Source organism: Paenibacillus sp. 2RAB27, assembly GCF_052115445.1.
Lineage (GTDB): Bacteria > Bacillota > Bacilli > Paenibacillales > NBRC-103111 > Paenibacillus_E.
Genome location: NZ_JBFRGR010000014.1, coordinates 115,343 through 173,013, shown reverse-complemented (window position 1 = coordinate 173,013; position 57,671 = coordinate 115,343). Strand labels below are relative to the sequence as shown.

At 45.6% G+C, this 57,671-nt stretch carries 54 protein-coding genes, 1 tRNA gene and 1 other annotated feature (2 of these 56 running past the window's edge); of the genes, 48 read left to right on the top strand and 7 right to left on the bottom strand.

Annotation, left to right across the window (positions count from 1 at the left end; translation table 11 throughout):
- The 3 genes in view from AB4114_RS19890 to AB4114_RS19880 are tightly spaced (at most 47 nt apart) and all read left to right on the top strand, a layout consistent with a single transcriptional unit that may run on beyond the window.
- Positions 1-400 carry the 3' portion of a DUF6483 family protein gene (locus AB4114_RS19890; RefSeq protein ID WP_441990022.1) on the top strand. It extends 275 nt beyond the left edge of the window, so 400 of the gene's 675 nt are visible here — the last part of the coding sequence; its start codon lies beyond the left edge, outside the window; its stop codon occupies positions 398-400.
- A 47-nt stretch (positions 401-447) separates the two neighbouring features.
- Positions 448-1,179, top strand: coding sequence for a class I SAM-dependent methyltransferase (locus AB4114_RS19885; protein ID WP_441990021.1), 732 nt, complete (start codon positions 448-450; stop codon positions 1,177-1,179).
- Positions 1,180-1,189: 10 nt separating this feature from the next.
- Positions 1,190-2,167: an MBL fold metallo-hydrolase gene (locus AB4114_RS19880; protein WP_441990020.1), complete on the top strand. Its 978-nt coding sequence runs from the start codon at positions 1,190-1,192 to the stop codon at positions 2,165-2,167.
- A gap of 291 nt (positions 2,168-2,458) precedes the next feature.
- Here the strand turns inward: AB4114_RS19880 and AB4114_RS19875 are convergent, their stop codons facing one another.
- On the bottom strand, positions 2,459-3,421 hold the full coding sequence (locus tag AB4114_RS19875) for a phosphatidylglycerophosphatase A family protein (RefSeq protein WP_441990019.1): 963 nt from the start codon (positions 3,419-3,421) through the stop codon (positions 2,459-2,461).
- Between the two features lie 270 nt (positions 3,422-3,691).
- On the opposite strand from AB4114_RS19875, the gene AB4114_RS19870 reads away from it, so the two are divergent.
- The 3 genes from AB4114_RS19870 to AB4114_RS19860 all read left to right on the top strand — a co-directional run bounded on the left by AB4114_RS19870 (position 3,692) and on the right by AB4114_RS19860 (position 6,311).
- Positions 3,692-4,741 carry a GerMN domain-containing protein gene (locus AB4114_RS19870; RefSeq protein WP_441990018.1) on the top strand — a complete coding sequence of 350 codons (1,050 nt, stop codon included), beginning with the start codon at positions 3,692-3,694 and terminating at the stop codon, positions 4,739-4,741.
- Positions 4,742-4,921: 180 nt separating this feature from the next.
- Complete coding sequence (gene rph / locus AB4114_RS19865; protein WP_171630425.1) at positions 4,922-5,680, top strand: ribonuclease PH; 759 nt, start codon at positions 4,922-4,924, stop codon at positions 5,678-5,680.
- Positions 5,664-6,311, top strand: coding sequence for an XTP/dITP diphosphatase (locus AB4114_RS19860; RefSeq protein WP_441990017.1), 648 nt, complete (start codon positions 5,664-5,666; stop codon positions 6,309-6,311). The genes rph and AB4114_RS19860 overlap by 17 nt, the downstream gene beginning before the upstream one ends.
- Positions 6,312-6,372: 61 nt before the next feature.
- Here AB4114_RS19860 and asnB read toward each other — a convergent pair whose 3' ends face one another.
- Entirely contained in the window at positions 6,373-8,217 is a 1,845-nt protein-coding gene (gene asnB / locus AB4114_RS19855; protein WP_441990016.1) for an asparagine synthase (glutamine-hydrolyzing), read from the bottom strand.
- Positions 8,218-8,395: 178 nt separating this feature from the next.
- Between asnB and AB4114_RS19850 the strand changes: the two genes are divergently transcribed.
- The 3 genes from AB4114_RS19850 (at position 8,396) to AB4114_RS19840 (ending at position 9,206) form a co-directional block, all read left to right on the top strand.
- A complete protein-coding gene (locus tag AB4114_RS19850; RefSeq protein WP_441990015.1) occupies positions 8,396-8,752 on the top strand; it encodes a hypothetical protein in 357 nt (118 codons plus the stop codon).
- A gap of 47 nt (positions 8,753-8,799) precedes the next feature.
- The gene (locus AB4114_RS19845; protein ID WP_081787603.1) at positions 8,800-8,913 is read left to right on the top strand and encodes a DUF4023 family protein; all 114 of its coding nucleotides are present in this window, start codon (positions 8,800-8,802) and stop codon (positions 8,911-8,913) included.
- 161 nt (positions 8,914-9,074) lie between these two features.
- Positions 9,075-9,206 (top strand): hypothetical protein, encoded by a 132-nt coding sequence (locus AB4114_RS19840; protein WP_268796183.1) that lies wholly within the window; start codon positions 9,075-9,077, stop codon positions 9,204-9,206.
- 166 nt (positions 9,207-9,372) lie between these two features.
- Here the strand turns inward: AB4114_RS19840 and AB4114_RS19835 are convergent.
- Positions 9,373-9,446 (bottom strand) — tRNA-Arg (locus tag AB4114_RS19835).
- 153 nt (positions 9,447-9,599) lie between these two features.
- Between AB4114_RS19835 and AB4114_RS19830 the strand changes: the two genes are divergently transcribed.
- From AB4114_RS19830 to AB4114_RS19805, 6 genes are all read left to right on the top strand, one after another.
- The gene (locus AB4114_RS19830; protein ID WP_441990014.1) at positions 9,600-10,520 is read left to right on the top strand and encodes a hypothetical protein; all 921 of its coding nucleotides are present in this window, start codon (positions 9,600-9,602) and stop codon (positions 10,518-10,520) included.
- Between the two features lie 110 nt (positions 10,521-10,630).
- Complete coding sequence (gene tig, locus AB4114_RS19825) at positions 10,631-11,932, top strand: trigger factor (protein WP_441990013.1); 1,302 nt, start codon at positions 10,631-10,633, stop codon at positions 11,930-11,932.
- 195 nt (positions 11,933-12,127) lie between these two features.
- The gene (clpP, locus tag AB4114_RS19820) at positions 12,128-12,718 is read left to right on the top strand and encodes an ATP-dependent Clp endopeptidase proteolytic subunit ClpP (RefSeq protein ID WP_056610292.1); all 591 of its coding nucleotides are present in this window, start codon (positions 12,128-12,130) and stop codon (positions 12,716-12,718) included.
- Positions 12,719-12,730: 12 nt separating this feature from the next.
- Entirely contained in the window at positions 12,731-13,999 is a 1,269-nt protein-coding gene (gene clpX, locus AB4114_RS19815; RefSeq protein WP_171630418.1) for an ATP-dependent protease ATP-binding subunit ClpX, read from the top strand.
- Between the two features lie 97 nt (positions 14,000-14,096).
- On the top strand, positions 14,097-15,197 hold the full coding sequence (gene ispG, locus AB4114_RS19810) for a flavodoxin-dependent (E)-4-hydroxy-3-methylbut-2-enyl-diphosphate synthase (protein ID WP_056610296.1): 1,101 nt from the start codon (positions 14,097-14,099) through the stop codon (positions 15,195-15,197).
- A 216-nt stretch (positions 15,198-15,413) separates the two neighbouring features.
- Positions 15,414-16,217: a divergent polysaccharide deacetylase family protein gene (locus tag AB4114_RS19805; RefSeq protein WP_441990012.1), complete on the top strand. Its 804-nt coding sequence runs from the start codon at positions 15,414-15,416 to the stop codon at positions 16,215-16,217.
- A gap of 1 nt (position 16,218) precedes the next feature.
- Here the strand turns inward: AB4114_RS19805 and AB4114_RS19800 are convergent, their stop codons facing one another.
- Complete coding sequence (locus tag AB4114_RS19800; RefSeq protein WP_441990011.1) at positions 16,219-16,899, bottom strand: N-acetylmuramoyl-L-alanine amidase family protein; 681 nt, start codon at positions 16,897-16,899, stop codon at positions 16,219-16,221.
- Positions 16,900-17,093: 194 nt separating this feature from the next.
- Here AB4114_RS19800 and lonB point away from each other — a divergent pair, with 194 nt between their 5' ends.
- From lonB to hemG, 15 genes are all read left to right on the top strand, one after another.
- Positions 17,094-18,812 carry an ATP-dependent protease LonB gene (lonB, locus tag AB4114_RS19795; protein ID WP_171630414.1) on the top strand — a complete coding sequence of 573 codons (1,719 nt, stop codon included), beginning with the start codon at positions 17,094-17,096 and terminating at the stop codon, positions 18,810-18,812.
- Between the two features lie 251 nt (positions 18,813-19,063).
- Positions 19,064-21,415, top strand: a complete 2,352-nt coding sequence (lon, locus tag AB4114_RS19790; protein ID WP_441990010.1) for an endopeptidase La — start codon at positions 19,064-19,066, stop codon at positions 21,413-21,415.
- Between the two features lie 17 nt (positions 21,416-21,432).
- Complete coding sequence (gene yihA / locus AB4114_RS19785) at positions 21,433-22,083, top strand: ribosome biogenesis GTP-binding protein YihA/YsxC (RefSeq protein WP_171630412.1); 651 nt, start codon at positions 21,433-21,435, stop codon at positions 22,081-22,083.
- 243 nt (positions 22,084-22,326) lie between these two features.
- Positions 22,327-22,914: a hypothetical protein gene (locus AB4114_RS19780; RefSeq protein WP_056610308.1), complete on the top strand. Its 588-nt coding sequence runs from the start codon at positions 22,327-22,329 to the stop codon at positions 22,912-22,914.
- A 307-nt stretch (positions 22,915-23,221) separates the two neighbouring features.
- Positions 23,222-23,629, top strand: a complete 408-nt coding sequence (gene speD / locus AB4114_RS19775; protein WP_056610310.1) for an adenosylmethionine decarboxylase — start codon at positions 23,222-23,224, stop codon at positions 23,627-23,629.
- Between the two features lie 116 nt (positions 23,630-23,745).
- Positions 23,746-24,282 carry an S-adenosylmethionine decarboxylase gene (locus AB4114_RS19770; protein WP_441990009.1) on the top strand — a complete coding sequence of 179 codons (537 nt, stop codon included), beginning with the start codon at positions 23,746-23,748 and terminating at the stop codon, positions 24,280-24,282.
- A gap of 153 nt (positions 24,283-24,435) precedes the next feature.
- Positions 24,436-25,839 carry a glutamyl-tRNA reductase gene (hemA, locus tag AB4114_RS19765; RefSeq protein WP_441990008.1) on the top strand — a complete coding sequence of 468 codons (1,404 nt, stop codon included), beginning with the start codon at positions 24,436-24,438 and terminating at the stop codon, positions 25,837-25,839.
- 32 nt (positions 25,840-25,871) lie between these two features.
- Complete coding sequence (locus AB4114_RS19760; protein ID WP_171630409.1) at positions 25,872-26,702, top strand: cytochrome C assembly family protein; 831 nt, start codon at positions 25,872-25,874, stop codon at positions 26,700-26,702.
- Positions 26,693-27,436: a precorrin-2 dehydrogenase/sirohydrochlorin ferrochelatase family protein gene (locus tag AB4114_RS19755; RefSeq protein WP_441990007.1), complete on the top strand. Its 744-nt coding sequence runs from the start codon at positions 26,693-26,695 to the stop codon at positions 27,434-27,436. The genes AB4114_RS19760 and AB4114_RS19755 overlap by 10 nt, the downstream gene beginning before the upstream one ends.
- 14 nt (positions 27,437-27,450) lie before the next feature.
- Positions 27,451-28,392 (top strand): hydroxymethylbilane synthase, encoded by a 942-nt coding sequence (hemC, locus tag AB4114_RS19750; protein ID WP_441990006.1) that lies wholly within the window; start codon positions 27,451-27,453, stop codon positions 28,390-28,392.
- Positions 28,392-29,942, top strand: a complete 1,551-nt coding sequence (cobA, locus tag AB4114_RS19745; RefSeq protein ID WP_441990005.1) for a uroporphyrinogen-III C-methyltransferase — start codon at positions 28,392-28,394, stop codon at positions 29,940-29,942. The genes hemC and cobA overlap by 1 nt, the downstream gene beginning before the upstream one ends.
- Complete coding sequence (gene hemB, locus AB4114_RS19740) at positions 29,939-30,931, top strand: porphobilinogen synthase (protein ID WP_441990004.1); 993 nt, start codon at positions 29,939-29,941, stop codon at positions 30,929-30,931. The genes cobA and hemB overlap by 4 nt, the downstream gene beginning before the upstream one ends.
- Before the next feature lie 158 nt (positions 30,932-31,089).
- Positions 31,090-32,154, top strand: a complete 1,065-nt coding sequence (gene hemE / locus AB4114_RS19735; protein WP_441990003.1) for a uroporphyrinogen decarboxylase — start codon at positions 31,090-31,092, stop codon at positions 32,152-32,154.
- Position 32,155: 1 nt separating this feature from the next.
- Positions 32,156-33,103 carry a ferrochelatase gene (gene hemH, locus AB4114_RS19730; protein ID WP_171630403.1) on the top strand — a complete coding sequence of 316 codons (948 nt, stop codon included), beginning with the start codon at positions 32,156-32,158 and terminating at the stop codon, positions 33,101-33,103.
- Positions 33,100-34,539 (top strand): protoporphyrinogen oxidase, encoded by a 1,440-nt coding sequence (hemG, locus tag AB4114_RS19725; protein ID WP_441990002.1) that lies wholly within the window; start codon positions 33,100-33,102, stop codon positions 34,537-34,539. Before hemH ends, hemG begins: the two co-directional genes overlap by 4 nt.
- Before the next feature lie 2 nt (positions 34,540-34,541).
- Here the strand turns inward: hemG and AB4114_RS19720 are convergent, their stop codons facing one another.
- Entirely contained in the window at positions 34,542-35,201 is a 660-nt protein-coding gene (locus AB4114_RS19720) for a Crp/Fnr family transcriptional regulator (protein WP_171630401.1), read from the bottom strand.
- 81 nt (positions 35,202-35,282) lie between these two features.
- Between AB4114_RS19720 and hemL the strand changes: the two genes are divergently transcribed.
- A complete protein-coding gene (hemL, locus tag AB4114_RS19715; protein ID WP_171630400.1) occupies positions 35,283-36,581 on the top strand; it encodes a glutamate-1-semialdehyde 2,1-aminomutase in 1,299 nt (432 codons plus the stop codon).
- 491 nt (positions 36,582-37,072) lie between these two features.
- Here the strand turns inward: hemL and AB4114_RS19710 are convergent, their stop codons facing one another.
- On the bottom strand, positions 37,073-38,569 hold the full coding sequence (locus AB4114_RS19710) for a phosphodiester glycosidase family protein (RefSeq protein WP_441990001.1): 1,497 nt from the start codon (positions 38,567-38,569) through the stop codon (positions 37,073-37,075).
- Between the two features lie 264 nt (positions 38,570-38,833).
- Here AB4114_RS19710 and AB4114_RS19705 point away from each other — a divergent pair, with 264 nt between their 5' ends.
- The 6 genes from AB4114_RS19705 to AB4114_RS19680 all read left to right on the top strand — a co-directional run bounded on the left by AB4114_RS19705 (position 38,834) and on the right by AB4114_RS19680 (position 48,460).
- Positions 38,834-39,721, top strand: a complete 888-nt coding sequence (locus AB4114_RS19705) for an RluA family pseudouridine synthase (RefSeq protein ID WP_441990000.1) — start codon at positions 38,834-38,836, stop codon at positions 39,719-39,721.
- A gap of 116 nt (positions 39,722-39,837) precedes the next feature.
- Entirely contained in the window at positions 39,838-40,935 is a 1,098-nt protein-coding gene (locus AB4114_RS19700; RefSeq protein WP_441989999.1) for a LysM peptidoglycan-binding domain-containing protein, read from the top strand.
- 187 nt (positions 40,936-41,122) lie between these two features.
- Positions 41,123-41,382, top strand: a binding site (T-box leader).
- Positions 41,383-41,437: 55 nt separating this feature from the next.
- On the top strand, positions 41,438-44,098 hold the full coding sequence (locus AB4114_RS19695) for a valine--tRNA ligase (RefSeq protein ID WP_441989998.1): 2,661 nt from the start codon (positions 41,438-41,440) through the stop codon (positions 44,096-44,098).
- Between the two features lie 70 nt (positions 44,099-44,168).
- Complete coding sequence (locus tag AB4114_RS19690) at positions 44,169-45,542, top strand: bifunctional folylpolyglutamate synthase/dihydrofolate synthase (RefSeq protein WP_441989997.1); 1,374 nt, start codon at positions 44,169-44,171, stop codon at positions 45,540-45,542.
- Positions 45,543-45,549: 7 nt separating this feature from the next.
- Positions 45,550-46,938: a UDP-N-acetylmuramate--L-alanine ligase gene (gene murC, locus AB4114_RS19685; protein WP_441989996.1), complete on the top strand. Its 1,389-nt coding sequence runs from the start codon at positions 45,550-45,552 to the stop codon at positions 46,936-46,938.
- 163 nt (positions 46,939-47,101) lie between these two features.
- A complete protein-coding gene (locus AB4114_RS19680) occupies positions 47,102-48,460 on the top strand; it encodes a hypothetical protein (protein ID WP_441989995.1) in 1,359 nt (452 codons plus the stop codon).
- Between the two features lie 54 nt (positions 48,461-48,514).
- Here the strand turns inward: AB4114_RS19680 and AB4114_RS19675 are convergent, their stop codons facing one another.
- Positions 48,515-49,750 (bottom strand): N-acetylmuramoyl-L-alanine amidase, encoded by a 1,236-nt coding sequence (locus tag AB4114_RS19675; RefSeq protein WP_441989994.1) that lies wholly within the window; start codon positions 49,748-49,750, stop codon positions 48,515-48,517.
- 164 nt (positions 49,751-49,914) lie between these two features.
- Between AB4114_RS19675 and AB4114_RS19670 the strand changes: the two genes are divergently transcribed.
- From AB4114_RS19670 to AB4114_RS19620, 11 genes are all read left to right on the top strand, one after another.
- Complete coding sequence (locus tag AB4114_RS19670) at positions 49,915-50,157, top strand: DUF4321 domain-containing protein (RefSeq protein WP_441989993.1); 243 nt, start codon at positions 49,915-49,917, stop codon at positions 50,155-50,157.
- Positions 50,158-50,210: 53 nt separating this feature from the next.
- On the top strand, positions 50,211-50,813 hold the full coding sequence (locus AB4114_RS19665; RefSeq protein WP_441989992.1) for a Maf family protein: 603 nt from the start codon (positions 50,211-50,213) through the stop codon (positions 50,811-50,813).
- A 121-nt stretch (positions 50,814-50,934) separates the two neighbouring features.
- Positions 50,935-51,384: an RrF2 family transcriptional regulator gene (locus AB4114_RS19660; RefSeq protein WP_171630391.1), complete on the top strand. Its 450-nt coding sequence runs from the start codon at positions 50,935-50,937 to the stop codon at positions 51,382-51,384.
- 110 nt (positions 51,385-51,494) lie between these two features.
- Entirely contained in the window at positions 51,495-52,184 is a 690-nt protein-coding gene (radC, locus tag AB4114_RS19655; protein WP_441989991.1) for a RadC family protein, read from the top strand.
- Positions 52,185-52,220: 36 nt separating this feature from the next.
- On the top strand, positions 52,221-53,255 hold the full coding sequence (locus AB4114_RS19650) for a rod shape-determining protein (RefSeq protein ID WP_171630389.1): 1,035 nt from the start codon (positions 52,221-52,223) through the stop codon (positions 53,253-53,255).
- 21 nt (positions 53,256-53,276) lie between these two features.
- On the top strand, positions 53,277-54,140 hold the full coding sequence (gene mreC, locus AB4114_RS19645; RefSeq protein ID WP_441989990.1) for a rod shape-determining protein MreC: 864 nt from the start codon (positions 53,277-53,279) through the stop codon (positions 54,138-54,140).
- A 13-nt stretch (positions 54,141-54,153) separates the two neighbouring features.
- On the top strand, positions 54,154-54,681 hold the full coding sequence (mreD, locus tag AB4114_RS19640; RefSeq protein ID WP_441989989.1) for a rod shape-determining protein MreD: 528 nt from the start codon (positions 54,154-54,156) through the stop codon (positions 54,679-54,681).
- A 72-nt stretch (positions 54,682-54,753) separates the two neighbouring features.
- The gene (gene minC / locus AB4114_RS19635) at positions 54,754-55,413 is read left to right on the top strand and encodes a septum site-determining protein MinC (protein WP_441989988.1); all 660 of its coding nucleotides are present in this window, start codon (positions 54,754-54,756) and stop codon (positions 55,411-55,413) included.
- A 38-nt stretch (positions 55,414-55,451) separates the two neighbouring features.
- Positions 55,452-56,246, top strand: a complete 795-nt coding sequence (minD, locus tag AB4114_RS19630; protein WP_056610363.1) for a septum site-determining protein MinD — start codon at positions 55,452-55,454, stop codon at positions 56,244-56,246.
- A gap of 7 nt (positions 56,247-56,253) precedes the next feature.
- Positions 56,254-57,402, top strand: coding sequence for an FtsW/RodA/SpoVE family cell cycle protein (locus AB4114_RS19625; RefSeq protein WP_441989987.1), 1,149 nt, complete (start codon positions 56,254-56,256; stop codon positions 57,400-57,402).
- A 144-nt stretch (positions 57,403-57,546) separates the two neighbouring features.
- Positions 57,547-57,671, top strand: partial view of a peptidoglycan DD-metalloendopeptidase family protein gene (locus AB4114_RS19620; protein ID WP_441989986.1) — the start only. Its footprint extends 745 nt past the window's final position; only the first 125 of its 870 coding nucleotides appear in the window; its start codon is at positions 57,547-57,549; its stop codon lies beyond the right edge, outside the window.

The window sequence follows — 57,671 nt, the reverse complement described above, 5'->3', positions numbered from 1 at the left end:
TGAGGAAGATGGGGAGGCCTATTGGGCGCACCTGAAGTCCTTAGATTTACTTTTGCATTTGTCTTTGTCGGATGAAGTTGAGCCTGAGGATGAGGTTAATGATGAAATTGCCACTCGGATGGTTGCAAGCCTGAATCATCTTCAAGGTTGGGAGATCCCAGAAGGGGTGCAGAGGCAGCTTTTTTTACATTATGAGAAACAAAGCAATTATGCGAAGGTTGAAGATGTTTTGTTTCATTATATGGAGGATCATCCGGAGAAATCGGAGCTGCCGAAGCAAGGTCTTCTTTTTTACGAAAAACTGCTTCAGGTTGAGGACGAGCAATTGAAGGCTGGGAATTTTAGCAAGGAAGAAGCGCTAGAGGGTTTGCGGATCATGAAACAACGGCTGCTCTTATAACATTTTTATCGTAGAAATTTAATCATAAAGCTGAAGGTGTTGAAAAGATGGCGTGGTACCAAGAAAGTTTTGGCAATGACTATTTACTTGTGTATAAACATAGAGACATGCAGGGCGCTTACACGGAAGTGAAAAAAATGATGAACTGGTTGGAGCTTAAGCAAGGGGCTCGTCTTTTGGATCTCTGCTGCGGGATGGGGCGGCATTCGTTGGCGCTTTCGGAGCTTGGTTATACCGTAACTGGCGTTGATTTGTCGGAAGTGCTGCTTCAGGAAGCTGTGAAGCTGGGCGGAGAAGCTAAAGTGAAATGGATTCACGGAGATATGCGGGATGTGCCGCTAAGTGAGCCGTTTGATGCAGTTGTGAATTTGTTTACGTCATTTGGCTATTTTGACGAAGATGAGCAGAATGAGAAAGTGCTTCATGAGATGCATCGACTGTTAAAAAAGGAAGGTCGATTCATTGTCGATTTTCTGAATCCCGTGTATGTGAACGCGAATTTGGTCGCGCAATCGGAACGGGAGGAAGAGGATTTGACTATTCGTGAGACGAGAACGATCGAAGACGGTTGTGTGCGCAAGCGCATTGTGATTTCGCAAGCTGGCGAACCAGACCGGCACTATTTGGAGCAGGTGAAGTTGTACGAGCGACCGGAGTTTGAGGCGATGCTGGCCAAAGCTGGATTACATATTGATCATGTCTATGGTGACTATGAAGGTCAGGCTTATTCACCAGATACTTCGAGTCGGATGATTTTTGTTGGACATAAGGAAGGATGACTATCGGGATATGAATGTCGTGACCGTACATACAGATGAAATTACGCAAGTGAAGGTGCCGCTGCCGTTCCCCTTACGTTGGGTGAATGCTTACCTGATTCGTGGCAGCAAAGGTTACACGGTGATCGATCCGGGACTGCATACGCCGGAAGCGGAGGCGCTCTGGGAGCAAGTGCTCAAGGAGCAAGGGATCGGATATGAGCACGTGGAACAAATCGTGCTCACCCACCACCATCCCGACCACTATGGGATGGCCGGTTGGTTCCAGGAGCGCACGGGCGCGCCGGTTCTCCTATCGGAGACCGGATACGCGCAGGTGCAGCTCCTGTGGGGCCCAGAGCAGCCGATGTCTCCGCTGCTCCTGGAGCTATTCGCCCGGCATGGCTTCCCCGAAGCCGGGCTGATCGAGATGACGAAGCACATGGTGAGCTTCGTCGATCTGGTCTCCCCGCAGCCGCAGGTTACCCTGCTGCGTGAAGGGCCCGTGCGCCTCGGCGATCGCGTCTATGAAGCCATCGAGACCCCCGGCCATGCCGCGGGGCATCTCGTCTTCTACGACGCTGAGGCGCAGGTGATGTTTTGCGGCGACCACGTCCTGCCGCAAATATCGCCGAATGTTTCCTTCATCCCGCAGGTGGAAGAAAACCCGCTCGGCGCGTACCTGAGCAGCCTGCAGGAGATGGGCAGGCTGCCGGTTGTGATGGCTTACCCGGGGCACCGGGAGCCTTGGCAAGGCTTTGGCGCGCGCGCGGAGGAGCTCGTGCGCCATCACCATGAGCGGCTCGCGCTCATGGAAGGGCAGCTAAGCGCGCCGCGGAGCGCTTATGAGGTGTGCCGGGCGACGTTCGGCGACCGGCTGAGCGTGCACCAAATGCGATTCGCGCTGTCGGAGACGATCGCGCACTTGATCCTGCTGGAAGCCGAAGGCCGCATCCAGCAGGTGGATCCGCAGGCAGATCGCGTGTTCTACGTCGCGATCTCCAAATAACGAAAAAAGCGCAAACCCTTGATGTAGGGCTAGCGCTTTTTCTTTATGATCTAACAAGGGGAACGTAGATTCTCTATTTGCTCCTAAACAGCCGATTTCACCCAGAAGGGGAACGTAGATCCCTTATTCCTTCCGAAATGGTGCCGAAAAACCATGTTTCTTCAAAATAGCGTCCCTACGTTCCCCATCCCTAGCACTTACCCCGATTTTCATCCAAATAGCGCCCCTACGTTCCCTTACGCACTTTCAATCAGGTAATTGTTTCTAATCGCACACTATCATTTCACACTCTTACTTCAACGGCTTACTATACGTCGGCGTATGGTTATGCGCTAACCGACCACAAGCGGCCGCTACAATTCCACAGACCATATCATCGATAAACGTATTGCATTTACCATCTGCGTGATCACTGTCGAGCTCCTCGATAATGCCGATTTTGGCTTTGTCGAGATAGCCGAAATTCGTGAGCGCAATAGTTCCGTACATGAGAGGGACGGCAGTTGCGATGCTTTCATCAACGCCGAAAAGTCCTTCGTCCATCCCCACAATATGATTGTATTGCGGGTTGAATTCTTTGGCTTCGACAGCGGTATCAATCTTGATCGCGAGTTGGAGCGCATGAAAGGTTTGCTGTTTGCGAAGTACCGCCAGAATATGTTCTTCACAGAGACTGCGTGGCATATCTGGATTGTAAGGACGTTGCAACTGGTCAAGGATCTCGACCATATCATCCAGAAGCACACCGCGGGCCTCGAGCATTTGCAGATTGCGTTTGGAGTAATCCATCTTCACGCTATCCGAAATAATGACACTTGCGGTTGAAGCGACAATCGCACAAATCCCCTTGKAGATGAAGGATTTAGGTCTTTTCGTCGGAAAAAAGAAGCGGAATTTGCAGTCGATAAAACCGAATAGTGAGATCGCGCCGCTCCCGTATAATCCACAAATGGACATCGCAATTGTGCGATGAACGTTGTAGGCAGGGTCTTTCATGCTAGCTAGCAGCTCAGCATCATGCTTCACCTTTTTTTGAAGCTCCATGAGGGTAGACATGACGTTGAAGGTTTCCGTCTTACTTAATACCCCGAGCAGCGTGGTTGTAATTAAATCGGTGGGGATTTTCTTGATGCCTTTTATTTCAACAAGCAATCTAGCAACAGCTTCCTCAATGACAGCTTGTGGATAATGACTGAAAACCTCTTCTCGGAATTCATTGAAAATGAGGGTCTTTTCCTTCAAAAATGTTCTCATTATAAGACCTCCTTGATCGAATATCAGAAAGTAGTTATTGCACTTGATAGTAGTTTTTTATTTCAGTTTCACGCTGGTATTCAGTATAGCATATGAGTTCGAATTGACGAAGATTGGTGATGATTCCATTCGTCATTATGTTTTTTTGTGATTCATAAAGAGGTGGACAAAAAGTAGTTATAAATCGGACAAAGTCCCGTATACATAGTAATACGAAAAAGCATCGTACAGGCCATGCGAATAGCAAAAATCGAAGGAGGAAATAAGCAAATGAAACATCAACATTGGATTCGTTCAGCCGCTTTAGCGGGGGTGATTGTTCTACTGACCACGGGATGTTCGATTTTGGGCAGTGGAAAGAAGAGTGACATCGATGCACCTCCTGGGGCGGGTACAGACGTAGATGTGAAGACGACTTCAGCTGCGGTTACCGTCGACATGTCTGAAGATATTACGTCACAAATGACGGTGTATGTGAAAGATGCCAAAGGCTTCGTGACACCATTAAGTCTAGCGTTGCCGAAGACAGTCTCAGTTGCAAAGACAACATTAGAGTACATGGTGGACGGCGGACCAGAAACGAGTCAGCTGCCTTCAGGTTTCCAAGCGCTTCTACCGAAGGGGACTAAGGTTATTAGCTTAAATGTAAAATCAGACAAAAGTGCTACAGTTGATTTCTCGAAAGAGTTTCTCAACTACGATGTGAAGGATGAGCGCAAGCTCCTTGAAGCGATCACGTGGAACTTGACGAACTTCCCTACGATCGATAAGGTTCAACTGCGTGTAGATGGCAAGGACCTGAAAGAGATGCCAAAGGGCCGAACACCACTTGATGCACCATTGGCGCGCACGATGGGGATCAATCTGGAGAAAGCAGAGGATACCGAATTTGGTCAAGCGACACCGGTTACTCTCTATTTCCTAAATCAAAATGATCAAAATTACAAATATTATGTCCCTGTGACTCGCCTTATAAAGAGAACGGACGATGTTGCGAAGGCTGTTGTCGAGCAATTGATTAAAGGTCCAGATCAGAAGAAGGGACTTGGGGCTGTCCTCAATGCAACAACAGAGTTGAAGAGCATTAAGCCAGGCGAGGGTTTAATCACCGTGGACTTCTCCAACAAGCTGCTGGGTACGGATCAGAAAGCTTCAGCGGATGCGTTGCAATCGGTCATCTTGTCTTTAACGGAGAACACCACGTTTAAACAAGTACAAATTAAGGTGGATGGCGCTGTGAAAATTACGTCTACAGATAATCAAAACTACAGTAAGCCTGTTCTGAGACCTGCGCATATTAATCCTGCGATCAAGCTTTAATCGTATTGATAACCAACGTTCCATCAGGTGATTCCAACGTTCTTAAACGGAGGAATCCCTGGTGGTTTTTCGGTTCTTTCCATATTCATTAGTGTTAGGATGCTTTTCCTTGATGAGTTTGTTACAATGGGGCGTAAGGATTAGAGCTTTAGATGTAGCTACAGGAGGAGAAAGACATTTATGAGAATTGGTGGAAGAACGGATCAAGAACTGCGACCTATGCAAATAACCCCTCATTATATAAAACACGCAGAAGGCTCGGTCCTCATTGAGGTCGGGGATACGAAAGTCATTTGTACAGCAACGGTCGAAGATCGTGTTCCTCCTTTTATGAAAGGGCAAGGAAAGGGCTGGGTTACAGCGGAATATTCGATGCTGCCGCGGGCAACACAAGTTCGTAATCAACGTGAAGCGGCAAAAGGTAAGCTCGGTGGACGCACGATGGAAATTCAACGTCTTATCGGTCGAGCATTACGTTCGGTAGTCAGCTTGGAAGCACTTGGTGAAAGATCCATTACGCTGGACTGCGATGTGATTCAAGCAGATGGCGGTACGCGTACAGCATCCATTACGGGTGCTTTCGTAGCGATGGCATTTGCAATCAATAAGCTTGCTAATGATAAAAACTTAGCCAAGTTCCCAATTAACGACTTCCTCGCTGCTGTCAGTGTTGGCGTTATTGGGGATATTCCGAAGCTGGATCTTAATTATGAAGAGGATTCCAAAGCAAAAGTGGATATGAACGTCGTGATGACGGGACAAGGTCAGTTCGTTGAAGTTCAAGGAACGGGCGAGGATGCTCCTTTTTCCCGTAAAGAGCTTGATGAATTACTGGCGCTAGCAGAAGCGGGGATTAACACCATGATCGACGTACAAGCCGGTGTGCTAGGGCCGATCGCAGATCGTATTCGAGGTGCTGGGCATGCGGCTACAAAGTAATTTTGTTGTCATCGCAACGCGTAACGAAGGTAAAGTGAAAGAGTTCGCCAAGCTTTTCGGAGCTAAAGGGTATAAGGTTCGAAGTCTAGCGGATTACTCGGATTTGCCGGAAATCGTTGAGAGTGGGAAGACTTTTGCAGAGAACGCGCGGATCAAGGCGCAAATCATCTCTGCCCATCTTCATGTACCTGTACTTGCTGATGATTCTGGTTTATGCGTTACGGCACTAGGTGGTGATCCAGGTGTATATTCGGCTCGTTACGCGGGAGAAAACGCAACGGATGCTGACAATAATGCCAGACTACTTCAAGCTTTGCATGAGTTGGAAGATCGGATCGAGCTGAGTGCGGGGGAGGGCCACCCTCCATTACTTAGTGAGGCTTCCTTCGTTTGTGCACTTAGTTTAATTGATCCCGTGGCGAATGAAGTGATCGAAGCGGAGGATGTCTGCCAAGGCTTTATTATTCATGAGCAGCGTGGCGAAAGCGGATTTGGTTACGATCCTCTATTCTACATTCCATCACTGGGTCGAACGATGGCTGAGTTGACGATGGAAGAGAAGAATGAAATGAGTCATCGTGCCAAAGCTTTGCGTATGTTTTTGGATCAGCTTCCTGATCAAACGAGCTAAAACACAGAAAGACCTGCAACCACGTGAATGCGTGGACGCAGGTCTTTTTTCTGCAATCACATTATCGGATCGAGATCTTATAGGTTCGCAGCCACATATCCACTTGAGCTAAATAAGCGAATAACTGAGGACCTGTCATCAGCTGACCGAACCAAGGCAGGTCGAAATCATTGGACTCCGAGCTGGCGAGTGCGCGAATCTTTTTGACATCAATAAAAGGCAAGATAGGGGATGAAGGATCATCCAGAATTTCCAATACCCATTTTCTTACGGCAGTTAAATAATTCGGGTTGTGTGTTTTCGGATATGGACTTTTCTTCCTCGTCAGTACATCTTCAGGCAATACACCTCGTAATGCTTGACGTAATATGCCTTTTTCTCTGTCTCCGGATGTTTTGATTTCCCACGGAATGTTCCAAACGTACTCAACCAGACGGTGATCACAGAAGGGGACGCGTACCTCGAGGCCAACGGCCATACTCATGCGGTCTTTACGATCAAGCAACGTAGGCATGAAACGCGTAATATTCAAATAGGACATTTCTCGCATCCGATTCTGCTGCTTCGTTTCCCCAGCTAAGCGAGGTACCTCGCTTAAGGCTTGCTGGTATCGATTACTGACATATTCAACAGGTTTAATCCAATCGACGAAGTCTGGGGCGAGCAGATCCACCCGATTGGCTAACTTAAGTGACCACGGAAACGTGTTCGCTTCTAGTGCATCTGTATTGTGGAACCAAGGGTATCCACCGAATATTTCGTCAGCCGCTTCTCCTGAGATCGCGACCGTTGCTTCCTTTTTGATTTCTCGGCAAAATAAATAGAGAGATCCGTCGACATCGGCCATGCCCGGTGTATCGCGGGCGATCACGGCTGTCTTCAGAGATTCCACAAGCTCTGGCGTATCAAATTCAATGTAATGATGCTCGGTTCCTAAATGCTCAGTCATCCTTTTAATCCAAGGTGCGTCTGAGTTCGGTTGGAACAGGTTCGCTTTGAAATGCTTATCGTTATCCTTGTAGTCCACGGAGAAAGTATGAAGCGGTCCTTGCCCGCTATTCTTGTAATGCGTCGAAGCGAGCGCAGTGAGGGCGCTAGAATCAAGTCCGCCTGAGAGGAGCGTACAGATAGGGACGTCTGAAACTAATTGGCGCTCTGCCGTATCATTAAGCAATTGCTGTACCTGCGCGGCTGTGCCGACGATATCATCAGGATGTTGATGGCTTTCGAGCTTCCAATACGTTCGAATGGATAAGCCATTCCGGTCAAAAATAGCAAATTGACCTGGCTTCAGCTCAGACATGTTGCGATAAATCCCATGTCCAGGCGTTCTAGCCGGTCCGACAGCGAATATTTCTGCAAAGCCTTCGGCACCAACCTCTGCTTTGAAATCAGGGTGAGCTAGAATGGCTTTTGGTTCAGAGCCGAATAATAATACACTATCCTGATGGGAATAAAAAAGAGGCTTAACGCCGAGTCTGTCACGAACTAGGGTCAGTGACTGCTCTTGGTCATTCCAAGCCGCGAAAGCAAAGATGCCGTTCAGGCGGTCTATACATGCTTTTCCCCACTCTATAAAAGCGACTAGCAGCACTTCGGTATCACACGTTGTTCGAAATTGATGGCCGCGGAGCTCGAGCTCTTTTTTTAACTCTGGGGCATTATAGAGTTCGCCATTATATACGATGGTATACGTATAGTCGCCTTGTTTACGGACCATGGGCTGGGCGCCATTCTCAGGATCCATAACACTTAGACGTCGATGTCCGAGGGCACAATGCTGTGAAATCCAGGTACCTGAGGCATCAGGTCCGCGCAGTTGGAGCGTTTCCGTCATATTTTCTAGAATGGACGGGTACCCGGTCAAGTCTTTCCGCCAATCTATCCAACCCGTTATTCCGCACATAGACGTTCCTTCCTTTCTTTTGAGGAGAGCATAATGATAAAGGGTATGCGAATGGAAGGTATTAAATGTCTGTCCAGAACATGACAAAAGTAAGAGCAGTCCGTGCTTTTTGTGTTTTGTTAAAGAGACTGTTACAATCAATCCAAGTACTGCCATTATATAAACGAAGGTGATGACAATGGGAATTAAATATTCAAGAGCTCAAGTTGATTATTTAGCATCGAAAGAGCACTTTTTACAAATTAGCGCGCAAGCGGACATTCGAATTGAAAATGCAAAACAAGATGGCGTAGAATTGGGTCAAGCTGAAATGGAAGAAATTATTGAAAAGGTTGGCTTGCATCGCGCCTACAACGAACTCATACAAGCTGAGAACGTATTGATTAACTGGACGCAAACAGCCATTAAATCGGAGCCTGAATTTATCCAAAATCGAGCAACTTTTGAATCTTTATACGAAAAGGCACTAACCGATGTTGAATTCAGAGGCGCAATAATAAATTTGGCAATGCGATTAAATACGGACCTTTCGTGACATTCTATTTAGGGTAATGCCATTCTTTATTCAGGAGGCGAGTGCTCATGGATAGTCATTTCATTAGCAAGCTGCATGAGAAGCAGAGGAAAGCCGAGAAGAATAAAAGGACACAAGGTGACGGTCATACAGGCAAAAATTTGCCTCACAACATGCACTAACGTCTTATGGCATGAGCAAGAGCCTGTAGGGGCATCCCTACAGGCTCTTTGTTATTCCCCAGCTTCATGCTAGAGGGAAGGAAACGATAACCAGCATAGTCTGTACGGAAACCCTCCATACTAATGTGGCGTTCATTCTATAAATAGAAGGAGTTGCTACTATGGGTAAAAAGAAAAGTATGATGCAGAAAACACAAAGTGCGATCGATCACTCGAAGCAATCATCCCGTATTCAGTCGAATCTCGATTCAACGGAGCCGGGACATCATCAGCCAAATAGGCCATCCGTGTAGGCGAAAGAATCTATCGGTCATAGCAGCACCCTTGCTTGCAAATGCAGCKGGGGTGCTTTTTAATATTATGAAGGAATTAATTAACTTCGGCGTGTCCGGAACAGCACTGCCTCAACCAGCACGCAAAAAAGACCGCGATTTCTCGCGGTCTTTCTACTTGCTATTACGTCCCAGGAGGGATTCGAACCCCCGACCGCACGCTTAGAAGGCGTGTGCTCTATCCAGCTGAGCTACTGAGACCTATGACACTTCTTACCGCCTGGACGAGATCCGTTTGGCGAAGCAAGAGTTAATATATCATAACGTATAATGCGAGTCAACTTCATTTTTAAATATTTTTGCATTCATTTGAATGATGGAGTAAACTGGCACAAGCGAGACACACGAACAGAGGTGATCCCTATATCAGATCCTACGCCTAATAATGTCATCCTTTTTCCGAAGACAGAGCAGTTCTATGAAGACGAGCTAATGAAGCTATTGCGCTCCGAGCAGTATAAAGAAGCACTGGAGATACTTACTTTCTTACTCCAATTTCCTAATGTCGATGCGAATAAGTCTGATCAATGGGAAGCCCTACGGCACTGGCTGCTCACCATGTTTCCGGAAACGATGTTCTCATCATCCGTGACAGAAGAAGAGGATTCGGAGGAAGAATCCGCCTTATTGCGCCAGTATATCCATGATAAATCAGCTTCAGATGATGGTGCTTTTGTGTTGAAGCTTCAAAACATGCTGCAAGAAGGTTCGCTTGAGGGACAAGTAAGTGCATTGGAGCAGCTTGCTTTTATTGAGCAGCCTGAGGTGAGCGAATTTGTGAAGACATGGCTTTGCGAAAGGCCTAGACATCCTCATCTTCAATTCAAAGCGTTACAGACGCTTAAGCAAATGGGAGAGCACGGCTTAATTGAGTTTCCTAAGAATGGCCGAACAGTTCTCGTGGAAATCGATGAGACGCCGCTTACTGCGGAGGATTTTCCATTGCGGATTCGTGATATGATTCGCAGAGTCGGGGACATTAGTGAAATAAGCCAACCTGACTTTGTTTACTTTGCGACTCAGACTTGGCAGGAGTTTCTTGCCTATGCGTATGGCACCTCTATTTACACGGAGCTGCTTAGGGCAGAAGAAAGCGCGGTAGATGTGTGGGCCTCAGCGCTGCATGCGATATTGCAAGACAAACTGTTTGGTACGGTTGATCGAGATGAGCTATTAGAGACTTATGGAATCGTGGACGCGATGACGCTGCAGTGGAAGCGCGCGCACAATGTCCTGACCGCTTTTGTAAAGCAATTTAGCCCGGATCCTGGCTAAGAACAAAGCTCGCTTGAAATGAAAATGTTATATGGTATAATAGAATGGTTATAATGAGCTTAACGTGAAAAATATATGTCATGGTACATTTTTGGAGGGGAAGGCATAAAATGAAAGCAAGTTGGGAAAAAATAGAGAAGAACGTTGGCGTTCTTGAAGTTGAAGTTGGGGCAGAACGTGTAGCAGATGCTTTGGATAAAGCATTTAAAAAGGTATCAGCGAAAGTGAATGTTCCAGGATTCCGTAAAGGGAAAGTGCCACGTTCAATCTTTGAAGCTAAATTCGGTGTTGAAAGCTTGTATCAAGATGCACTAGATATCATTTTACCAGAAGTTTACGTTGAAGCGATTGAAGAGGTTAAAATCGAGCCTGTCGATCGTCCAGAAGTAGATGTTGAGCAATTTGGTAAAGGTCAAGTCTTGAAATTCAAGGCTAAAGTAACAGTTAAGCCTGAAGTAGCGCTTGGCGACTACAAAGGTATCGAAGTAGAAGCGGTTAACGCTTCTGTGTCTGAAGAAGAATTGAATGAAGAGCTTGCACGTTTGCAACAACGTCATGCTGAATTGGTTGTTCTTGAAGAAGGACAAGCTGCTAACGGCGATGTCGTGATCATTGATTTCGAAGGATTCGTTGATGAAGTAGCTTTCGAAGGCGGTAAAGCGGAGAAGTATTCCCTTGAGCTTGGATCCAACTCATTCATCCCAGGATTCGAAGAGCAACTTGTTGGTCTTGGTAAGGACGAAGAGAAGGAAGTTAACGTTAGCTTCCCTGAAAACTACCATTCCGAAGATCTGAAAGGCAAAGCAGCTGTGTTTAAAGTGAAACTTCACGATATCAAACGCAAAAACCTGCCTGAGCTTGATGATGAGTTCGCTAAAGACGTAAGTGAGTTCGATACTCTTGTTGAGTACAAAGAAGAGCTTCAAAAACGTATGCAAGAGCGCAAAGAGAAAGATTCCGAAGCTGCACTTGAAACTGCAGTTGTTGAGAARGCTGCTGCTAACGCAGAAGTTGAAATTCCAGGTTCGATGGTTGAAGCTGAGCTTGATATCATGGTAAAAGAATTCGAAAGACGTCTTCGCTCCCAAGGCATGACGCTTGAGATCTACTACCAGTTCTCCGGTCAAAACGAGAGCGCATTGAAAGAACAAATGAAAGAAGATGCTGAGAAGCGTGTTCGTAACAACCTTGTTCTTGAAGCTATCGCAGCTGCAGAAAACATCACAGTTTCCGACGAAGAAGTTGACGCGGAACTTGAGAAATATGCACCGTCTTACCAAAAATCAACAGCTGAACTTCGTGAGCTGTTTGCTTCCAACGGATCTCTTGAAGGTCTTAGCAATGATCTAGTTATCAGAAAAACGGTTGATTTCTTGCTTCAAAATAGCAAGCATGTTTCCGCAGCCGTGTAAATAAGGTAAGTAAAGGCACGTACGCAAGCAACGTGCCTTTCTTTTACCCTAATTTACGTCTAAACGCCTTAGTACATACGTATTACCGCTTACATAGGTGAATTCAGAAAAATGACATTGTTGTTCAATCGTGTTAAACTGTAATTGAATCTCAAGTGAGAGAACATGGCGCTTGCCGCAAAAGGAGTTGGTACAATGAGTCTTATTCCTATGGTTGTAGAACAAGAGGCTCGTGGGGAACGTTCCTACGATATCTACTCGCGTTTACTTAAGGACCGCATAATCTTCATCGGGACCGCTATTGATGACGATGTGGCTAATTTGGTCATTGCCCAGCTGCTCTTTTTATCCGCCCAGGACCCTGAAAAAGATATTCACTTATATATCAACTCACCTGGTGGGTCTGTTACGGCAGGAATGGGTATCTTCGATACCATGCAGTTTATTAAACCGGATGTATCTACGATTTGTGTAGGTATGGCCGCAAGTATGGGTTCTTTGCTTTTGACAGCAGGAGCCAAAGGTAAGCGATACGCGCTGCCGAATGCAGAAGTAATGATTCACCAACCGCTCGGCGGTGTTAGAGGTCAAGCAACCGATATCAAAATCCACGCGGATTGGATTATCAAGACCAAGAATAAACTCAACCAGATTTACGTGGACCGAACGGGACAGCCGCTTGAAAAGATCGAAAGAGACACCGACCGAGATAACTTTATGAGCGCTGAAGAAGCGAAGGCATACGGGTTAATCGACGAGGTTATCACTCGAAACGACTTGAAATAAAGGAGTGATCCCATGTTTAAATTTAACGATGAAAAAGGCCAACTCAAATGTTCCTTTTGTGGAAAATCCCAGGACCAAGTTCGTAAACTTGTTGCCGGACCGGGAGTTTACATTTGTGATGAATGTATAGAGCTTTGTACGGAGATTGTGGAAGAAGAATTAGGGCATGAAGAAGAACTGGATCTGAAAGATGTTCCGAAACCAAAGGAAATCCGTAATATCTTGGATCAATACGTTATTGGTCAAGAACAAGCGAAGAAATCCTTGGCTGTTGCCGTGTATAACCATTACAAACGGATCAACTCTCAGAACAAGCTTGAAGATGTTGAGCTTCAAAAAAGTAATATCGTCCTTTTAGGGCCAACAGGTAGTGGTAAAACACTTCTAGCGCAAACACTTGCGAAAATTTTGAATGTGCCATTTGCAATTGCTGATGCAACTTCGTTGACAGAAGCTGGTTATGTAGGAGAAGATGTCGAGAACATCTTGCTCAAACTAATCCAAGCGGCTGATTACGATGTTGAAAAAGCAGAGCGCGGCATTATCTATATCGATGAGATTGATAAAGTTGCACGTAAATCCGAGAACCCATCCATTACACGTGATGTTTCCGGAGAGGGTGTACAACAAGCTCTTCTCAAAATTCTTGAAGGCACAGTAGCTTCGGTACCTCCACAAGGTGGACGTAAGCATCCGCATCAAGAATTCATTCAAATCGACACGACGAATATTCTCTTTATTTGTGGTGGAGCTTTTGATGGTTTAGAGCAAATTATCAAACGCAGAATCGGGAAAAAAGTCATTGGCTTTAGCACCGATGGCATGAAAGTTGACTTGAAACCAGGTGAATACCTATCCATGGTCCTTCCTGAGGATCTATTGAGATTCGGGTTAATTCCGGAGTTCGTAGGCCGTTTACCGGTTATTTCAACGCTAGAGCCGCTTGATGAAGCAGCGCTTGTACGTATTCTTTCCGAGCCTAAGAACGCGCTTGTGAAACAATACCAGAAGATGCTTGAGATGGATAACGTTTCGCTTGAATTTGATGCAGAAGCACTTGATGCGATTGCCAAAGAAGCGATTAAACGGAACACTGGTGCTCGTGGTCTTAGAGCCATCATTGAAAGCATTATGCTTGATGTGATGTTTGAAGTTCCTTCAAGAACAGATGTATCTTCATGTGTCGTTTCCAAAGAAACGGTTCAAAACAAGATTACGCCTGTTCTGACAACCAAAGAAGGCGTACAGCCATCGGGTAAGAAGAAGGAAGAAAGTGCTTAACCTATAATTTTATAAATGATCACACAGCCTCCAATCCGATTTCCAATTCTGGGAATTGGAGCGGAGGATGTTTGGTGTCATGGGGAGAGAAACCAAAATGTTCCATAGACGAGATACCAGAGCCGTTCGGGTAGGTGATTTAACGATCGGTGGCAGTAACGAAGTAATCATGCAAAGCATGTGTACTACCAAAACCGCTGATGTCAAAGCGACAGTTGCAGAAATTCTTCGCTTAGAAGAAGCAGGTTGTCAGCTTGTGCGTGTGACGGTCAACAATAAGGAAGCTGCTGAAGCTATCAAGGAAATTAAGAAACAAATTCATATTCCGTTGGTCTCTGATATTCACTTCGATCATCGTTTGGCTCTTGCAGCGATTGAGAACGGCATTGACAAAGTTCGCATTAATCCAGGTAATATCGGTCGCCGTGAGAAGGTTGAGGCGGTTGTGAAGGCATGTAAAGAGCGTGGCATCCCGATTCGTATCGGCGTTAATGCGGGCTCCCTTGAGAATCATCTTCTTGAAAAGTACGGCTATCCAACGCCTGAAGCGATGGTAGAAAGCGCCTTGTTCCATATCAACATTTTGGAAGAACTCGATTTTCATGATATCATCGTATCCTTGAAGGCTTCTGATGTTCCTATGGCCATTGCGGCGTATTCTCAGGCTGCGAAGGCGTTTAATTATCCGCTCCATCTTGGTATTACAGAGGCAGGGACTCTCTTTACAGGTGCTGTGAAAAGCGCCGCGGGGATTGGAACTTTGCTTAATATGGGGATCGGTAACACACTTCGTATTTCTTTAAGTGCTGACCCTGTTGAAGAAATTAAAGTTGCCAGAGAACTGCTTAAGACATTTGGTTTAATTACGAACGCCGCAACGTTGGTTTCTTGTCCGACTTGTGGTCGTCTGGATATTGACTTATTCTCGATCGCTAATGAAGTTGAAGATTATATTGCTAAGATCAAAGTGCCGATTAAGGTTTCTGTATTGGGTTGTGCCGTGAACGGGCCTGGTGAAGCGAGAGAAGCGGATATTGGTATTGCGGGGGCTCGTGGGGAAGGTATGCTGTTCCGTTACGGAGAAATGATTCGTAAGGTGCCTGAGGCTGAACTGCTTGCTGAATTGAAAAAAGAAATTGATATTATTGTGGCTTCCTACGAACAGACTGGGGTCATTCCTGGGCGCAAGCAGCACTAAGTAGACAATAGAACAAAATAACAACCGTTAAAGAACTCAACGATGAGTCTTTAACGGTTTTTTTGTACGCCCACGTCTAAGCGCATATTTGCCAAGGAAGTGAAGCATAATGAGTAAAACTGGAAAGCATGCTCAATTGTACGAAGACTTTCTGAAACAATAGCTAATGCTTATGATGCCAGTTTTTCTGATGGAAACTTTAAGGAGGAGAAGAGGATGAAGACATTTCCAACGTTTGCAATATGTCGACAGGTAGCGCTTACTCTAATCACAGGTGCTGTAATAATTGCGAATCCAGGTTTCACACAGGCAGAGCCCAATTTAATACCGCAACAGCCAACCGGAGCGATTACGAAGAAAGTAGCCATCGTTATTGACGACTTTGGCAATAACATGGAAGGAACAGCGGAAATGCTGAAGCTGCCCATCCCATTTACAGTGGCTGTAATGCCCTTCTTGCCCTCAACGAAGCAGGATGCACAGTTAGCCCATGACAGAGGACTAGAGGTCATTCTACACCTTCCAATGGAACCTGTAAGAGGGAAGAAGAGCTGGCTGGGTCCAGGCGCAATTACAACTGACTTGTCCAGCGAAGAAATTCATAAAAGAATCGTTGCGGCGATCGACGATGTTCCTTATGCCATAGGTATTAATAATCATATGGGTTCCAAAGCGACCGCGGACGAAAGAATCATGAAGATCCTTATCGAGATTTGCAAAGAACGAAATCTAATCTTACTGGACAGTCGGACCACGCCAAAGAGCTTGATTGGTAAAATTGCAGATTCACGTGGCGTGCCGCATGCGGATAATCAGTTATTTTTTGATGATCTGTATACGTACACTCATATTAATAAGCAAATGGTTAAGCTTAGAAAATTAATACATGACAAGGATGAAGTGATTGCTATTGGCCATGTAGGGCCTCCTGGGAAGAAGACCGCTCATGTCATCAATGAAGCTATTCCAAGTATTCAAAAAGAAGCAACCTTTGTTCCTATTTCACAAATGGTTAAATAGACTATTTTGGATGTGTCATGGTGAAATATTGTTCGACAGCAAGTGTAATGGCTTTGGCAAGCTTGGCTTGATGATGACTGTCATTAAGGAGCTTCCGATCCGATTTATTAGATAAAAATCCAAGTTCAACAATGACGGAAGGGCATTTAGTGTACTTAAGTACATGATACTTTTTACCAAGAACAGGAAGCTCTTCCGTCCCATAAACTTGATTCAAAGAATCTTGTAAGAGGCTTGCTAACAGAATGCTGTCAGATTGATTTTGATAAATGACGAGCGGTCCGCGTGTGTTCGATTTTTTGGACCAATTGATATGCAAACTAAGCATCATCCTCGGTTTAATGGTATTGGCTAGGCCAGAACGCTGAGTGAGATCTTTGCGATGTCTGCTTCCGTATGACCATGTATTGTCATCACTCAATGCATAGTCCTCGGTACGGTTTATAATGACGCGATACCCTCTTTTAACAAGTGACTTATATGTTTTCTTGGCGATAGCTAGATTCATATCTTTTTCTTCATATTTGCCAACCATGGTCCCGCTGTCGATTCCACCATGTCCTACGTCGAGAATGATGTCTGCGGTAGGAAGAAGGGGATCAGAACGAGAAGCCGAAGCTAACTGTGAATTAGGCACGCAAAGAAATAGCGCAAGTAGAATAATCAACAAGTATTTCTTCAAATCCCGCCACATCCTTTTACAAGAATAACTACCCTTATCCTTCTTCTCCGAGGGGGCTATCATACGTGATGCAAAAGTTTGCATGGATTGGATTAACCTTCTTTTACACGGGAATAATGGAAAATAGCAAAGGAAGCTAGGCTAGACATACAACGTACCTAATCGAAGATGACGTGTTTAAGGAGGTTCAACACATGAGTTTAAGTATCATTCTAATGGTCATTCAAGTGTTTTTTGCAGTTGTAATCGGGTTGTATTTCTGGAATTTACTGCGAAATCAACAGACGAACAAGTCTGCAGTGGATAGAGAGTCTAGGAAAGAACTGGAGAAATTGCGCAAGTTGAGATCCATTTCGCTAACCAAACCTTTGTCTGAGAAAACGAGGCCTTCTTCTGTGCAGGATATTGTTGGACAAATCGAAGGGTTGAAGGCACTGAAAGCGGCACTATGCGGCCCGAATCCTCAGCATGTGCTTATTTATGGCCCTCCCGGCGTTGGAAAAACGGCTGCAGCACGCGTCATATTAGAAGAAGCGAAGAAAAATCAAGAGTCTCCATTTCGACCTGACTCCAAGTTTACAGAAATAGATGCTACAACGGCCCGTTTTGACGAGCGTGGTATAGCTGATCCGTTGATTGGATCTGTACATGATCCCATCTATCAAGGAGCAGGTGCGATGGGTGTTGCTGGAATACCGCAACCGAAACCAGGTGCTGTAACGAAGGCGCACGGGGGAATTTTGTTCATTGACGAAATTGGTGAATTGCACGCGACGCAAATGAACAAATTATTAAAGGTGCTTGAAGATCGTAAAGTGTTCTTAGAGAGTGCCTATTACAGCTCTGAGGATGCGAATATTCCAGGTTATATTCATGATATATTTCAAAATGGGCTACCAGCAGATTTTCGTTTGGTTGGGGCAACGACTCGCACACCGAGTGAAATTCCTCCTGCCATCCGTTCACGCTGTTTGGAAATTTTCTTCCGGCCACTTTTGCCAGGTGAGGTCGGCGAAATTGCAAGAAAAGCGCTTGATAAAATTGGTTTTAAAAAATGTGAAGATGCCATTGAAGTTGTAACGAAATATGCAACGAATGGCCGCGAGGCAGTCAATGTGATTCAATTAGCCGCGGGGATTGCCCTAACCGATAAGCGGGATTCGATCACAGCAGCTGATATTGAATGGGTCGTGAATTCTTCACAAATCCCACCTAGACCTGAGCGCAAAGTACCTGCTCAGCCGCAAATAGGCTTCGTAAATGGCTTAGCTGTTTATGGTCCTAATTTGGGCACTTTATTGGAAATTGAAGTAACAGCGATTCCAATTGCGGTTGCAGGTACAGGGAAATTCAATATTACAGGTGTTGTTGATGAAGAGGAAATGGGCGGAGGCTCTCGAACCATTCGTCGAAAAAGCATGGCAAGAGGCTCTGTGGAAAATGTGTTAACTGTTCTTCGCAAGCTAGGTTTTAATACGTCGGATTATGATTTGCATATCAATTTCCCTGGCGGGGTGCCGATTGATGGACCATCCGCAGGTATTTCGATGGCTACAGCGATCGCCTCAGCCATACATAAAATACCTGTAGATAACAAATTAGCCATGACAGGAGAAATGAGCATACATGGGAAAGTGAAGCCTGTTGGCGGTGTTGTGGCCAAAGTAGAGGCGGCATTCCAAGCAGGTGCTACCCGTGTTATTATTCCAAAAGAAAATTGGCAAGCTTTGTTTGTTGATTTACCTGGTGTTGAAGTTGTCGCGGCAGAGACAATTGAGGAAGTGCTAGCTGCAGCACTCGGCATTGAGCTTCATGATAATGTGATTCCTTTACCTTTCTCTATGGAAAGAACGATTCCAGCAACAACTTTACCCATTCTACATGCCAATTCACAGCATACAATTGACTCTTAAAGGGAGGCTTTTCGCTACCTTACATGGCGCGTCAGCCCTCAATTGGTGTTTTGTTTAGAGTTTTGTTAAAATGTAAAGGGCAATGTAGGTAGAAAATCCCACATCGATAAAATAAACGACTACGCTGTCCTCTGGACAGAGCGTTTATCCAAAAATAAAGCCATTTATCATGTGAAACCTATTATTACTTATATTTCAAGGTGAGACTTTGAACGAAGGTTCAAGGATCCCTATTATTGGAGGTGCAGAGGATGGGGCCTGGAAAAATGAAGGTGCGCAGATTGCCGTTATTGCCACTTAGGGGACTGCTAGTCTATCCGAGCATGGTTCTACACCTGGATGTAGGGCGAGAAAAATCGGTGAAAGCACTCGAGCGGGCGATGGTGGATGACAGCATGATTCTCCTCTGCTCTCAATCAGAGATCAACATAGAAGAACCAACGAAAGAGGATATTTATCGCATCGGTACCATCGCGAAAGTGCGGCAAATGCTCAAATTACCGAATGGTACCATTCGCGTTCTAGTAGAAGGTGTTTTACGTGCTGAAATCGTAGAGTACTTGACGAATGACGAGTATTACGAGGTAACCGTAAAAGAATTGCCGGAGCAAGAAATTTCAGATCCTGAGATTGATGCCTTGATGAGAAGTGTATTAAGTCAATTCGAGCATTACATCAATCTTTCAAAGAAAGTAACGCCTGAGACGCTAGCCGCGGTATCTGATATTGATGAGCCTGGCCGTTTAGCAGACGTGATTTGTAGTCATTTATCGCTCAAAATCAAAGATAAACAAGATATTCTCGAGACCGTTGACGTTCGTGAACGGCTCGAGAAAATGCTTAATATTTTGAATAATGAGCGGGAAGTGCTTGAACTCGAACGCAAAATCAGTCAGCGTGTCAAGAAGCAAATGGAGAAAACACAGAAGGAATACTACCTTCGTGAGCAGATGAAGGCAATTCAGAAAGAGCTTGGGGATAAAGAAGGTCGTGCTGGCGAAGTTGATGAGTTACGTAGCCAGTTAGCTGAGGCAGAGCTTCCGGAAAAGGTCCGCGAGAAAGTTGAGAAAGAGATCGATAGGTTGGAGAAAATGCCTGCAACTTCTGCAGAAGGCGGCATCATTCGCAATTATATCGATTGGTTATTAGGTCTTCCTTGGGCCAAACAAACCGATGACGATTTGGACTTAGATAAAGCAGAAGAAATATTGAATGAGGATCATTTTGGTCTCGAGAAGCCGAAAGAGCGGGTCCTAGAGTACTTAGCCGTGCAGAAGCTAGTCAAGAAACTCAAAGGTCCGATTCTTTGTTTAGTTGGCCCTCCAGGGGTTGGTAAAACTTCGATTGCCCGTTCAATTGCTAGATCGATGGGAAGACAGTTCATCCGCATTTCGCTAGGCGGCGTGAGAGATGAAGCTGAAATTCGCGGTCATCGTCGTACGTATGTTGGCGCTATGCCAGGTCGAATTATTCAAGGTATGAAGAATGCAGGCGCGAATAATCCCGTTTTCTTATTAGATGAAATTGACAAGATGGCGATGGATTTCCGCGGAGATCCTGCTTCAGCCTTGCTTGAAGTATTGGATCCTGAACAAAATAGCACTTTTAGCGATCATTTCATTGAAGTACCTTTTGATTTATCCAACGTGATGTTTGTGACTACGGCGAATGCTGTGCATAATATTCCTCGTCCTCTGTTAGATCGGATGGAGGTTCTATATATTCCAGGGTATACGGAGATTGAGAAGCTCCAAATTGCCAAGAAATATTTACTTCCTAAGCAGAAACGTGATCACGGTCTTGAAGAAGAGCAACTTGTCGTGGATGAGGCCGCTTTGATGAAGATCGTGCGCGAATATACACGAGAAGCAGGCGTGCGTAATCTAGAGCAGCAGGTTGCAGGTATGAATCGTAAAGCAGCTAAGAAGATCGTAGCTGACCCTGAGACACCTGTTCATGTAACGGTAGAAAACTTAAGTGACTATTTAGGTCCTGTTAAGTTTAAATATAATGTTGCAGAAGAGAAGGATCAGATCGGCGCTGTTACTGGTCTAGCTTGGACGGAGGTTGGGGGAGATACACTCGTTATTGAGGTATCTGTGCTGCCTGGTACTGGCAAGTTGACCTTAACGGGCAAACTTGGTGATGTCATGAAGGAATCCGCGCAAGCAGCTTTCAGTTACACGCGTTCGCGAGCTGATGTCCTCGGCATTGCCCCAGATTTCCATGAGAAGAATGATGTACACATTCATATTCCTGAAGGTGCTATTCCGAAGGATGGTCCATCAGCGGGTATAACAATGGCTACCGCATTAATCTCTGCACTGACGAACATTCCGGTTTCACGCTTAGTGGCGATGACTGGAGAGGTCACGCTTCGCGGCCGCGTACTTCCCATCGGGGGCTTGAAGGAAAAGGCACTAGCTGCACATCGTGCGGGTATACGTACAATTCTTTTACCTCAAGACAACGAGAAAGACATTATCGAAATTCCAGAAAGTGTCCGTACAGAGATGACGTTTATCCCTGTCAGCCACATGGATCAAGTGCTGGAACATGCGCTTATCAAAAATAAGCCGACGGTTAACGTCGGATCGACTTAGAAAGTAGTTGAACATTCATGAAAGTCAATCAAGCTGAATTTATCATCAGCGCGGTTGGACCTAGCCAATATCCAGAGGATGCCTTGCCAGAGATAGCGCTGGCAGGGCGTTCTAATGTCGGGAAATCGTCACTCATTAACTGTTTGATTTCTCGGAAAAACTTAGCTAGAACCAGTTCTCAACCGGGCAAGACGCAAACTCTTAACTATTATAAAATTAATCAGGACTTATATTTCGTTGATCTCCCCGGCTATGGCTACGCAAAGGTATCCAAAACCAAGCGTGAGCAATGGGGCAAATTCATTGAAAGCTATTTATTGAATCGTGAGCCATTGCGTCTTGTGATGCAGTTAGTCGATCTGAGACATCCGCCTTCCAAAGATGATCAGGCGATGTACGAATGGCTTCGTCACATGGATGTACCTGTTCTTGTTGTTGCAACCAAAGCGGACAAGATTCCTAAGAGCAGATGGCCGAAACATTTGAAGATTGTACGTGAAACACTAGGGATGGATAAAGGAGTTCAGCCACTGATGTTCTCTTCCGAGCTAGGGCTTGGCAAAGATGAACTGTGGGGAATTCTAGAGCAAGCGATTGCTTATGGCGAGCCGGATCCTCAAACCGAAGAAGTACTAACTAGCGCTGTAATCGATCCGCAACCGTCCTAATCGCAGGGCGGTTTTTTGCGTATTGTTAAGGATAACGTTCAAAGATAGAGGAAATCAAAAAGAAGTATACGGGAAAGCGAGGTATTCTGGGGGAAATTTGATGGCATTCCAGTTTATCAAGCATTTTTCAGAATATTTGGCTGATTATCATGATTTGCCGGCAGGAATATTCGTGACTCTTGTAGTATAATAATAAGCAAGGTAATAGTTAATGGCTTGAAAACAAAGAATCGAGGGATTTTTATGGCACAAAGGTTAGCGACTGAATATGTCAAAACCTGCCTCCAGTTAACAGAAGCCGATATGTTGAAGTTTTTTCAAATGTTTGTGGACCATCAAGTGACACTGCAAGTCAAAGTTTTGGAAAACGGGAATCAAGAAGTTGTTTTTCAAGATGGCGAAGGTCAAGAAATCGTCCTTTCATTTGAAAAGAAATCGGGCCTATATGAATGCACAGGATCCTGCAGATTAAGTAATACCTTATTAGCTAATTTAATGCGTAAAGCAGTATCGGAATTCAAAGGCAGCGCTAAAGTCAATCGGATTTACCCAAGCTACACGATGGTTTATTATTATGAACGCGGAACCGTGGTGAAGATCGAGGAAATCAAAGGTCAACTATTGACAATTGTCTATGAGCACAAAGATACCATTGGCCTCATGCAGATGATGTTCCAGAAGAGAGAAGTTGAGCAAGAGATCGAAATGATTTACGATCAAATCAATCACCTTCTTGATATGCGTAACATGCTGCAGGCTAGGGATGAACACCAACAGATCGACATTCGCCTCAATGAGCTTACACATCGTTTGTTCGTTTTGGAGGCATAATCACCCATACATGCTATATTTATGGAGACCCATTTTTGGGTCTCTCTTTGTTTTCAGGCACATGCAAAGGCATTACGACATAATTTAGATATGGCGTCGGTGTGACAGTTAGCCTTTAACAAAAAAAACTATTGCATTTATCGTCGATAGATGTTATTTTTATTCTCGTTGAAACAATATAGGAACCAGGATTCACTCAGGACATTGAATGTTGCGAGAGATTATACCCTCGGGAAGTGAATGACGTAGGTCCTAGCGGATGAAATTTTTTTCACACATTTTATTCCTAGGAAGGGGGAACCGAAAGATGGAAACAGAATACTCAACTTTCGGAAGACACGTTGCTGTTGATACTTGGGGGGTAGATTTTGAACTTCTGAACAATGCAGAATGGCTGCAAGCTCAGATGGTTGAAGCTGCCGAGGTATGTGGAGCAACTGTTTTATCTGTACAATCCAAGCAATTCGAACCACAAGGAGCAACAGTTCTTGTCATGTTGTCCGAGAGTCATCTCTCCATTCATACTTATCCTGAGAGAGGTTTTGCCGCACTTGATTGTTATACATGCGGTGAGACAGTCGACCCTCAATTAGCAATCGACTTTATGGTATCCGTACTAAAACCAGAAACATTCTATGCGAAGAAACTTGTTCGCGGAATGGGTGAACTACAAGTAGAAACTCCTGAAATAAAGCAAGCAGAGCTTGTTAAATAAAATTCTGCAAAAGATAACGGTAACCACGGAGAAATCCGTGGTTATTTGTTTGTTCAGACACCCATACAATGATATTGGCGATACATGTCCAGTTCACTTGAGGTGGGGGAAGAAGCTTGAAGCATAAAATCATTAGGAAATTGGTGGTGTATGTCGTTGTTCTCTTTCTAATCATTTGGCCCATCTATCAACTCGCGCAAATGTTAGGTCATCAAAAGGAAGATCACGATGCCACACATTTACTGTTCCAAGTATCCTTATTTCAAATGGAAATATTGAAGAGTAGTCTAGAAGAAGCCTCACAAAGTAAAAGTACGAATGAGCTCGATCCAGTGAGACGAGCACTGTACTCAGCGGAATACACGCATGAGCGATTGATTTTGGCAGCTGGGGGAAAAGAGGAGTTAAGCTCTCTTAGCTTCATGAACCAACTAAGCCAGTACATACAGAGGTTGCAGCTCGGTGGCGTGAGAGCTCTGAAAGCGGATGAGACATTAACGTTGAAGGAAGCCCAAAGGCAATTTGGGAAGATGTATGAGGTCTATGAGAAAATGATGGCTTCGAATGGCGATATCATTTCATCGCAGAATACCGAGTTATCGAAACTAGATCGCGAAATGACTTCCTTTTTAAGAAAAAAAGGGCTGCAATAAGGGATTCTGCATGTATGAGGTATAGAGGAGCACGGAGCTGTTAAAACTAACGATCAGTACCAAAGCATTCATAATTTATTCAAATATTTTGTCGGAATGTCTGAAATGCTGTGCTATAATGATTCTAAATAGACGGAAAGGCAGGTGGTAACAATGCATATTATCGCAGTTGGTTTGAATTATCGGACAGCCCCGGTAGAAATTCGTGAGAAGTTTGCGTTCTCAGATCAAGATCTACCGAAGGCAATCGCGGAATTGAAAGAGACGAAAAGCATCTTGGAATGTGTCATTGTTGCCACTTGCAATCGCACCGAAATTTATGCTGTCGTGGATCGTCCTCAGCTGTGCAGTCATTACTTGACGCATTTTCTTGAGCGTTGGTTTCATGTGACGAAGGATCAGTTCCAGAAGCATTTATATACGTATGAGAATGAGAAATCAATTGAGCATTTATTCCGTGTCACAACGGGGCTTGATTCGATGGTCATCGGGGAAACTCAGATTCTCGGTCAAGTAAGGGATGCTTTTTTAGCGTCTCAACAATTGAAAGCAACAGGTTCCTATTTCAATACGCTGTTCAAACAAGCGATAACACTTGCGAAGAAAGCACACTCAGAGACGGGCATTAGTAATAATCCAGTCTCAATTAGCTATGCTGCTGTAGAACTCGGTAAGCGAATTTTCGGAAGCTATGTGAACAAGACCATTATGATTATTGGTGCTGGCAAGATGAGTGAGCTGACGGTGAAGCATCTGTATGCAAATGGTGCGAACAAGGTTATCGTTGTGAATCGCACATTGGAAAGAGCTATGGATTTAGCAGGCAAATTTAGCGGTGTGGCTTGCACACTAGAGGAAATGCCGAAATATTTACCAGAGGTTGATATTATCATTAGCTCGACTGGAGCGCCTGGATACGTTCTGACGAAGAAGGATATTCAAACTTATGTGCAAAAAAGAAAATCACGTCCGCTGTTCATGATGGATATCGCGGTTCCGCGGGATTTAGATCCTGAGATTAGCGGCTTGCCTAATGTGTTCCTCTACGATATTGATGATTTGGAGCATATTGTGGATAAGCATTTGCAGGAGAGAAAGAAAGAAGCGGCTAAGATTGAGATCATGATTACGACCGAAATCTCTGCTTTTGACCAATGGACGAAGACACTTGGCGTCAGCCCTCTGATTAGTGCTTTGCAAACGAAAGCGAATCAGATTCACGAAGAAACCATGGAGAACATGCTGAATAAGTTGACTGATTTGGATGAGCGTGAAATTAAGGTGATTCGCAAATTAACGAAGAGTATTGTGAATCAAGTGTTGCGTGATCCGATCCTACGGATCAAAGAAATGGCGGGAGAGCGCCATGGCGATGATGCTCTCGAAATTTTCACCAAGCTTTTCGCATTAGAAGATACGCTTAAACAACAAGAACAGGCAGATCAAATAGCACAAGAGCTAGAGTCAGGTTTTAACAAAGTGGAAAGTAAACAAACGCCCAATGAGAAGCTGTCCGTTCGTAGTTTGCAAAACGCGGATATTCTAGCCCCATCTTGATTAAAAGGCGCTAACCGCCTAGGAGAGGTGCCATGGTTACACGTAGCTGGTTGTTTGATGCGATGATTTATATGTATGCCCTGAGCCTACTGTTTTACTTTTCGGATTTCGCCAATGCGAGCCGAAGCGCGAAACGGATGGGGACGGGGCTGCTTTTGTTTGTATGGGTTTTGCAAACCGCTTACTTGGCTATCAGTCTATATGGTCATTTGACGGAATGGGCTTTCGTTCGATCTGACGTACTCTTTATGTTTTCGTGGCTGATTGTAACGATTTCATTGATTATCAACCGTTTTTTCCGAATTGAATTGTTCGTTTTTTTTGTAAATGTACTTGGCTTTGCAATTCTTGCACTGAATATATTTGGAAATCCGCATGTCGTGCCGATCAAATCCGATTGGGACATCAATGATGAGCTATTATTCATTCATATTTCGTTAGCGATTGGCAGCTATGCCGCTTTTTCAATTGCCGCAATTTTTTCAGGGATGTACATATTTTTACATGCAAGGTTGAAAAGCAAAAATTTCTCTCAGGCTGTCATGAGACTGCCATCTCTTGAGAAAATTGAGCATTATACCTATTTGTCGGTCATTATCGGGGGGCCGTTGCTTCTAATGGCTTTAAGTCTTGGTGTGGTGTGGGTTGTGCTTGAAGGAAATCGCAATCTTCTCTATGATCCCAAAGTAATCAATTCATTCTTCGTATTGGCAGCCTATGCTTTTTACTTATTTCAACATAAATCCATGCAGATTTCGGGGAATAAGCTAGCTGTTTGGAACTTGGCAGCTTTCTGTATCGTCGTGTTGAATTTCGTTGTTTCGAACCTTGTATCGGATTTTCATGGGTGGATATGGAGCTAAATGGTTGGCAGCATCCTTTTCCCATAATGATGAATTTAGCAAGACGCCGGTGCTTGATTGTTGGCGGGGGTCCGATAGCAGAACGGAAATTGCGATCATTGCTTGCAGCTGGAGCCGAGGTGACGCTTGTCAGTCTAGCGTTTACGGCTGGAATTCTAGAAATGGAGCATCGATCTGATGTGATCATGAAGAGACAGCCCTATGATGCAGCGATATGGTCAGCCCATGGCGAGGCGCGATTCGCATTAGTCATTGCGGCGACGAACGATTCACAAGTCAATAGACAGATCGCCCAGGATGCGAATGCGCATGATTTACTTGTCAATATTGTAGATAAACCTGAACTAAGCTCGTTTATCCTGCCTTCCGTTGTTCGTCGTGGCAAGTTGGTCATTACGGTCTCCACAGGTGGAGCTAGTCCATCAGCAGCGCGTAAAATTGCCAAAGAGATCGACAAAACCTATGGCGATGAGTATGAGATCTATTTGGATTTTCTCAGTGAAACTCGCTTATTCATCCAAGAACGCGTGAAGGATAAAAAAGCAAGGCAGGGCCTATTTAAAGACATGCTGGCATGGGACCTCATGCCTTTGATCCGTGAAGGAAAGTTTGAAGACTGGAAAGAGAAGTTCAACTTAGCCTTACATGGCGAAGCTTGGATGCAATCGCAAGAGCAGGTAGAGATGGAACTGCCTTCTTGGTCTTTCAACGATGAGATTAGGCAACACGTATAGGAGGCGGAGACGAAATGAAAACGATAATAGTAGGAACAAGACAAAGTGCGTTGGCACTGACGCAAACGGGACAAGCCGTGGAACTGTTGAAACAGCTTGCGAAAGAGCATGGTATCGAATGTCAATTTGAAATTAAAAAAATTGTAACGAAGGGCGATCGGATTCTGGACGTCACGTTATCCAAAGTTGGAGGCAAGGGACTGTTCGTGAAGGAAATCGAACAAGCGCTGACGGACGGGGAGATTGATATCGCCGTTCATAGCATGAAGGATATGCCTTTCGAGCTGCCCGAAGGTCTCGTTGTAGGCGCGATTCCTAAGCGTGAAGACCCGCGCGATGCGCTGATCACGCGTGGTGGCCGATCATTGGACGAGCTGCCGCAGGGCGCGCTTGTCGGCACAAGCTCGCTGCGCCGGGCTAGCCAGCTGCAGCATCACCGCCCGGACCTCCGGATCGAGTCGATCCGGGGCAATATTGATTCGAGGCTGCGCAAGCTCGAAGAAGAGAACTTCGATGCGATTATGCTTGCCGCCGCGGGTCTTCACCGGATCGGCTGGCAAGATCGCATCAGTAGCTACTTGCCGCCGGAGCTATGCCTCCCTGCCGTAGGGCAGGGAGCGCTGTGCATCGAGTGCCGCGGCAACGACGCTTTCGTGCTGGACTTGCTGGGCAAGTTCCAGCATGAGCCAACGGCGCTCGCGGTGCGAGCGGAGCGTGCTTTCCTCGGCAGACTCAACGGAGGCTGCCAGGTGCCGCTCGGCGCATACGCGAGCGTCGAGAACAGCAGCGGAGACGTTCCGCTGCTGACCTTGACCGGCATGGTCGGGACGCCGGACGGCGTGACCATGCTGAAGGAAACGGCTTCCGGGAATGATCCGGAAGCGTTGGGTGCCTTAGTCGCAGAGCAGCTCATCGCACAAGGAGCCGAGAAGATTTTAGCTGAGGTCAGGGAGTGATGACTGTGAACAAAGGAAGAGTTTTTCTTGTTGGAGCGGGTCCTGGAGATCCTAAGCTCATCTCGGTTCGCGGGATGGAAGCGATCCAAAGAGCTGATGTCATCGTATATGATCGACTGGCGAATCCACGCTTATTGAAGCATCGTAGACCAGAAGCAGAACTCATCTTTGTTGGCAAGCTGCCGGATAAACATATATTAAAGCAAGAAGAAATTAATCAGTTGCTTGTGGATTTGGCTTTACAAGGGCATGTGGTAACACGCTTAAAAGGTGGAGATCCGAGTGTATTCGGTCGCGTTGGTGAAGAAGCCGAGCTGCTGGTGGATAACGGGATAACGTATGACATTATCCCAGGAATCACCTCTTCGATTGCTGTTCCAGCTTATGCGGGTATTCCTGTCACACATCGCGATTTCACGTCGTCCGTTGCTATTGTAACGGGCCATGAGTATCCGAATAAAACGTATTCCAGCTTAAACTGGGAGCATCTGGCCAAAGCCATTGGCACGATGGTGTTCCTCATGGGCGTTGCCAATTTAGAGCAAATATGCCGTGAGTTAATTCGTTGTGGGAAGCCGCCAGAAATGCCTGTTGCCTTAGTGCGATGGGGAACTTGGGCGGATCAAGCGACGATTACTGGTACACTTGCAGATATCACAGAAAAAGTAAGAGAAGCGAACTTCAAATCTCCAGCCGTCATTATCGTAGGTGAGGTAGTTAAGCTTCGTGAGAAGCTGGCTTGGATGGAGAAGAAGCCGCTGTTTGGCAAGCGAGTACTTGTCACGAGAGCTCGGAGTCAAGCGAGTGAACTTGTGGATCTGATCGATGATTTGGGTGGAGAACCCGTCGAATTCCCTGTCATTCGTTTGCAGCCGCCAAGTCGCCAAGAAGCTAGGCAAGCATTGGATAATGCACTAGAGAGACTGCAGGAGTTTGACTGGATTGTGCTAACGAGTGCAAATGGTGTTGAATTCTTCTTCCGCAGATTGCGTGAGTTAGGCATTGATGTTCGCAGAATGGGGAACGCACGGATTGCTGCAGTAGGTCCTAAGACCGCTGAGGCGCTCGCTGAGCGTGGTATCATTGCAGACGTCCTACCGGCTAAGTATCATGGGGAAGGTATCCTAGATGCCATTCAAGGGGATTTGAACGCAGGTCAGAAAGTATTGCTGCCGACAGCAGACTTAGCACGTGATTATTTACCGTCGAAATTGACGGAACTCGGCCTCGAAGTCACCGAAGTGGATGTGTACGAGAATGTACTGACCACCGATGACGGAGAAGAGATTATTCATCTTTTGCAGAATCAAAGCATTCATATCATCACTTTTACAAGCTCATCGACCGTTACGAATTTACTCGAAGCGCTCAAGCAACTTGGTGTGGAAGATCCGATATCGCTGCTGCAAGGCGTAGAGATTGCAGTTATTGGTCCCAAAACAGCAGAAACTGTCTTACAAGCAGGACTGTCGATTACATTTACGGCTGAAGAAGCAACAGTGGCTTCTTTGGTACAAAGCATGATTCAAGGAGGCGGAAATCCATCATGAGTTTTCCAATCGTTCGTAACCGCCGCTTACGCGGAAATGCAGCCATTCGTAATCTTGTACGTGAGAATCAAGTGACAGTGAACGATGTCGTTCAACCGATCTTTGTTACGCATGGTACAAATGTAAAGTCAGAAATTGCCTCGATGCCTGGTGTGTATCATTTCTCACTCGATCGTGTGAAAGAGGAAATCGATGAAATCACGCAATTGGGCATCCAAGCGATTCTCTTGTTCGGTGTACCTGATTATAAAGATGCAACCGGAACATCCGCATTTATGGATGACGGTATCGTACAGCAAGCAACGCGTTTTATTAAAGAGCTCAACCCTAACTTACTGATTATCGCAGATACGTGCTTATGCCAATTTACCGATACAGGTCATTGCGGCGTTATTCATCACCATCCGATTACAGGGCAAGCAGATGTCGCGAATGATCCTTCTCTCGAGCTACTCGTTCGTACAGCTGTATCGCAAGCCAAAGCAGGTGCTGATATTATTGCCCCTTCCAATATGATGGATGGTTATGTGCAAGCCATTCGCGCTGGACTTGATGAAGCTGGTTATGAGAACACACCGATCATGGCGTACTCCGTTAAATATGCTTCGGCCTACTACGGTCCGTTTCGTGATGCTGCGCATTCCACACCGCAATTCGGTGATCGGAAAACGTATCAAATGGATCCCGCTAACGGTCGTGAAGCCCTTCGTGAAGCGTCAAGCGACGTCATCGAGGGAGCAGATTTCTTAATGGTGAAGCCAGCGCTCGCTTACATGGACATTATCCGCATGCTGAAGGATAACTTCGACTTGCCCGTTGTCGCTTATAATGTGAGTGCAGAGTACGCCATGGTGAAAGCTGCTGCACAGCAAGGTTGGGTGAATGAAGAAGCGATTGTGATGGAAACGATGATGGGCTTCAAACGTGCAGGAGCAGATATTATCTTGACATATTTCGCCAAAGATATTGCTCGCTACTTGCAAAAGTAAGGAGATCATGAACCATTTGTCCTCTGTGATGTATAACGGAGTTCGGTGGTTCTTTTTGTCATACTTTTGTCGCAATAGATAAGCTTACGTTGGTTGTGAGAGGGGTATAATTAGGGCATAATGGATGAGAATAGATGGAAACAAGAGGAAGGTGCCTCATGAGTTATAACGATAATTTTATTAAAGCATGCCGGAAAGAAAAAGTTGATACACTGCCTGTGTGGTATATGCGTCAAGCCGGTCGCTACGACCCGGACTACCGTAAGATCAAGGAAAAGTACTCCTTGCTTGAAATTTGTCAGCAACCAGAGTTAGCTGCTGAAGTAACGATGATGCCGATCAAAAAGCTTGGCGTAGATGCCGCGATTTTGTACTCGGATATTATGAACCCAGTGGCTTCGTTGGGTGTTGATTTTGATATTGTGAAAGATATCGGTCCCGTGATACATACGCCGGTTCGTACGGCACAAGATGTTGAACGACTTCGTCCAATTGATGTGGAGAAGGACTTGTCCCACATTCTTCAAACGATTCGTATTTTAGATAAAGAGTTAGAKGTTCCGTTGATTTCGTTCGCGGGTGCGCCATTTACGATCGCCAGCTATTTGATTGAGGGCAGACCCTCCAAGAGCTATATTCGTACAAAGCAAATGATGTATTCTGAACCAGCAGTCTGGTTCGCCTTGATGGATAAGCTTGGGGATATGGTTATCACGTATCTTCGCGCGCATATCGCCAATGGGGCAAAAGCTGTTCAAGTATTCGATAGCTGGGTGGGGGCTCTCTCTCCAGCCGATTTCGACGTCTATGTACGTCCTACGATGATGCGGATTTTCAAAGAGCTATCGGACTTGAAAGAACCGAAAATTTATTTCCCTGGCGTTAGCTCAGGTGAATTGCTGCCGTATCTGACAACGATTCAAGCTGATGTGATTGGTTTGGATTGGCGTGTACCGATTAATGTTGGGCGTGAACGACTACAGAATCGATACGCGGTGCAAGGGAACTTAGATCCGTATATTCTAACAGCGCCGATGAGTGTGATTGAAGCGCAAGCGAAAGCCATTATGGATGAAGGGATGAAGCAGCCAGGTTTTATTTTCAACCTAGGACATGGCTTATTCCCAGAAGCATCGCTTGAGAAATTGAAGGAATTAACGATGTTTGTTCATACGTATTCGCATTCCGTTTTAACTCAGCAAGCTGGAAAGAGTGGTGTTTAACATGACCAAAACGCGCATTGGCGTCTTAGTGATGTCGTACGGTACGCCGGAAAGTTTAGATCAAGTTGAAGCGTACTATACGCATATCCGTCGTGGTCATCCGCCGACCCCTGAGCAATTGCATGAATTAACGACGCGTTATGAGGCTATTGTCGGTGGCTTCTTCCCGCTGCGTGAAAATACGAATAAACAAGTAAAGGGACTCGAAGCTACGCTTCGTCAAGAGCATCCTGAGCTTGAATTTGTCTGCTATCAAGGCCTAAAGCACGCTCAGCCGTATGTAGAAGATGGTGTAGAGCAAATGGTTAAAGACGGCATCACAGAGGCTGTAGGGGTCGTTCTAGCGCCTCACTACTCGACGATGAGTGTCGGTGGCTATGTGAAGAGAGCGAAGGATAAGGCAGAAGCGCTAGGACTTAACATAACTTTCGTTCTGGATTATCACCTCCATGGGAAGCTGCTTGATGCTTTGCAAACACGTGTAGAGAAAGCTTTGGGGAAATTTGCTGAAGCGGATCGGGATAACGTGAGAGTCATCTTTACAGCGCATAGCTTGCCGGAGAAAATTCTGGAAATGAAGGATCCGTATCCGGATCAATTGTTGGCTACATCCAAAGCGCTTGCTGAGCGGGTTGGTCTTACGAATTGGCAGTTTGGTTGGCAAAGTGCTGGTCAGACTGCCATGCCTTGGTTAGGTCCAGACATTATGGATGTCATGCGTACGATTAAGCAAGAAGAAGGCGTGGATAAGATACTCCTCTGTCCAATCGGTTTCGTTTCTGATCATTTAGAAGTTCTTTATGATATTGATATCGAAGCACAAGGGTTGGCGAAAGAGCTAGGCGTTCACTTGGAACGTACAGAGTCGCTCAACACGGATCCGCTATATATGGAAACCTTAAGTGATGTTGTTTACAAGAAATGGCAAGAGGCAGCGAGTTCGAAATGAGTAATAAAGTGCCTCATTATATGATTATAGGCGGCGGGATCACGGGGCTGAGCGCTGCTTTTTATTTGAAAAAACAGTTAGAGACCGACGGGGGAGATTCCCCCTTTCGCATTTCTGTCGTCGAGAAATCACCATCATTTGGCGGGAAAATTCATACGATTGAGCGTGACGGCTTTGTGATTGAAAAGGGGCCTGATTCCTTCCTAGCTCGTAAACGTCCCATAATTGATTTAGCTTATGATTTAGGAATGGAAAACGAGCTGACAGGTACGAATCCGAAAGCTAAGAAAACGTACATCGTTCGTGGGAGAAAGCTGCATCGCATGCCGCCTGGCCTGGTTCTGGGAATTCCGACTCAAATGACACCATTTATGAAGACAGGCCTTATTTCACCACTCGGCAAGCTTCGCGCTGCGATGGACTTGATCAAGCCGAAGCGGGACGTCACCACAGATGAGTCGCTTGGACATTTTCTAGAGCGTCGACTTGGTAAGGAAGTACTTGAGCGCATTGTTGAGCCGCTGCTCGCAGGGATTTACGCCGGGGATACGTATAAGCTGAGCTTGAAGTCCACCTTCCCGCAGTTTCGAGCTATGGAGCAGAAGAACCGCAGTTTAATTCTCGGGATGATGGCGAGCCGCAAAAATGTGTCTGAGGAAAGCGCGCATTTGCCTGAGGCTGTTCGCAATTCAGTCTTTGTAACGTTTAAGCGAGGGCTGCAATCGCTAGTTAATGGTTTAGTAGATGCGTTATCTACTGTGGATTTACGTGCTGGAGTTGGTGTTGAGTCCGTGCGTCGTGTAGAGGATGGACAAACAGAAGTTGTCTTTGAGGACGGTCAGCGTGAAATCGTTGACGGTGTCATTGTGACGACGCCAACGTATCAAGCGGCGAGGCTGCTTTCGGAGCTGCCAGCGGCAAGCAAGCTAGCAAAGATTGCTTATATATCGGTAGCCAATGTGATTATGGCGTTCGATCGTAAAGATATTCCTTTTGAACTGGATGCCTCCGGTTTCCTTGTTCCTAAGCATGAGGGCTATACCATTACAGCGTGTACGTTAACCTCAGCGAAGTGGCTGCATGCGGCACCAGAAGGCAAGGTGCTGCTTCGTTGTTATATTGGTCGTTCTGGTGAGCAGGAATGGCCAGCATGGTCTGATGAGCAATTAATTAGTAAAGCACGACATGATATAGGTGATCTGCTGGGGATTACAGCTGAACCTGGTTTTGTTGAAGTGACGAGGTTGATGCATTCCATGCCGCAATACCCTGTTGGCCATTTAGAGGAGATCGCGGATTTCAAAAAAGAGCTGACTGCGGCCATGCCGCGCGTACTGGTCACGGGGGCAGGGTTTCACGGCGTCGGACTACCCGATTGTATACGGCAAGGGAAAGAAGCTGCCAATCAACTTGCCAGTCTTGTTCTAAGACAATAGCATTAACGGAGCTTGGTCAACTCCAAAGTGAATTCACTGGCAGAGATGGTCAGGATTTTCTTCTCTTCGAGATCACGAATGACTTGCATGAGCGTTGCTTTCTGAACACCAGCCAGCTGAGAAATTTCATCAAAGTTAAGAACAAGCTTAATGACGATTGTGGTGCCTTTACGCAGGCCATGCGAGTTCGCCATTTTGATCAAACTTTTGATGACTCGTGTTCTTGCATCTACGAACGTTAAATCATAAACTTGTTGATTCGTATCGCGTAGACGGTTACTGAGTTCTTGCATGATGCCTAAGCTAATGTCAAAATGATTACGAAGCAGATCAAGGAAGCTTTGCCCGGTTATCGTTAGGAGTGTGGATTCTTCTAAGGTTTGAGCTGAAGCAGAACGTGGTTTGCCATCTATGAGAGAAAGCTCTCCGAAGCTTTCGCTGCTTTTGCAGATCGACAGTATTTTTTCCTCACCTGACTGGCTTGTTGTGTAGATTTTAACGGAACCGCTTAGTACCATATAGAAGACAGAGCCGATTTCTTTTTCTTGAAATAAAATCGTGCCTGGTTTATAAGTACGTCTTGTACAAATTTCAATAAGGGCGTCTAATTGATGCTCGCCCAGTTGGGCAAATAAAGGAACTTTCTTGATAAGCTCTAGCATAGGTTGTACCGCCTTTATAGGTAGTTAATGGTAGGATATGACCTCATTTTATCACAAGATCAAGTCATTGGGGGCTAAATTATGGTAAATTCGAGCAGAATCGACAAACTGTCAGCGGCTGCTTTCCAAGAATCAAGAAAGCTGATTCCTGGCGGAGTGAACAGTCCAGTTCGTGCTTTTAAATCGGTGGGCTTAACACCGTTATTCATGGAGAGTGGATCCGGCTCGCGAGTGACGGATATTGATGGGAATACGTTTATTGATTATGTTGGTTCATGGGGACCACTTATCGTGGGACATGCACATCCGAAGGTATTGGAAGCGATTCAGGCTACAGCTATAAAAGGTACAAGCTTTGGTGCTCCAACGTTGCTTGAAACGGAGATGGCGAAGCTTGTTATTGAACGCGTACCGTCCATTGATATGGTTCGCATGGTCAATTCGGGGACGGAAGCTACCATGAGTGCGTTGCGCCTAGCTCGTGGATTTACGAAGCGCGACAAGATCGTGAAATTCGAAGGAAGCTATCATGGACATGCGGATGCTTTGTTGATCAAGGCTGGGTCTGGGGTTGCTACACTTGGATTACCAGATAGTCCTGGAGTACCTAGCAGCGTCGCGTCTAACACAATTACTGTGCCTTATAATGATTTGGATTCCGTAAAGCTTGTTTTTGAAAAGTTCGGAGAAGAAATTGCCGCGCTTATCGTAGAACCCATTGCAGGGAATATGGGGGTTGTTCCTCCAGCAGCTGGCTTCCTGCAAGGTCTTCGTGACATTACTAAGCAGTATGGCTCCTTGTTGATTTTTGATGAGGTTATGACCGGTTTCCGCGTGCATAAGAACTGTGCACAAGGTTTATACGGTGTAACACCTGATTTAACTTGTTTAGGTAAAGTTATTGGCGGCGGGCTTCCTGTAGGTGCTTATGGCGGCCGCTTAGACATCATGGAGCAGATTGCTCCTGCGGGTCCGATTTACCAAGCAGGTACGTTATCAGGCAACCCACTTGCCATGGCAGCTGGTTTTGCAACGTTGTCCTTACTAGGAGAGCCGAATGTTTATGAGGAGCTGGAACGCAAGTCAGCTAGACTAGAAGCAGGCTTTGCTGCGAATGCGGCTGAATTCGGCATTGCCAGCACGATCAATCGTGTAGGCTCCATGGTTTGCCCGTTTTTCACGGAGATAGCAGTCACCAACTACGACACAGCCAAAACATCCGACCTTGGCCGATTTAATGCCTACTTCGGTAACTTGCTGGATTTAGGTGTTTCCGTTGCACCATCGCAGTTTGAGGGTATGTTTGTGTCTACGGTGCATTCTGATTCGGATATTGAAACGACGATCGAGGCTCATCGCGAAGCCTTGAAACGATTATAATGAAAAGGGCAGCCCTCCGTAGAATGTTCTACGTGAGGGCTGTCCCTTTGTTTGAGGTCGTGTGCTCCAGGCGAATAGATGGATTTTGTACAGTTAAATTTTTGAATTTTCCGAGCAAACTTAGTTTAGATGGATAACCCACAGTTAATTTTATCCATTTTTCCCGAACGGAACAAAAGAGGCCGTTTTACCTACATGTTTTACAGTTAAATCCAAATTTCAAGGAAATATCTCGAAAATAGCTGTATATTTTCCAGTTAGCACAATTGTGCGCCTCGGTATGGATGCGGGGATAAGAGTCGCAGAAATGGGAGCGCACATGGGACTAAGAAAAAGGGGATGCGGACAAGGACAAGGACAAGAAGACGGACACGCCGCGGCTCGAACGATGTTGGTGACGTTGGGTGCCGCGATCGAATGCACCCGCAAAAAAACCAGCTAGCATCCGCAAAATCGGATGCTAACTGGTTTTTTAACCATGATAGAATGTATTAGTTAGGTTTAATTGTTGGAGATGTTGATGTTGAAGCGTTAGGTGAAGTTTCCGCTCCATTCGTTGCTGGTTTCGGAGTAGCACTCGGTGTAGGAGACGGTGTTGTTGATGTTGTTGTCGTTGGCTTCGTACTACCCGTGTTACCACCTGTATTATTCCCACTACTTGGCGTTGGCGTAGCTGTAGGAGTTGGAGTTGGGTTGCCTGTATTTGTTGGTGTAGGGCTAGTTGTATTCGTTGGTGTTCCAGTTGACGACTTATCCGTCGAATTCGGCTTCGTTGAGTCGGTACTTGAAGGTGAAGATGACCCTCCAGCTTTGATTGATTCAGCTGTGCTTTCTGGTTTAACAGATGGTGTAGGTGTTGCTTTCGGCGTTGGTGTAGGTAATTTACCTTGCGCCTTCAGTTCTGCTTGTTCTTTCAAGAATTCAGGGTGAGTTGAAGCACCGCCTGCATCAATCGTCGTTAAGCCAGCCCAAATGTTCTTCACTTCGACTTTCTCAGGATGATCGAATACTAAGAAAGCTGAAGGTAAGCGACGTTCGCCATAACGGCTGGATGGTTTGGTAATGAGTGCATTATTATAAACCATTTCAGAAGATGCTCCGCCATCAAGGAATCCAGCGTTGATGACATCGTCTTCTAAGAAAAGATCCTGAACTTCTTTCAGTGTAGCACCAACACTTGACGTTTGACGGCCGTCAATGACGATAAAGATAACCGTACCGTCTGCTTTTTGTCCAACAGCTGTACGCGGCGCACGTCCCCATCCGCCATCACCGCTTGTAATTAGCGGTTTACCGTTCGCGATAACTCGCGGATAGAAGGAAACGGCTTCAGAGACGCCGAGTTTCAGTAATTCGTTAATTGTATATTTACCGATAATGAGTGTGCCTTCATTCGTGAAACCGACAATTTGTTGCGGGTTGCTTCCTTCTTGGTCGGTATAAAGAATTTCACCACCGGACATAATAGCACCGATTGGGGCAAATCCGTTTCCAAGACCGTCAGGATCATTGAAGCCACCGCCATTGACACCGGCAACAGCACCTGTACGTTGAACCATGGCTGTAATTCGTTCACCTTCACCTTGTTTGGAAGGAACGACAACACGGATTGAACGTGGATCATATACATACATTCGCTTACCCTTCCAAAGGGTGCCTGAAATATCTTCTACTTTGACGAGACTCTCAATTGGGCGGTTTGTATTAAACTGAACAGCCTCAATATCTTGTTTCTCGATGGAGTTAACTTCCGTTAAATTCTGCATCTCAAGCACCATTTGATCACGACGCTGCGCGCCTACGAAGATCCAAGCCCAGTCGCGGTGCTGTGTTGTTATGACGGTTTTGGCCAAATACTCACGAATGAATGTCCCTGGCGGGGTTAGAAATAGAAAGCTAGAACTTAGAAATGCACATACTGCTATAACGAGTAAAGTCCGCTTCAACCAACTATAATTCCGAAAATGATTTGCAATTGAACTACCCAAGGTAAACCTCTCCTGCTCTATTAATAAATTGATAGAAAATGTCGAAAAAAAACAATACAAAATAATAGTATCATATTTTTGCATGCAAATGGTAATGGTAATTGTTAAAATAAAGTGTACTTAATCCCTCTTTCTTAAGGAGCTCGTTCTATTTATGAAACGTTATTACTTTTTTGATTTCCCAATCGACCTTATGGCGATTGTTTTTGTATTTCTACTCATTCTGCTAGCAATCTTTCTATCATTTCGTAAAGGCATGAAATCATGATTACTTGGTCGCGCAATGGAGAATGGTTGGAGTTACCGCTTCCGAATGAGCAATGGAAACCGCTCAAACCGGGCGCTGTTGAAGAATTAGCGGCGTATCTCCCGGTACCTCGCAAATATTTCCTGCGATTAGCTTCCCGGGGGCTTATTCGCATAGACAATAATACGATTCGACTTAAGGTTTTTCCACAGGAAAAGGCGGCGTTTAAACCGGAATCTTACCCATTAGACGTTTTATTTGAAGATGAGTTCACTCTTGTTGTGAATAAACCAGCTGGAAAGTCTGTCCATCCAGCTGAAGCCGGACAAGGAGGAACACTTGCTAATGCGGTAGCTCATTATTATGAAGCGACAGGGCAAGCATGCGGCGTTCGGCATATTCATCGTCTAGATCAAGATACGACGGGCGTTGTACTTTATGCCAAAAATGAATGGGCACATGTCCTGTTAGATGAAGCCATGCGAGAAAAACAAATCGATAGACGTTATATTGCGCTAGCTCATGGGATTTTCAAAGAAAAGGAAGGATGGATTGATGAACCGATCGGCAAGGATCGTCATCAGCCAGGGAAGCGAAGAGTGGCTCCCAATGGGGATCAGGCACTTACACATTACCGTGTCGTTCAGCAAATGAAAGCTGGTGCACTCGTTGAAGTGGAGTTGGAAACCGGCAGAACACATCAAATTCGAGTCCATCTCAGCCATTTAGGACATCCACTTATCGGAGATATCTTATATGGAGGTTCTTCACGATCGTTTCATCGACAAGCCCTTCACGGCGAAAGGCTGATATTCAAGCATCCGATTACGCAAAATGAGGTCGTTGTGCACGCACCTTATCCACTAGATTTCAAGACTTTGCTGGATCAAATGTCTTTAAGTTAAAAATATAGTCATGCCTGGCCTCATCCACCCATATACTTTTAGAGACAATCAAGTATATCACCCAACAATTCGGAGCCGCTTTATGTTTCGAATTAACGGAAGGGAGGATTCATTCGGTGTCTGAACAACAACCAKGGTTACGCTTTGATATTTATGAACGTGTGCATTTGCAGGAGAATTTGGCGGCTATACAAGAATTGAATGAGGTAGAATTGCTTCCGCATATTCAAGTAATAACGCTGGATGATCAAGCGATCTTAAAGGGGAATCTACTACTTACAGGCAACTACTTCAGTGAAGAGGGCGGCAGTCCTCGCACACTTGAGCATTTGATTCCTGTCGAAATTACGCTGCCCTTGAATCGTATTCATCGTGTAGAAGATATTCAGGTGGAGATCGAGAATTTTGATATCGACCTTTTATCGGCACGAAGTCTTAATGTAACTGGTGTACTATCTTTGCAAGGTGTAGAAATGGTATCTGTGCCGCAAGAAAGCTGGCGAGAGGAAGAAGAGGTTACGTTTGTCCATCAAATTGAGTACCCACGCTCTGAGCCCGTCATGCCTTACGTATCAGAACCTGTACCTACACCAGCACCGTATGTTCAAGAACCACAGGTTCAACCAGTTCCAGAAGTTCAACAAGTTATTGAACCACCACCAGAACCTGTTCTTCCTACACCTATACCTACGCCAACCCCAACGTTGATAGCAGCTGCACCAGAACCAACTGTCGTTGCGGCTCAGCCGGAATCCTTTTCGGGGGACGACACGATTGGTGTGGAATTTGAACAAATCGAGCTGAAAGTGACCCCGCATGCGGATAGTACCGTCGTTACAGAGGAAAAAAAGGAACTGAAAGTTGCCTTTGGCAAGAAGGCAACTGACGCCGTGGAGGTTAACCCATATGGCATCAAATCGCTATTATCTAAGGCAGGCACGTATCTTTCCGACAAGCGGCTTGCGGAAGCTGAGGCGCAAGCGGCTCTTGAGGCGGAATCGCGGATAGATGCGGTAGAGTGGCGGCGATTATTCCTTCAGAGCAGATCGGAGTCACAAGAGTTCAGGAAGCTCAAACTATGTATCGTTCAGAAGGACGACACCTTAGAATCCATCGCGAAGCGCTATCAACTGACCACGCGTGAGCTTCAATTGATGAATCGTCTAGGTGATCAGGATATTGTTGTGGGGCAAGTTATTTATTTACCCAAATAAATAATGTTACATAGGCAAGAGCTTCTGGCTGCTGATAGCGGCTGGGGGCTCTTTATGTTTATCCTAGTATAAATTCCAACTTTCCGCCCAATACTAGAAAATAATCCTTATAATAGGCGTCGAAATTATTGACTATGTGTCGATAATTCGATATCATATAGTGTAACTCATTTTCAAACCAACATATGGAATTGCAAAGATAGGGAGTAGTAGTCGGAACGCCCTTCAGAGAGTGGAACTGCAGCGCTGAGAGGTTCCTCAGGAAACATCCGATCGAAGTCGCCCTGGAGCAGTAAATGTGAGTGCAATCGCCGAGTTTCATTTCTCGCCTGCATTAGCATTTTCCGGTCGCAGCCGTTATCTGTTTAAGTGTCATGTTATTTGCTATTGGGGCAAGTCGCATGAAATGAAGGTGGTACCACGGAAGCTATACCTTTCGTCCTTTTTGGGGCGAAAGGTTTTTTTGTGTTTATAACAACTAGCCAGATATGGAGGTACTTTTATGACCGAAACGAAATTACAAACGGAAATGCCTACCACGTACGACCCGAAAGAAGCGGAGCGTAAATGGTACGACTACTGGATTAAAAATGAATTCTTCAAAGCAGGCAACCGTCCAGATGCGGAAACCTACACGATTGTGATACCGCCTCCGAATGTAACGGGTATGCTGCACATCGGGCATGCACTTGATTTCACACTGCAAGATATTCTTATTCGTACGAAGCGGATGCAGGGCTTTGACACATTGTGGCTGCCTGGTTCTGACCATGCTGGTATTGCAACACAAACGCGTGTAGAGCAGAAGCTTCGCGAACAAGGACAAACACGTTATGATCTTGGGCGGGAGAAATTCTTGGAGAAAGTCTGGGAGTGGAAAGAATTATACGCGGATACGATTCGTGAGCAATGGGCCAAAATGGGCTTCTCTCTCGATTATTCACGTGAACGCTTCACTTTGGATGAAGGACTTTCGCAAGCAGTTCGTGAAGTTTTCGTAAGCTTGTTTGAAAAAGGTCTCATTTATCGCGGCAACTATATTATTAACTGGGATCCAGCGGCACGCACAGCGCTTTCGGATATTGAAGTGGAATACAAAGAAGTACAAGGTGCCCTGTACCATTTGAAATATGAAACAACAGACGGATCAGGTTCGATCGTTGTTGCAACAACGCGTCCTGAGACGATGCTGGGAGACACAGCGGTTGCTGTTCATCCGAAGGATGAGCGCTATAAGCACCTCATTGGGAAGTCTTTGCTGCTGCCGATTGTAAACCGTGAAATTCCGATTATTGCAGACGATTATGTTGAAAAAGAATTCGGAAGCGGCGCGGTGAAAATTACGCCTGCGCATGATCCGAACGATTTCGAAGTAGGAAAGCGTCACAATTTGCCGCAAATTTTGGTTATGGACGAAACGGGAACGATGAACGCGAATGCCGGCCCATACCAGGGGCAAGACCGTTTTGAGTGCCGTAAGCAAATCATAGCTGATTTGAAAGAGCAAGGTGTTCTGATCAAAATTGAAGAGCACGTTCATCAAGTTGGACATAGTGAGCGCAGTGGTGCCGTAATTGAGCCTTACTTGTCTACCCAATGGTTCGTGAAAATGCAGCCGCTCGCGGATCAAGCGATTGAAGCGCAAAAATCAGGCAAGGGTGTTAATTTTGTACCCGATCGTTTCGAGAAAACGTATTTGAACTGGATTGAAAATGTGCGTGACTGGTGTATTTCCCGTCAACTTTGGTGGGGTCACCGGATTCCTGCTTGGCACTGTGCGGATTGCGGTCAAATCACGGTAGCTCGTGAGGATGCTACTGCTTGCTCCCATTGTCAAAGTACGAATCTTAACCAAGATAACGATGTACTGGATACATGGTTCAGCTCGGCGCTATGGCCTTTCTCCACTTTAGGGTGGCCGAATGATTCCGAGGATATGAAGCGTTTCTATCCGACGAGTGTCCTAGTTACTGGTTACGATATCATTTACTTCTGGGTCGCGCGGATGATTTTCCAAGGACTCGAATTTACGGATCAAATTCCATTTAAAGATGTGCTTATGCATGGCCTTGTTCGTGATTCCGAAGGACGTAAAATGTCCAAATCACTCGGAAACGGCGTTGATCCGTTGGAAGTAATCGAGAAATACGGCGCAGATGCCATGCGCTATATGATTTCTACGAGCAGCACGCCGGGTCAAGATTTGCGCTTCCGTTGGGAGCGGGTTGAGCAAGCTCGTAATTTTGCCAATAAGATTTGGAACGCATCCCGTTTTGCTTTGATGAATTTGGAAGGCGTAAACGCAGCAGATATTGATTTGACAGGCCCATTAGGGACAGCAGATCGTTGGATTTTGCATCGTTTGAATGAGACCGTTCGTGATGTGACTCGTCTAATTGATAGCTATGAGTTCGGCGAAACCGGCCGTCTACTCTATAACTTCATCTGGGATGATCTCTGTGACTGGTACATTGAGTTCAGTAAACTGAGCTTATATGGGACGGATGCGGCGGCGAAAAAGCAGACTCAATCGGTTCTAGCTTATGTATTAGATCAAACGCAACGTTTGATTCACCCGTTCATGCCATTTATTTCTGAGGAAATTTGGCAGCACTTGCCGCATGTTGGGGACACGATTACACTCGCGGCTTGGCCGACTGAGAATGCCGCTTTCGAAGCGCCGGATGCGATTCGGGAGATGGAGCTTTTGATGGAAGCGATTCGTTCCGTTCGTAATATCCGTGCGGAAGTGAATGTGCCGATGAGTAAGAAAGTCGAGCTCTTGATCAAACCAGCTAGTGCGGAGACACAGGACATTCTCAGCAAAAATGAAGAATACCTGAAACGCTTCTGTAACACGTCCCTGCTTGAAATTGACCTTACAATGACAGCGCCTGACAAAGCAATGACGTCGATTATTACTGGGGCTGAGCTTTACTTGCCATTAGCGGGCTTGATCGATATCACACAAGAGCTTGCGCGCTTGGACAAAGAACTTCAATCCTTGCATGGTGAAGTTGAGCGCATTGAGAAGAAGCTGGGTAATGAAGGTTTTGTAGCCAAGGCGCCAGCGAAAGTCATCGAAGAAGAGAAAGCCAAGCTTGCTGATTATGCAGACAAACGGGACAAAGTAATCGCTCGATTAGCGGAGTTAAAGGCTTAAGGAACGTAAATTATACGATTGCCTAGGTTCGTCTACATGGTGAATCATATAGTAAAAGAGGATGAGAACAATGGATGAAATCAAGAACACTGCGGGTGAATTCCAATCCGCACAGGAAGCCATTGATTGGATCGTTGGACGGATGGAGAAGCTCGGCATGAAGCCGGGCCTCCAACGTATGCATCTACTCATGGAGAAGTTGGGCAACCCCGAACGCAGGCTGAAGTTCATTCATGTGGCCGGAACGAATGGCAAGGGCTCAACATGCGCTTACCTTGCTTCCGTGCTTCAAGCGTGCGGCTATGATGTGGGCTCGTTTACGTCGCCTTACTTGGTGAGGTATACGAACCGTATACAAGTCAATGGCGCCGATATTGAGGATGATGTACTGCTTCGCTTAGTAAATGAGATGAAGCCAATTGTGGATGAGATTGCAGCCACAGAGGTAGGTCCGCCAACCATGTTTGAGATTTCAACGGCACTGGCGATTCTATACTTTGGGAAAGTGGCGTATCCCGATTATGTAGTATGGGAAACCGGACTCGGGGGAAGGCTGGATAGCACGAATATCGTGAATCCAATTGTTACCGTGATTACGAATGTCGGTCATGATCACATGGATATCCTGGGGGATACCCTAGAACTCGTAGCTGCTGAAAAAGCGGGCATCATTAAAGCAGGAGTTCCCGTTATTACAGCGGTGGAGCCTGCGACGATTTGGAGCGTTATCGATCAAACGGCGAAGGCGAAGAAAGCGACACTGTATTCGCTAGGCGATCAATTTAACTTGACCGAAGTGAACAGTGAGCTAGACCATCAAAGCTTTCAGTTTAACGGACCATTTCGACCTATTCGGAATCTGTCGATTACATTGAATGGTGAACACCAATTGAAGAATGCTGCCGTAGCGGTTATGACACTGGAGGTTCTTCGTCAATATTACGCCACTATCGTGGAGGACGTAGATTTGCAGAAAGGGCTTGTAGGAACCAAATGGCCGGGTAGATTGGAAATGGTTTCACAGGAGCCGCGCATCCTTATTGATGGGGCTCATAACCCTGAGGGGGCTGCGACGCTAGCTGCAGCACTTCAGAATGTGTATAGCTACAAGAAGCTTCATATGATGATTGGAATGCTAGCTACGAAGAATCATACAGGCTACTTAAGGCATATACTACCATTGGTGGATACGCTCATTATTACAGAAGCAAATTTTCATAAAAAAGGGGATGCTTCCCTGCTCGCCGACATCGCAAGTGGTCTTCTTCGAGAGATGAATCTAGAGGTTGACATTGTTGTTGAACGTGATTGGAAGCAGGCTCTAACCTTATTAACAAATAGAACTGAGCAGGATGATCTGGCGGTCGTATCCGGCACGCTGTATTTAATCTCTGATGTTCGTTCTTGGATAACCTATCAAACCGATTCTGAAAAAGGATGGTGAGAACGGCGTGAGTCAAGCAGAACACGTACATTTTATAGGAATCGGCGGATACGGCATGAGTGCCATTGCCAAAGTCATGCTCGAGATGGGATACCGTGTCTCAGGGTCAGATATTGCTCAACAAGAATTAACTGAGAAATTGAAAGCCAAAGGCGCTCAAGTCTTTATCGGTCATCAGGCGGCGAATGTATCAGGTGCTGATCTTGTTGTATATTCAACCGCAATAGCCAAAGACGATGTAGAATTGAAAGCAGCAGAGCAACTAAACATTCCCATTATTCATCGTTCACAAATGCTGGGCAGACTGATGAATGAGCGTAAAGGGATTGCTGTTGCAGGCGCCCACGGGAAAACAACAACGTCCTCCATGATTGCTTTGGTAATGGAGATTTGCGGCACGGATCCAACGTATATTATCGGTGGAGAAATTATGAACGTTGGCAGCAATGCCAAAGCAGGGAAAGGAGAGTATGTGGTTGCGGAGGCCGATGAGAGCGATGGCACCTTCCTGCAATATCACCCAACCCTTGCGTTAGTGAACAATATCGAAGCCGACCATTTGGAGAATTACAATGGTGATTTCGAGAACTTGAAGAAGGCATACAAACAATTCTTGAGCCAAGTAAGACCTGGCGGAAAAGCGATTGTATGTCAGGATGATGAGTTCCTGCGCGAAATGATACCGGAAATTCAAAGTCAAGTGATTACGTACGGGATTGAGACGAAAGCGGATTATATCGCACGTGACATCTTACTAGGTGATCGCAAGGTAACCTTTTCGGTAGAATGTAACGGTTCATCACTTGGCCAAGTCAGCCTGTCCGTGCCTGGTAAACATAATGTATACAATGCACTTGCGACAGTGATTACTTGCTTGGAAGCAGGACTATCTTTCGAGAGTATTGCGGAAGCAATTCAAGAGTTTCGTGGAGCTAAGCGTAGATTCCAAGTACTCGGAGAAGTTGAAAATATCTTGGTCATTGATGATTACGCGCATCATCCTACGGAAATTCAAGCAACGATTTCTGCTGCGAAAGCAACGAAAAAGCGTATTGTCGCCGTGTTCCAACCGCAACGCTATACGCGAACTTACTATTTGTTCGAGCAGTTTAGCCGCTCCTTCCTAGAAGCGGATGAAGTAATCATTACGGATATTTATTCACCGGCAGGCGAACAACGGATTGAAGGTGTAGACTCTGTTAAACTAGTTGAGTTGATACGCAGCAACAGCAATCCGAATGTGCAGCACATTGCCACACGTGAAGAAGTACTGACGTATTTGATAGACCATGTTCAACCTGGTGACCTCGTTCTCACCATGGGTGCAGGAGACATCTGGAAGGCTGCGGATGGGTTAGCTAAATCACTGCGCAAGAAATACGAATCACATACCTAGAGAGAAGATCGCTTGAGCCAATAGGCTGGAGGCGGTCTTTTTTTCTTGAATAAATCATAATATGGTTCTCTCTCTCATACTCTAGTAACAGAAGATTGGGACAAGATGATACGGCATTGTACCCGTTTCGGGCCATATATATGATGAGGAGTGAGGGATGAGAATGAACAAAGGTAGAATTACATATCGCTTCGACCCCAAAGAAGGAGCAGAATCCACACGCAGAGCAGCCAGGGTGCATGAACAAGAAGAGAACGTCATACCGCTCTATCAAGAAGAGTATAAAGTGATAGAACCGAAGATAGATCGCAGCCCGAAGGAAGTAACGCCATATGACCAAGCAGAAAGAGAGCAAGTAGAATCATTATTTGAACCGCATGCACTGAATACGTTCACCACTGATTTTGGGAGCTGGCATAGCCAGATTGAATCCGAAGGAGAGCGTGTAGAACGCATCATTCGGGAAACCCAAATATCTCGAGAACAGCTAAATGCGCCAATTCCAACAACGGTCATTCGGCAGGAGAGGGAGCCTGATCCTGCGTCTGCGCCTGCGCCTGCGGACAATCGAGAGGAATGGTCCAATTGGACATCCAAGGAGCCTTACCGGGATCCGGGGACTGGAACTCGTTATGCGAAGTCATCCGGAGCGCCGTGGATTCGCATAGCAACATCTGTGGCGGGTGCAGTGGTAACGGGAATCGCATTCGGTTTCTTCGTGCTCTCCATGTTCTCCTCGGATCGAGATACGAGCACGAGTATAGCCACATCGAATCCTACTAAAATTACAGTGCCATCGCCTAATACACAATCTTCTGCCTCCACGACCAAAACACAAACGGGTACAGGGGATGCAGCTCTCCCAGCAACAACAGCAGCTGTCACAGCTGTGCAAATTCCTGCTAAATCGTATACCTTCTTGCAAAATGGGGTGTTCAGTTCACTTCAAGGCGCTCAGGCTGTTCAGGATTCGCTCAATAAAAAGGGTCTTGCTTCCGCATTGGATAATTCCGATAAACTTACTGTGTTTGTAGGCTTTGCAAAGACGAAGGACGACGCCATTGCCTTGAGACAAGGCGTGCAGGCTGCAGATAAAACGATCGAGGTTTTTATGAAAAATGTGGATTTCCCAGCGGTAACGGGTATTCGTTGGTCTGGCTCAAAAGCCGAGTCCCTGCCCAATTATATTGCTGAGGGCGACAAGCTTGTCGCTGCAATGAGTGGACTCACACTTGTCCATTTGGTGGAGACGAAGCCCACAGCACTTACGGATGTCTCCTTACAGTCGATTCGTACTTCACATCAGGCGCTAATCACGCTCGGTACAGGACTGACTAACGGAGCGGGTGAGGATGTTAAGCCATTGCTGACGAAGATGACAAGTGCGATTAATAGTGCCGTTCAATCGATGGAAGAATACAAGAAAACGCCATCTCAGGCCTTGATGTGGCAAGCGCAGTCAGCCTTGATGCAGTACATTATTGCTCAGAAAAATCTCCTTAAGACGATTAGTGTAGTATAAGGAGAAAGCCGTGTACCCTGAACTCTACGGAGCCCGGGATACACGGCTTTCTTGTTATTTCGTGATGTAACGATCGAGCAGGGCGGCAATCTCAGCCCTTGTCATCGTTTGATCAGGCTTAAAGGAAGTGTCCGATATGCCATTAATGATGCCTTTATCCTTYAAATTTAGAATGGCTAAAGCGCTCCACATGGACTTCGGTACATCATCGAATGCGGCTGTATACGTTGGTTGTGCAGTTGGTGATGTCATTTGTAGAAGCTGATTGAATAAATAAGCAACTTCCCCGCGTGTAATCGCCTGATTAGGTCGAATCGTCCCATCGGCATACCCTTGTAGTAAGTTTAATTTGGCAGCTTTGGCAAAAACGGCGCTTGCCCAATGAGAAGTCGATAAATCCGAATAGCTTTTCGATCCGTCAGACCCGCAGCCATAAACATTGGAAGTTACACTTCCGTTCGTGCTGCAGACAGCTGGCAGCTTGCTGAACGTAAATACGCGATCCATCAGTGTGAGGAACTCCGCTCGCGTGAGCGCACGGTCTGGTTCGTAATTGTTGCCGACACCTTCGACAATGCCTTTATTCTTCATACGAAGAACAGCAGCTTTGGACCAGTGCACAAGCACGTCGGTAAAAAGAGGCGGTTCATAGCTGCTAATCCCTTTGGCAATGCCGAGTGCCATCTTAGAACGCATAGAGCTGCTAGCAAGTAGGGCTGCATCACTAGTATTCGTGAGAAAAGCCGTCTCTACTAGAATACTCGGAATCGTTCCCATTCGGGCGACGTAGACAGCGCTTGGAGTCAGCCCTAAGTCTTTGGTACCGGATTGCGCGAGTAAGGCATCTTGCACATGCTGTGCTAAATCTTTACTGTAAGGCGTTAATTGCGTCATCGCACTGCTTGCTGGGTAATCTTCTTGTGGGTACGCATTATCATAATAGAGCACCATGGTTCCGTTAGCGTTGCTGTTCGCATGTGCGTTGGCATGAATGGATACGAATAAGTCAGCTTGCTGCTCATTCGTAAAGGCAACCCTTTGAGCGAGTGATAAGAAGGTGTCGTTGGCGCGTGTCATGACGACCTCGTAACCGCGTTCAAGAAGGGCTTGTCGCACCTTTAATGTGATGTCCAGATTGACATCTGTTTCACGGAGTCCACCAACACCGATTGCGCCAGGATCACTTCCCCCATGCCCAGGATCAAGTACGACCTTGTAAGCGAAGGCTTGGTAAGGGAATGCAATCGTGAGCAGTAAAGTGAACAGAATCAGTCTTTTGAGTAGAGTCATAGTTGAAATTACCTCCGGTAACTATAATACTAGGATTGGACTAGGCTGTAAGCAGGTAAGAATCACCATTGATTAATTCAACTGCCGGTCGCTTATTTTGCATGGAAAAAAGAGGGGATTGCCCGTATAATAGTGCTTGTACATACTTGGAGAGGATGACAGGAATGAAGAAAAGCACATTTACACTGATCATTTTTTTAATCGTCGGGTTAATTACTGGGATTATTATCGGCCAGCTGCTGGCGTCCGTTCCTGCTCTCGCATTTTTAACCAAATCAGTTCAAATTTCTTGGGAACCTAAAGCAGATTTACAAGTTGTGAAATATGAATTCCACCTTTTGGTGAAGCTAAACCTATGCAGCATTATTGGATTAGTAGGAGCTTATCTCCTATATCGGAAACTTTAGTGAGTTTTTGAACGTTTAAGCAGTGGGATTATTATTAATAGGAGTTGTTGAGCGTGCAAACCAAAGAACATCAAAGACTAATTCTTGCTTCATCGTCGCCGCGGAGGCAGGAGCTTATCCAATCTTTCGGATTACCCTATATTATTCGTGTGAGTGACGCGGATGAGACCGTCGAACAAAAAATAACGCCAGCGGAGCTCGTTGAGCTGCTTTCTTTACGCAAAGCGGGGGCAGTCAGAGAGATGCTAGGAGTTCAAGATCAGCATGGAATTATCATTGGATCTGACACAGTTGTTGTGTATAACGAGGAAATTCTAGGCAAACCAGCCGATGAGCAAGATGCTTTCCGCATGCTCAAAGGTCTGCAAGGGAATGTGCACCAGGTTTACAGTGGTGTTGCCTGTGTGGATGCAGCAACGGGTCAACAAGTAGTCTCGCATAGCGTGACTCACGTACGGATGAAGCCGATGACAGATGAACAAATTTTGCGTTATATTGCTACTGGGGAACCCAAAGATAAAGCCGGGTCTTACGCCATTCAAGGCATAGGGGCAACGATTATCAGCGGGATCGAGGGGGATTATTTCACGGTTGTGGGACTTCCACTTTCCTTGTTGAGTGATTTGCTGCTGACGTTCGATATTCAAGTTCTGTAGTGACATTTCCAAGCCTATCCATTCTAGTCCAAAATAGGGTAATTAGATTGACTGAGCAATCTGTAACGGTTACAATAACAGTAAGCGACATGACTTCGCATTCTTCTGGGAGGTATCTGCCATGAACAGCGAATTTACAATTGCCGTCCACAGCCTTGTTCTGTTAGCTCACTTACCTGATCATATGGCAACTAGTGAAGAAATTGCTGCTAATGTATCAACGCATTCTGCCCGTATTCGTAAAGTTATGGGCTTTCTTCGAAAAGCAGGGTATGTGTCAACGAAGGAAGGCATCGGTGGCGGTTTTATACTGAGTTGCAAGCCTGAGGAAGTCACACTTGGGGAGATTTACCGATTGACATGTCAAGGTACTTTGAAGCCGAGCTGGTGCTCTGGTGATGAGTCCAAGCCTTGTATGATATCATCCAAAATGGATAAATTGATGGGTAAAGTTTTCAACGATGCTGAGAAGCAAATGGAACATTACTTTGAAGGTCATACAATTGGCAGTATGCTAGAACAAATAAGGGCATTTGAATGCCCGAAATCGAATACTGAATCTTTATCCTAGAAGCCCTCGGATCTCACAATCCGGGGGTTTTATGTTGTTTTTAGGGCTTGTACCCGCATGCATGGGATAGCAATAAGTAACATAACCTACATTACGGAAGAGGGGAAAACATGGAAAGTTCAAGCTTGATGCTGCGAGAAGTTCCGATCGAAGAGAGACCGCGGGAACGAATGCTTCAACTGGGGGMGGGGGCGCTCAGTCATGCGGAACTGCTTGCAATCTTATTACGGACAGGAACGGTAGCGGAATCTGCCATTCATTTGGCAAGCCGGATCTTAAGTGAAAGCGGGGGGCTGCGCAGTCTTGTAGATATGAGCAAGGATCAATTAACGCAGATCAAGGGGATTGGCGATGCCAAGGCTCTTCAAATTCTTGCGGGTATTGAGCTAGGACGCAGGCTAGCCAAAAGCTCATATGAGGAGCGGATAACGATTCGTTCGCCCAAAGATATCGCCAATTTAATGAGCGAGGATCTTCGCTATTTGCAGAAAGAGCACTTTGTTTGCTTGTTCCTAAATACTAAGAATCATGTTATTGCACAAGAGACCTTATCTATGGGCAGCTTGAACGCGTCGATTGTCCATCCTAGGGAAGTTTTTCGTGCAGCGATTAAACGAAGCAGTGCCTCGATCATTTGTGTACATAACCATCCGAGTGGAGATCCTACCCCAAGTCCGGAAGATATTAGTCTGACAGGTCGATTAGTAGAAGCTGGAGCAATAATTGGTATTGAAGTGTTGGATCATGTTATCATTGGAGATCAGAGATTTATAAGTTTGAAGGAACAAGGCTTTATGTAATATAATAGAACACGCTACAGGAAAGGAGCCGTTTGTATGTTTGGTGGTTTTACGAAAGATCTGGGGATTGACTTAGGTACCGCGAATACATTGGTTTATGTGAAAGGCAGAGGAATTATCGTTAGGGAGCCTTCGGTGGTCGCCCTTCGTACAGATACAAAAACAATAGAAGCAGTTGGTGAATCAGCCAAAAAGATGATTGGTCGTACGCCAGGGAATATCCGTGCCGTACGTCCGATGAAGGATGGTGTTATTGCCGATTTCGACACGACTGCAACGATGATTCGATACTTTATTCGACAAGCCCAGAAGCAACGTTGGTTATTTCCGCGTCATCCGAATGTCATGGTGTGTGTGCCATCTGGGATTACCGCTGTAGAAAAGCGTGCTGTTGAAGATGCTACAAAGCAGGCGGGAGCAAGAGAAGCCTACACGATCGAGGAGCCTTTCGCTGCTGCGATTGGAGCGGATCTTCCAGTTTGGGAGCCGACAGGGAGTATGGTTGTTGATATTGGTGGAGGTACGACAGAAGTTGCTGTTATCTCACTTGGCGGTATTGTAACCAGTCGATCCATTCGTATCGCTGGTGATGAAATGGATGAGGCCATTATTCAATATATTAAACGTACCTACAACCTCATGATTGGGGAACGTACCGCGGAAACACTGAAGATTGAAATTGGCTCAGCGCTTAATACAGAGAAGGCCGATTCGATGGAAATTCGTGGTCGTGATCTTGTAAGCGGGTTACCGAAAACGATCAGTGTAACGTCCGTTGAGATTACGGAATCGTTGTCTGACACGGTAAGTGCCATTGTGGAGGCCGTAAAGGTCACGCTTGAGAAATGTCCACCAGAGCTATCGGCGGATATTATGGATCGCGGTATTGTGCTGACTGGCGGAGGCGGATTGCTTCGTAATTTGGACCGACTACTGGCAAGAGAAACGGGTATGCCTGTAATGGTTGCCGAAAATCCGCTCGATTGCGTTGCGATTGGAACGGGACGTGCATTAGAGAATATTCACTTATTCAAAAACAAATCAGGATCTGGTTCAAGGTATAAGGGTTAATTTTCGTTAGAAGGTGCTAATTTGTTTAAATTCATGGGAAATAAACGACTTATTTTTCTTATGTCCGGTTTAGTCTGTTTCTTTATTTTAATGGGACTAACACTTGGGAATCGAGGGCCGATGACATGGCCTGAGAAATTCGTCAAAGACTCGATATCATGGACGCAAGGACTCTTGTATAAGCCCGCTGCGCAGGTAGCGGGTTTCTTCGAAGACATCAGACAGCTGCGTGTCATTTATGAAGAAAACAAGACGCTGAAGCTGACGCTCACGCAATACGCACGAGATACGCAACGGTTGAATGAGCTTGAATCACAGAATAAGCGTCTGTTGGATGAGCTTGGTTTCACAGAACGTCAGCGTCAAGCTAACAATTATACGTACAGAATCGCCGAGGTCGTCACGATTGATCCAGACCCCTACAATAGCACCGTAACGATTAATTTGGGTGACAAAGATGGGATTAAGGAGAATATGGCGGTTATGACTGTCGATGGCTTAGTGGGCAGAGTGAGTAAAGTGTTTGGGTTTCACTCCAATGTGCAGCTTTTGTCGGAGACCAATGATACCGACAACAACTCCAAAGCAATTGCCGTTACAGTCAAAGGGAGTGAGTCACAGCCATTCGGAATGATTGAATCCTATGATCCCAAGCTTGGGGAACTAGTGATGAATAAGGTTGAACATGCTGACGATATGAAAATCGGCGATACGATTATTACATCAGGCTTAGGGCAGGTATTTCCAAAGGGAATAGAAGTTGGGACGATCTCTTCGATTGGACCTGGGGAATTCGGCATTACGTATAAGGTCATGGTGAAGCCGAAAGCATCCTTCAACCGAATCCGTGAAGTGTTTGTCGTTGAAGTTCCGGAAGTGAAATGAGGTGAGTGGGCAAATGAATAGACATGTGTTATGGCTCATCCTGCTCGGACTGTTTATCCTTCAAGGCAGTTTAGTCGTATGGTTGCTGCCAGCCTCTTGGCAATCGATCGTCTATGTAACACCTCATTTACCTTTGGTATTCATAATGTTTATTGGACTTTTTCATCATCGTCATGCGGCTCTTCTTTACGGTCTTCTGTTCGGATTATTACACGATTTTACTTACTATGGAGCAATGTTGGGTGTTTACTCTTTCAGCATGGGGCTCGTAGGCTATTTGGCAGGCCTTGCGCAGCGCAGGCAGCCCAATCTTATTTTTTACAATTTGCTTATTACAAGCTTAGGATTATTAATATTTGAGTTTCTCAACTATGGGATCAACCGCTTATTCAAACTGATTGCCGTTGATTTGAATTTTGCTCTCACCCATTACATGCTCCCTAGTGTTCTATTCAATTTACTTGTGGCCTTGATTTGCTACGTTCCCATCCGCAAACTGCTTGAAGGCAAACGACTTGCAGCTTCAGCGAAGGAAGATTAATTTTCCAGGCGATAAGCAGGAGAATTTAGAACAAGGGCCGAAATGTATAGGTTGGGAGGTCGTCATGCCATTATGTCTGTAGCGAAGCACCATGTTATGATTAAAGGGGTCAAAGATGGCCTAGTTTTTTTACTAAATGACGCATGCGATTGGCAAGAGCTGTTGCAAGAGCTGCAACATAAGCTTGAGAAAACGCATCAACAAATATTAACGGGTCCGATTATTCATGTGAATGTCAAACTGGGCAACCGTGAGGCCACCGATGAGCAGAAAGAAGAGATTCGCGCTGTAATTAAGCAGAAGGGGAATCTCTTGATTCAATCCATCGAGAGTGAACCGCCTAAGGTGGAGGCTCCGCCGGAGCCCAAGGTATCCATAACAACGCTAAGAGGAATGATTCGTTCAGGACAAACCCTTCATAACGAAGGTGATTTACTTTATTTAGGTGATGTTAACCCAGGCGGAATCATTACCTCCACAGGGAACATTTATATAATGGGTTCACTTCGCGGTATGGCTCACGCAGGGTTAGACGGAGACGAGAAAGCAATCATTGCTGCGTCTCATATGCGGCCTACACAATTACGAATTGCCGGGGTCATCAGTCGTTCTCCAGATGAGTGGGGGATCGAGGAGGCTTTCATGGAATTTGCTTATGTCAAAGAAGGCAAAATGGAAATCGATAAGCTGCATCAGCTTCATCGGATTTGGCCGGATGCTCCAATTAAATAATTATTTTTAACATATAAACTGTGTCTGGGGTGAGGAATATGGGAGAGGCTATCGTTGTCACCTCAGGTAAAGGTGGCGTTGGTAAAACGACGACTTCCGCTAATCTGGGGACTGCACTTGCACTTCTGGGGAAGAAAGTATGCATGGTTGATACGGATATTGGTTTACGTAATCTGGATGTCGTGATGGGATTGGAAAATCGGATTATCTATGATCTTGTGGATGTTGCGGAAGGTCGTTGTCGTTTGCCGCAAGCGCTAATTAAGGATAAACGATTTGATGAGCTGTATTTATTACCAGCTGCTCAAACGAAGGACAAACACGCCGTAACTCCGGAACAGGTGCGTACCATTATTTTGGAACTCAAAAATGATTTCGAATATGTCATTATCGACTGTCCGGCGGGGATTGAGCAGGGATTCAAGAACGCGGTTGCAGGCGCAGATAAAGCGATTGTCGTGACGACTCCGGAAAATGCCGCTGTGCGTGATGCGGATCGGATTATTGGCCTTTTGGAAAATGAGAAAATATCATCACCGAAGCTTGTTATTAACCGTATTCGCCCTCAAATGGTGAAAAAAGGCGAAATGCTGGATATCGATGAAATTTGCTCTGTACTTGCAATAGATTTGTTAGGCATTGTACCGGATGATGAGCACGTCATTAAGGCGGCTAATCTAGGTGAACCAACGGTGATGAACCCCTCATCACGCGCAGCCATTGCGTATCGGAATATTGCTAGGCGTATTGTTGGCGATACCGTGCCTCTTATGCAGCTAGAGGACAAAACAGGCTGGGTAAAACGAATGAAAAAGTTTATTGGAATAGGATGATTGTTCTGTGTTTGCCAAACTGAAAAACATTGATATTCCAATTGTTGTCATTCTGTTTGCCTTCATGGTGATAAGTACAATGATGGTCTACAGCTCATCTGTCGATCATCCGACCATTAACATCAGCATTTCGAAAATTCTGATTTTATATGGGGTAGGACTCGTTGCTTTTCTAGCCTGTAGTTTATTCGATTATCGTGTACTTATACGAATTGCTCCGTATTTGTATGGGATTGGAATTGTCTCGTTGATTGCCGTCTATTTTTTTGGTAAAAAAATTCACGGTGCCCGCGGCTGGTTTGAACTTCCCGGAGGATTGACATTCCAACCAGCAGAGCTCGTCAAATTAATCTTGATTATTTGCATTACAGCCCTCCTTGCCAGACGCGGCGGGGATTTGCTTCAGGTGAAAAATGATATTATTCCTGTAGGGGTAGCTGTGTTTCTCCCATTCGTGCTTGTTCTCATACAGCCGGATCTAGGGAATGCGATTATTTTTGTTATTATTTTGATAGGTATGCTTTGGATTGGGAATATCAAATACACACAAGTTTTGATAAGTATCCTTCTCGTGGCCGGAGTAGGTTTCCTGACACTTACGCTATATAAACATTTTCATGATCCTTTGTTTGATATGCTTAAGGGATACGGCTTCAGTCACTGGATGGATCGGATAGATACGTTCCTTTATCCGCAGGATGTGTCAGATGATGATAATTATCAGGTACGCAACGCGATAAGGGCTATTGGTTCTGGTGGTTTGGATGGTGAGGGTTTCTTGAAGGGGACCTCTGTTCACAGTAATTTCATTCCTTTCGCTTATTCGGATTCGATCTTCGTTGTTGTAGGGGAAGAATTTGGATTCCGTGGTTCAGCCGTACTTTTGCTTATTTATTTCTTGCTTATTTATCGTATGATTCTGATTTCTATTCAAAGTTCTCAGCTTGCTGGCGCATATATCGTTGTTGGTGTTGTATCTATGTTCGTATTCCAAATTTTTGAGAACGTTGGAATGATGATTGGCATTATGCCATTAACCGGTATTACACTTCCTTTCGTCAGTTATGGAGGGACCTCGCTTCTAATCAATATGCTTTCACTAGGCCTTGTCATGAGTGTGAAGCTGCATCAGGAGCGCGCGCCTGAATTGTTTTAATGGCTTATCTATGTGAAGTCCGTGACCTTACCAAGGCCGCGGGCTTTTTCTATTGCTGCAAGCAGTACGAAGGCTGACTTTTCACATAATCTTGTCCATCTGCACATAGGCTGTACTAATGAAAGTCTATGAGGAGGGGATTCTATGGTTATAAAAGATAAAGTAAAGCAACGCCGACTAGAGCGACTTCGCCATTTGCGAGAATCGTCAGAAGCACCAAATGGAGGCTCACACAGATCCTCTCCGTCGGTTGATTTCCTATTGCCTAC

Bases quoted from the DNA above. Each gene is read 5' to 3' on its own strand.
- AB4114_RS19885 (WP_441990021.1), top strand. From the start codon at position 448: ATGGCGTGGTACCAAGAAAGTTTTGGCAATGACTATTTACTTGTGTAT.
- AB4114_RS19880 (WP_441990020.1), top strand. From the start codon at position 1,190: ATGAATGTCGTGACCGTACATACAGATGAAATTACGCAAGTGAAGGTG.
- AB4114_RS19870 (WP_441990018.1), top strand. From the start codon at position 3,692: ATGAAACATCAACATTGGATTCGTTCAGCCGCTTTAGCGGGGGTGATT.
- rph (WP_171630425.1), top strand. From the start codon at position 4,922: ATGAGAATTGGTGGAAGAACGGATCAAGAACTGCGACCTATGCAAATA.
- AB4114_RS19860 (WP_441990017.1), top strand. From the start codon at position 5,664: ATGCGGCTACAAAGTAATTTTGTTGTCATCGCAACGCGTAACGAAGGT.
- asnB (WP_441990016.1), bottom strand. From the start codon at position 8,217: ATGTGCGGAATAACGGGTTGGATAGATTGGCGGAAAGACTTGACCGGG.
- AB4114_RS19850 (WP_441990015.1), top strand. From the start codon at position 8,396: ATGGGAATTAAATATTCAAGAGCTCAAGTTGATTATTTAGCATCGAAA.
- AB4114_RS19845 (WP_081787603.1), top strand. From the start codon at position 8,800: ATGGATAGTCATTTCATTAGCAAGCTGCATGAGAAGCAGAGGAAAGCC.
- AB4114_RS19840 (WP_268796183.1), top strand. From the start codon at position 9,075: ATGGGTAAAAAGAAAAGTATGATGCAGAAAACACAAAGTGCGATCGAT.
- clpP (WP_056610292.1), top strand. From the start codon at position 12,128: ATGAGTCTTATTCCTATGGTTGTAGAACAAGAGGCTCGTGGGGAACGT.
- clpX (WP_171630418.1), top strand. From the start codon at position 12,731: ATGTTTAAATTTAACGATGAAAAAGGCCAACTCAAATGTTCCTTTTGT.
- ispG (WP_056610296.1), top strand. From the start codon at position 14,097: ATGTTCCATAGACGAGATACCAGAGCCGTTCGGGTAGGTGATTTAACG.
- AB4114_RS19805 (WP_441990012.1), top strand. From the start codon at position 15,414: ATGAAGACATTTCCAACGTTTGCAATATGTCGACAGGTAGCGCTTACT.
- lonB (WP_171630414.1), top strand. From the start codon at position 17,094: ATGAGTTTAAGTATCATTCTAATGGTCATTCAAGTGTTTTTTGCAGTT.
- lon (WP_441990010.1), top strand. From the start codon at position 19,064: ATGGGGCCTGGAAAAATGAAGGTGCGCAGATTGCCGTTATTGCCACTT.
- yihA (WP_171630412.1), top strand. From the start codon at position 21,433: ATGAAAGTCAATCAAGCTGAATTTATCATCAGCGCGGTTGGACCTAGC.
- AB4114_RS19780 (WP_056610308.1), top strand. From the start codon at position 22,327: ATGGCACAAAGGTTAGCGACTGAATATGTCAAAACCTGCCTCCAGTTA.
- speD (WP_056610310.1), top strand. From the start codon at position 23,222: ATGGAAACAGAATACTCAACTTTCGGAAGACACGTTGCTGTTGATACT.
- hemA (WP_441990008.1), top strand. From the start codon at position 24,436: ATGCATATTATCGCAGTTGGTTTGAATTATCGGACAGCCCCGGTAGAA.
- AB4114_RS19760 (WP_171630409.1), top strand. From the start codon at position 25,872: ATGGTTACACGTAGCTGGTTGTTTGATGCGATGATTTATATGTATGCC.
- AB4114_RS19755 (WP_441990007.1), top strand. From the start codon at position 26,693: ATGGAGCTAAATGGTTGGCAGCATCCTTTTCCCATAATGATGAATTTA.
- hemC (WP_441990006.1), top strand. From the start codon at position 27,451: ATGAAAACGATAATAGTAGGAACAAGACAAAGTGCGTTGGCACTGACG.
- cobA (WP_441990005.1), top strand. From the start codon at position 28,392: ATGACTGTGAACAAAGGAAGAGTTTTTCTTGTTGGAGCGGGTCCTGGA.
- hemB (WP_441990004.1), top strand. From the start codon at position 29,939: ATGAGTTTTCCAATCGTTCGTAACCGCCGCTTACGCGGAAATGCAGCC.
- hemH (WP_171630403.1), top strand. From the start codon at position 32,156: ATGACCAAAACGCGCATTGGCGTCTTAGTGATGTCGTACGGTACGCCG.
- hemG (WP_441990002.1), top strand. From the start codon at position 33,100: ATGAGTAATAAAGTGCCTCATTATATGATTATAGGCGGCGGGATCACG.
- AB4114_RS19720 (WP_171630401.1), bottom strand. From the start codon at position 35,201: ATGCTAGAGCTTATCAAGAAAGTTCCTTTATTTGCCCAACTGGGCGAG.
- hemL (WP_171630400.1), top strand. From the start codon at position 35,283: ATGGTAAATTCGAGCAGAATCGACAAACTGTCAGCGGCTGCTTTCCAA.
- AB4114_RS19705 (WP_441990000.1), top strand. From the start codon at position 38,834: ATGATTACTTGGTCGCGCAATGGAGAATGGTTGGAGTTACCGCTTCCG.
- AB4114_RS19695 (WP_441989998.1), top strand. From the start codon at position 41,438: ATGACCGAAACGAAATTACAAACGGAAATGCCTACCACGTACGACCCG.
- AB4114_RS19690 (WP_441989997.1), top strand. From the start codon at position 44,169: ATGGATGAAATCAAGAACACTGCGGGTGAATTCCAATCCGCACAGGAA.
- AB4114_RS19680 (WP_441989995.1), top strand. From the start codon at position 47,102: ATGAACAAAGGTAGAATTACATATCGCTTCGACCCCAAAGAAGGAGCA.
- AB4114_RS19670 (WP_441989993.1), top strand. From the start codon at position 49,915: ATGAAGAAAAGCACATTTACACTGATCATTTTTTTAATCGTCGGGTTA.
- AB4114_RS19660 (WP_171630391.1), top strand. From the start codon at position 50,935: ATGAACAGCGAATTTACAATTGCCGTCCACAGCCTTGTTCTGTTAGCT.
- AB4114_RS19650 (WP_171630389.1), top strand. From the start codon at position 52,221: ATGTTTGGTGGTTTTACGAAAGATCTGGGGATTGACTTAGGTACCGCG.
- mreD (WP_441989989.1), top strand. From the start codon at position 54,154: ATGAATAGACATGTGTTATGGCTCATCCTGCTCGGACTGTTTATCCTT.
- minC (WP_441989988.1), top strand. From the start codon at position 54,754: ATGTCTGTAGCGAAGCACCATGTTATGATTAAAGGGGTCAAAGATGGC.
- minD (WP_056610363.1), top strand. From the start codon at position 55,452: ATGGGAGAGGCTATCGTTGTCACCTCAGGTAAAGGTGGCGTTGGTAAA.